Genomic DNA, 51610 nt, shown 5'->3' on the forward strand with positions numbered 1-51610 from the left:
ACCGTTAAGCTCACTGGTCACAGTAGCAGTATAGTTACCAGGCTCAGATACGACAGTGATAGCCTCAGTAGCGATGATGTCACCGTTTTCATCAGTCCAAGAGAAAGATACATTGTCAGAAGTAGAGCTTGCTGAGAGTGTAACGCCACCATCCAGACAATTGATGAGTCCAATTGCTTCTGCTGTGATGTCAGGTACGTTAGTATCCTCATCAATTGTTATGCTAGCCGTTCCAGAACAGCTGCCAGTATTGGAAACTGTCAAAGTATATAAGCCAGGCTCTGTCGCTGATATGTCTTTTTCAGTAGACTCAAAATTATTAGGTCCTCGCCAGTAGTAGGTAGCGTCAGGATCTGAGGAACTTCCATTAATGAGTACTGAAGTGTTGATACAAGTTAGTAGTGGATCTCCCTCTATTACTGCAGTAGCCTCAATGCTGCCTTGCCCGATTCCGGTAACTGTAATGTTATCGTAATAATAAAACTCACTGTCTCCAGTGCTTTTTGTTCTGATTACAATCTGGACTGAAGTTCCATTTAATGTGCCAGACGAGACAGTGCTACTGGCAAATTGTCCATCCTTATCACCTTCTATAAAGAGCGTTTCAGGACCTTCATTGAGCTTATAATAAACTCTAATATAATCTTGTCCAGCATCCAGCGAGCCTTCTCCTGAAATGTCTACAGAAAGCACAATGTCTGAAGAGTTAGTAATATCAATCACTTCAGAGCTCCAAATACCTAATCCATCTTCTGAATCTATGCCAGAACCATGAGATACAAAGCGTTGATTTTCAACTCTCATATAGCCCGTAGAAATGCCAGAATCGTCTAATGACCATGCCGTAGCACCATCGTCATCGGTAACTCCATCTGCTAGGTCGTCAAAACTCTCTAACCATATTGTCTCCGAATCACCAGAGCCATAAGTTACAACAACTGACTCAGAAGAAGAACATTCATTGATAGGATCAATGACCGTCAGGGTGTAAGTTCCAACCGCATTTGCGACTGCATCCGAAGAATTGGATATGATGCCATTTTCGTCCGACCAACTGAAGCTAACATTTGGTGTGTTAGAAAGTCCTGACAAAGAAACAGTTGAATTAGAATAGCAACTTAAGGTTCCTTCTGCAGAGGCGGATATGTCAGGGGATTTAGTGTTTTCAGATACTATTGCAACTGCAGTTCCGGTGCAGCCAGCATCACTACTTACAGTCAAGGTGTAAGCGCCTGGAATACTAGCTGTTACATTTTGAGTGCTTGCTTGAAAATCATTTGGCCCACTCCAACTGTATGTGGCTGTTTCTAATGTAGGCCCTCCGAATATGTTAATTGACGAAGTGCCACAAGATAGTTCTCCATCCATGGAAGCAGTAGCTTCAATGCCTTCTGAAGCTGAACCTGTAACTTTAATATTGTCCAAATAATAAAGCTCGGTTTTATCAGAATTCTGAGCTTTTACGATTACCTGTAAAGTATTGCCGGTTAATCCATCTGATGTAACAGTAACAGAAGCCTCAGAATTGGTAGTGGAACCTAATCCTGAAAAATCTTCGAAAATCAAGGTTTCTGCTCCATTGTTTAATTTATAGTACACACGTAAGTAATCGCTGTCCTCGAAGGTGTCACTGGAAGTACTCGTAGCACTTCTTAGATCTACAGATATAGTTATATCACTTGCAGTCGAAATGTCAATAACCTCGGACAGCCATATACCTACATTAGTGTCGTCAAATGAGATCTTAAATTCACTTTCTTGTACTGAGAAAGTACCTGAACCTCCGCCTTGCAATGACCAAGAGGTTGACCCAGAATCATTGGTTGTTCCATTGGAAAGCCCACTGAAATCTTCTAACCAAAGGATTCCAGTCCCATTTGCAGCCGAGTTGATAACGACCTCAGTAGTCCCTGTACAGCCAGCGTTGCTGGTTATAGTCAGTGTGTAAGTTCCTGGATCACTAACGGTTACATTTTGTGTGTCAGCTTGAAAACTGTTTGGGCCACTCCAATTGTATGTAGCATCTGATAATGTAGGGGCTCCCATTATGTTGACGGAGGGATTACCACAAGAAAGTTCTCCGTCAACTGAAGCAGTAGCTATAATACTGCCAACCCCGTTTCCTGCGACAGTGATATTGTCAACATAATAAAACTCAGTATCACCTGTGCTTTTTGTTCTGATTACAATCTCTACCGTTCCACCACTTATGGAAGGAGATGAATGTGTACTGTTGGAAAAAGCATCGTCCTGATCACGTTCTGCGAAAAGTATCTCAGAACCTCCATCAAGCCTATAATATACCCTAATGTAATCTTCACCAGCATTCAATGTTCCTTCTCCTGCCAAGTCAAGCGATATGACAACATCCGATGCGGAAGAAATGTCGATTGCTTCAGAGCTCCATACTCCTTCACCTGAATCAGTATTTTCATCCGAAACATGAGCTACATACCTTTTTTCTCGTACTTCTAGATAACCTCCATTTATTGATGAGTCATCCGTTGCCCATGCAGTGGTGCCAGTATCATTGGTTGATCCATCTGTTAGGTCATTGAAATCTTCAAGCCAAAGTACTGATGCTCCATTGATAACGGAGTTGACAACAACCTGAGCTGTACCTGTACAACCGGAATCATTGGTTATAGTCAGTGTGTAAGTTCCCGAATCGCTGACTGTTACATTTTGTGTGTCGGCTTGAAAATTGTTTGGACCACTCCAGCTGTATGTACCTCCCGTTAATGTAGGGCCGCCTGTGATATCAACTGAACTATTGCTACAAGAAAGTTCTTCATTTACTGATGCGGTGACGTCAATGCTCTCTTGAACCGTACCAGTTACTGTAACGTTATCGAAAGAGTATTTTTCATCACTACTAGAGTTTTTAGCTTTTACGATTATCTGAATCGTATTGGCTGTCAATGGATCTGACGTGACAGTTATAGAAGCCACACCACTCGTTGTAGAACCTAAACCAGCTAAATCTTCATACATAAGGATTTCTGATCCATTGTCCAATTTGTAATAGACCTGGATGTAATCCGAGTCTTCAAAGCCATCCCCGGTGGACTCCTCACTTTTTAAGTTAATTGAAAATATAACATCGCTTACTGATGCAATATCGATTTCTTCAGAAACCCATGTTCCATTATTCGTGTCATCGAATGAGAACAAAAACTCATTCTCTTGTACAGAGAATGTTCCGTTACCTCCATTTTGCAAGGACCAAGCGGTTGATCCAGTGTCAGATGTTGTTCCATTGGAAAGATTACTAAAGTCTTCTAGCCAAAGAGTTTCCGAAGTTTCAGTGCTACTTGCTACCTCGACAGTGCTTGTTGTTGTTTCGGATCCTCTAGTGACTATTATCTGATAAGTCCCTATTGCATGTACTTGCGGACTCTTGTCTGTGGACGTGAAATTGGGACCTGACCATTCATAATTTACGTCGGTGTAATTGGCGTCTACATTGAGTGTTACCGTCGGGTTTGAACACGATATGCTGCCTCCTGTAATACTGGTGATTTGTAAAGCAGTTTCAGCAGCAGCAGTTACGAACATGTTGTCTATGATAAACCGTTCATTTTCGGAGGTGTTTTTTGTTTCGACAATCAGTTGTAATGTATTACCAGATAGGTTTTTAGAAAAAGTCTCAAAATATGGTGTATCACCCCATATTTCACCTACGAGTACTTTGCTTGCTCCGTTCAAACTATAGTAGAACTTTGCATAATCCTCGTCGCTTTCCATCGCACCGTAACCAAACAAATCTGCAGAGATGTCTACAGAGGGGTAGGAAGATATGTCAATGGTATTACTTTTCCAAACAGCATTGCCATTGACATATCTAGCCAGTAATCTATCCTGTCTGATTTCAAAATAGCCATTGGTTCCAATCGTGACATTTGAAATATCCAGAGACCACAGACTACTATTGGTCGTTTGATCACTTATCCCATTGAAAGTTTCACTGTACACTAAATTGTTTGGTAATTCACCTTGGTCTGCAGTGACGAACACATTGTCAAAATCATAGATTTCATCACTGTTATCATTGTATATTTCAATGATAATTTCTAATGTTTCTCCAGAAAGACCTGAAGCGGATGCTGTAATTGCAGAGAAAGAGCCTATTTGATTTCCATTTGTCAATATGGTTTTAGAGCCACCATCTATTTTGTAGTATGCTCTAATATAATCTTCATTGTCTTCTAGGCTACCTGCTGATTGCAGGTCTATTGTGATACCTACATTTTCATAATACTTTATGTTAATAGCTTCTGATTTCCACTCAACATTACCATTGACATTATTGGCTCTATACTTTAGGTTTTGAACACTAAAAACACCATCCTCATTTGTGCTTTCCCAGCCAGCTTGTCCTGCGTGAAGATTTAATCCATTGGGGAGATTGTTAAAATCTTCGTACCAGATAGTATTAGAAGTTACCAATGGTGTGTCTGAACTCAGAAATATGTTATCTATTACATGTCGTTCATCAGAAGCGGTGTTCTTGGTTTCTACAATTAACTCTACCGTATTCCCAGAAATAGTTGTCGAAAAAGTTTCAAAATGAGGTGTGCTACCCCATATTTCTCCTACCAGAACTTTACTGCCTCCATTAAGGCTATAGTAGAATTTAGCATAGTCTATGTCGCTTTCCATCGCTCCATAACCAAACAGGTCCGCGGAAATATCTACTGAAGAATAGCCCGAAATATCTACTGGATTACTTTTCCAGATTACTTTTCCTTTTACATCTCTGGCTAACAGTCTGTCTTGTCTAACATCAAAATATCCTACATCGCCAATGGTAGTGTTTGAAACATCTAGAGACCATTGATTGCTAGTGTTTGTTTGATACCCTAATCCATTATATGTTTCGTTGTAGATTAAGTTATTAGGAAGCGAACCCTGATTAGCTGTTACTACTACATTATCGAAATAAATGAATTCTTCACTATTATCATTGAAGATTTCAATGATAATTTCTAGTGTTTCTCCAGATAGTCCCGAAACGGTCGCCGTAGTAGCGGAGAATGATCCCACTTGAGAACCATTGTTTAATAGCGTTTTTGAACCACCATCCAATATGTAATATACATTTATATAATCCTCGTTGCTTTCTAGAGCTCCTGCAGAATGTAGGTCTATTGAAATCCCAACATTCTGGTAGTGTTTTATATTGATTGATTCAGACCTCCATTGTACCTGCGTATCGACATTATTGGCGCTATAGCGGTAGTTATAGACGCCAAAAAGTTGGTTGTCACCAGAGCTTGCCCAACCCGCTTCTCCAGCATGTAGATTTACAGCATCGGGAAGGTTATTGAAGTCCTCATACCATATTACGTCACCTGCCTGAGCAAAAACCAAAGGACTTGCCAAGTTTCCTAAAAGGAGCGATAGAAGAATTGCTTTTAATCCGTAGGGATGAAAGAAACTTTGTCTACTGAAAGTAGGTCTAATAATAGTTTTGAAAGTGGCTAATAAAAAAGTAATAGGTTCAATAGGCTCCGTTTTTTGGAGTTTAGCTTTACTGAAAATCTCGCACAACAAGTGCCCATTAAGAAATATTACATTTTGCACTACTGTATTTAACAGCATGGGCAAAAGGGAATATTTTTTTAATCGTTTTAAGTAATAAGAAATCATGTTTTGTATTATTTGTTTGAACTCATGTATCGTGGGGATAATACAGATGGGCACAAACAGCTAGTAGAGCATCTATTTGATGCTCTACTAGCAGAATCTGGATTTCATGTGTTTTTCATCCATTATGGGTTTAATTAGATATAAGGGAGAAAAGATTGAATCAATTGTATGTAAAAGATTGATTTGTATGTAGGAATTTTTAAGGGATTTTACTGGGAATGTAAATTTTTCATGCTTAGTTGTATTTTTCTGATATGTAACGGTTTCAGTGTTTTTTCTTATGTCGAAATATGGGATGGAGAATAATATAGTTGTGTGATCTCTTACTGTATATCGATGTGCGTTAATGGAAAGACAAGTAAATTCTTCGAATAGAGAGACAGCAGTACGTTTGCTTATGCTCAAAAACAAAAGGAACATGGGTACTACCCCAAAAAGTAGAGATATATAAATGTACAGTCTGATTAATATCAGATGTAAGTAATATTTTAAGGGCTTCATTGTATTCTTCTAATAGCTGGTTAGAGATAATGAGAGTCGCTAGTGTCGCCAAAGCGTCATGAACATATATTAATGGCAAACATAGATAAAAAGTAACCAGGATTTTGGGTAATTATTTTTTAAATATTGGTATAAGACCTTTGGCTATTTCCTATCCTTGAGTAAATCATCATATCAGATATTATAGTCGTGGTGACTTTTGGTTGATTAGAGGTGCTACGGCCCTGTTTTTTAAAGGCTTTTGACTTAGTTATTGGGCTAAGTTTATTAATTGACGTATATTTGGCGTAGTTTGGAGAAGGAGGTTAGTACAGTCCTATTCAAATAGGAAAGGGATAAAAGTATGGTGGTGTCATCAATGTTTTTGCCTCTAGGTCAGAGGCTTTTTCCACTTTCAAGAGAATATTATTGAGCTAGAAAGATGTATTTACTAGGGTACGAAATAGGCAGTACGACGATTAAAGTAGCTCTGATTCGTTCAGAGGACAACAAGGTCATCGGAGTAGGACAATATCCAGAGCATGATTCGACGATACTGTCGCGCCATAGCGGATGGGCAGAGCAGCATCCTGAGTCTTGGTGGCAGGATCTCTGCACCGCCACCCGAAATATCCTGTCACAAAATCAAATCAATCCACGAGATATCGGCGGGATAGGGATCGCCTATCAGATGCATGGTCTCGTTCTCATCGATGAAAACAAGAAAGTATTGCGCCCTTCCATTATCTGGAGCGACAGCCGTGCCGTGACGATAGGTAAGAAGGCTTTCAAAGACCTAGGAGAGAAAGAATGTCTAGAGAATTTTCTCAATTCACCCGGCAACTTCACCGCATCCAAACTGCGCTGGGTCAGAGACAATGAACCAGATATCTATGATCGCATCGATAAGATCATGTTGCCGGGAGACTACATCGCCATGAAATTCACTGGAGCAGTGCAGACGACTATTTCTGGTCTGTCAGAGGCCATTCTTTGGGATTTCAAAAAGAAGAAAATAGCCAAACAAGTACTGGACTACTATGAGATTAGTGAGGACTTGATCCCAGAGATCGTCCCTACTTTTGCGATGCAGGGGACAGTGACCGCCGAGGCAGCAGAGAGGAGTGGACTGGTGTCTGGTATCCCTGTGACCTATCGGGCAGGAGATCAGCCCAACAACGCGCTATCGCTGAATGTACTCAATCCCGGAGAGATCGCTGCGACCAGCGCTGAATCAGGGGTCGTCTATGGAATCGTCGATCGACCCAAATATGACGTGCGTTCGCGAGTCAACCCTTTTGCTCATGTCAACTACGAGGACAACTACGACCGCATCGGTGTACTGCTCTGCCTCAATGGCGCAGGGACGCAATACGGCTGGATGAAAAGTCAGATTGCGCTTAGTGGGCGCCACTATGACGACATGGAGCGAATGGCCTCTACCGTACCGATCGGGTCGGATGAGCTGTGTATTTTGCCTTTTGGGAATGGTGCCGAGCGGATGCTGGACGAGAAGAGTATCAACTCCCACATTATGAATCTGGAGTTTAGCCGACACTCTAGGGGACACCTCTACCGTGCGGCACTGGAGGGCGTTGCATTTTCGTTTGTCTATGGAGTCAACCTGCTCAAAGAGCTGGGGCTGGAGGTGGATGTACTTCGGGTGACCAATGACAACATGTTTCAGTCCGAGGTATTCTCGATGACGATTGCTACGTTGCTGGACTGTCATATCGAGGTGGTAGATACCACGGGGGCTATCGGTGCAGCACGTGCTGCAGGAGTCGCCAATGGCGTGTACTCTTCCTTAGAGGATGCTTTGTCACACGTCACGCCTAGCATCATCCACGAGCCACGGCTCAACCAGTCTCGGTGCAACCAGGCCTATAGCTTGTGGCTGTCTCATCTGGACAAGGCCTTGTTTGACATCCCTTCCAAAGCCAATAGACCCGAGGTACTTCGCGCCAAGAACGATACACTCAAAGCGACGATAGAGGAAAAGAACAAAGAACTGGCAGCCTCTGCCATGCAGCTGCACAACAAGGACGAATTTTTGATGGAGATCAAAAGCACACTCAAGGAAGTAGGGGAGGTAGCATCCTTAGACGATCAGAAGAAAGTCCTACAGCGGCTGATCACCAAGATCGAAAGCAAAACGGACAGCGACAAGGACTGGGAGAGCTTCGAAGATCAGTTTAACCTCCTGCACTCGGACTTCTTCAAAAAGCTCAAGAGCGACTTCCCAAAACTGTCGGTACCCGAAGCGAAGCTCTGCATGCTGCTAAAGATGAAGCTGTCCACCAAAGAGATCGCTAACCAACTCAATCTCTCCGTCCGAGGCGTAGAGACACGTCGCTACCGCCTGCGCAAAAAACTGCAAATCAACAAAGAACTGGATCTAGAAGAGTTTTTGGATAGGGTGTGATGATAGGAGAGAAATAAGTGTGACTGTTCCTCTTATTGAGTTGTTGTGGGTAGACAAGGGGGGGGGCAAAACAGTCTGTCTGAGGGGTCTATATTTAGTAACCCAATGTGATTCTTTACTCTTTAGGGACATCTTTGAAATCTACGGTGTTTTCGATTTCCTTGTCAAAGGCCTCTATAAAGCCATTTTTGAACAGGTTTGTGATGATGTCTAGTACATCGGTATCTACGTTGCTGACGTCTCCTGATAGTGTTACTTTGGTGGCGGTTTGATCTTTCTTCTGGTTTTCGGTTAGTTCGGTGATGCCTCCAATGAAGGCTTGCCAGAGGGTGTTGAGCGTACCTTTGTCTTCGTTCATATCCAAGATTTTAACATGCTCTAAGACCGGTTTGATGTAGCCTTTGATTTTGCCATCCCGCATGGCATACTCTCCGATAATCGCGAAATACCCTTTCTCAAAATCGAAAGACGCATAGGCTTTGGTGAAATCGTTGGTCTCGGTCAGGTCGATGGATTCTAGCTTGTAACTGAGATCCATGTCTGGCATCTTTTTGATGATGTTGAGATTGCCACTGATGCGAGCTTTGCCACTGTCAAAGATGTTGGCACTAGTGGTGAGTGATGAGGGGAGTTGTTCGGTGTTGTCGGTGGCATTGGTTAGGTTGGTGGCTATGAGATCCCAGTTGGTGATGGATAAGTTGACAGGAGGAGAACTGGTTTTGTTCTCGAAGTTCAGACTACCGTTTTTGATCTCAAACCGGTTGATTCGAACGGGGATCATATCGAGTATGGGCTGTGTCCAGTCGGCATCACCGGCCTGCTGCTCACTTTCTTTCTCCCCATCATTGAAGTTGAGCTTTGGGTCTTGTAAGAAGATCTCTCCTACGATGGCGCCATCGAATAGCGCTGACCACTCGATAGAGATATCGGTGAGGGGTAGGTTGACGAAAGGTTCTTCTACTTCGTTGGTGGTGATGAATACCTCCAAGCTGTCTATCATGAGCGAACCACGATAGAGTATGAGATCTATGTCAGAGATGTTGCACCGATACTGTGGGAGTTGATTGATGCCCTTTTCGAATTGATTTTTGATGATGAAAGGGAGTGAAAGCCTCAATCCTATCACCAGAATGGCAAAGCAGATCAGGATGGTTTTCTTATGTTTTAGCATGTCTTGCGTTTTTGGTGGAATGATTTATGACGTACTTAGCCAAAAAGCATTCCATCTTATGAAAAAGATTTTTTTCGCAATCCGAACCGTCCTAGTAGATACGATCAAAGCCAGCGGTGAACACAATCTGATGAACTCCGCAGCAGCGATTGCTTTTTATGCGATCTTTTCTTTGCCGGGTCTTCTGATTGCAGTAGTGCTATCTGCGGGGGTGTTTTTCGGAGAGGAGGCCGTCCGTGGTGAACTCTCAGGACAGATCTCTGATTTCGTAGGGAAATCGGCAGCAGATACCATCGAGCAGATTCTCAAAAATATAGAACTGGATCCGAGCAAGGGGATACAATCTGTGGTAGGTATAGGGGTGCTGTTTTTCTCCGCGACGACCATTTTTATGTCCTTGCAATCTGCGCTAAATACCCTCTGGGGTGTCAGAAGTGCAGGAAAACGCGCGTTGAAGGAATTTGCCTTGAACCGTACGCTTTCGTTTGGGATGATCATCGCATTGGGTTTTGTACTGATCTTTTCACTGCTGATGGATACACTGTTGACCGTGTTTTTGAAACCTATCAATCAATACTTGCAGGGGTTCGATACGGTGGTTTTGGAGTTGGCGAATGGGTTATTCTCTTTTGTAAGTGTGGTGTTTATTGTCACGATTTTGTTCAAATTTTTACCAGACGTACGCTTGCAATGGAAGAACGTCGCAATGGGTGCATTGATCACTTCAGGGATGCTGGTATTGGGAAGGTTCCTCATCGGGATATACATGAGCCAAAGCAATTTTGGGCAAACGTATGCAGCAGCCAGCTCTGTGGTGATTTTGCTCGTTTGGGTATTTTATTCCACAGTCGTGTTGCTCTTTGGGGCAGAACTCACCCGTTCGATTTTGAATTTTCGAGGGTACACCATACGTCCCAGTAGTGGTGCCAAGAAGGTGGAACTGCGCGAAGTGGAGCTGGATTAGAGAGTCGTGTCAGCTCTTTTAGTGGGGATTACAGTGCTATGTGTTTGTTTTCAGTGTTTTAAGTGATAAAAACATGGCTTTTGCGTGGTTAATAAGAATTATTTCATATACCTTGTAAGTAGTTGATTATTATGTATTTAAGTGTATTTGTGAATGCGTGCCTGGATTAGGTCTTATTCTAACCATACTTGTTAATTAAAAATAATCATACAATGAAAAGGGTAGTTTTGTTGGTTTCTGTATTATGCATCATGTCGGGTTTATATGAGACCCTCGCTCAGACCAGTGTAGCGGATGGTAACTGGGCAGTCGGCGCTACGTGGACGGGGGGCACATCCCCTGGATATACTGTAGGGAGTAATATTACAATTAATTCTTATGTGATCTCAGATGAAACAGTAACCCTAACAGGGAATAATAAAACACTCTCGGTAAATGATACCTTGATTATACATGGTGATTTGATTTTTACTGCCAATAGTGGTGCTGCGATCAATATCGGACCTAATAATGTATTGATTATTATGGGAAACCTTGATTTAGGTAAGAATAATGCTGGGGCAAATATTGAAGCAGGAGGAGTCTTGGTGGTCAAAGGGAATATTACTGCATCAGGTGTGAATGGTGAATTTACTGGAGATGGAAATGTATACACTGATGGCACTACTGACGGAGTTACCAATAATGGTTCTCAACCCGTAGCGATTATAGAGGACATGAGTGATGACAGTTATGATAGCATACAAAAGTATGTTGAAAATGATGGAAGAGATCCGTTGCCTGTGGACCTACTCTATTTCGATGTGGTTTGGGAGACTCAGTCTTATTCTGCTCGTTTAAAGTGGGAGACTTCTTCAGAGACGAACAATTCTCATTTTGTAGTAGAGCGATCAGACGATGGCGTTTTATTCGAAGAAATTGTTCAAATCGACGGTCAAGGAACTATCAACACCACACATGAATATGAATATGTAGATCAATCTCCACGAGGAGATGTAAGTTATTACAGATTGAAACAAGTCGATTTTGATGGAGCATACGAATACTTCGATGTGAAGCGTATTACTACTGGTGATGTTTTTTCTAAAGCCAATGTCGTGCTTTACCCTTCTACTGTGACGCGAGGTGTGGTTCAGTTGAAGTCTGGGAGTGGTTTAGACATCCATTCGATGAAGGTATATAGTATTAGTGGAGTAGCTCATGGAGAGCCTCGTTATGAGCAGGCCAGTGCGAAAAATGTGCGCGTGGATTTGAGTGATCTTCGTTCGGGTAGCTATATTCTCTTGGTTACTTCAGCAGATGCTACAGCATACTCTTTAAGGTTCGTCGTTCGCTAAAACGGTCACCGCTCTTCCACGATCCCAATAGGGCCTTTGTAGATGCCGCCATAGTAGCCAAGATCACGCACTTGTACGGATAGGACATTGGACTGGTCTTGCTTGAGTAGGCCTTTGGGGATTTTGTAGAGACGGATTTGATCATAGGATTGGCTCTCTCCGAAATTTTTCCCATCAGCAGTTACGCCGATACGGTGGCCATTGAGATAGGTGATGTCATAGTCGTCTATCTTGCCGAGGAGTAGGTAGTATGTTTTGTTCTCTTTGGGGATGAAGCTAAGCTCGAAGTGTCTACGGTACCATGCCACACCATCGAATGATCGGTAACCTTGATTGTCCCATAGTGACGGTACCCAGATGTCATCCCACCCTGAGTCATCGTAGTTAGGATCAGAGGCATTTTTTTTGTCCCATCGGGTAAACTTCCATTGTCCCATCAGGTCCTGTACTAGATTTTCGCTATTGAAATCTGCATACACGCCTATTTTTCCACTGACGATCCCTCCATCGAGGACTTCATCATAGACGCGTACCGCGATGGTGTTTTCGCCTCCAAAGTCTATGCTTTCATTGGGGATCAAATAGCGTCTGTTGGTAGTGTAGGCCGTTCGGAATTTTGGAGCAAAGCGTCCATTTTTTCCGATCATACGACCGTTGAAGAAGCATTCGTCGGCATCATCTATATTGCCGAGGACGAGGTAGTGCGTCTGTTTGGGATTGAGCAGTCGTCCATCGAAACTAGTCCTGTACCAGGCGATCCCGTCATAGCCATTGAACCCTTCGTTTTCCCATCTGGAGGGAACTTTGATGTTTTCCCAGTTTTGGTCTTGATAAGTAGGGGTTGCCCAGAGGGCATTGTCACCGATATTGAATTTCCAGTCTCTGGCTAGATCTACTTTGAGCAACAGGTTGTCGGTATTGGCCGGGCTAAAGGGCTGGTCGTTGTTGTTGATTTCGAGTTCTTCGTAGAGCCATTCCATAAGCCACTGCAGGCCACTGTTGTCTTGTTCTTGTGCAGAGACAGGAGTCGTGTGTCCCGCGACAAGTAGGAGAAGTGTTCCAGTGATTTTGATGAGCCTGTCCAAGTTATTTTGTGTTTTTAGCAATGGTGAGTTCTGAATCTTGTTTCTGGCTTCTTTTGTTCTTTTTGACTTTGTATTCTATGCTGACTGTATTTGTCCCCATGTCTATGACAAAACCGTATTGTCGCATAAGGTTGGTCCCCAGTATAGCTGTTACGTGTTTTCCAGTTCTGGCTCGGATAGAGCTCACGATGTTGGTGATGTCATAGGCGTAAAAGTCAGACTTTAGTTGCATTTCTCCAAAATATAGTCGCGCATTAGTAACTTGATGTAGTTGGTTGTGCCGAGATCCAAACCCTGCGACTTTGATTTGTTGATTGAAATCCTGATGGGCATGAAAGTCATATCTGTCTTTGGATTTGAGATTAAAGACTGTGATGTCTGATCCTGTATCGAGTAGCACCCAGGTTTTTTTACCGTTGAGGGTCATTTCAACGATGGGTTTTTCATAATAGCGCGTTTTCATAGTTTGGTGATTTTGTCCATGACCTAGCGTGCATGCCGCCACCAAGATACCGAGTAGAAGGATGATAAATTTCATAGTGTTTTTGTTTATGTGAGTTTATACATCAAACTAAGACACTAGCATGTTACCGTGTGTCACGGCATAGTAAAGAGATGTCACAAGTTGTCACAGCAGGCTTGGGTATAGCACATAAAGCGTGATAAAGAGAAGGAGGTGGCTGTTATTGAACTTTTTTCTTTTCTGTTTCAAACCTTTCTTGGTACTTTTTGGGGGATAGCCCAAATTCTGATTTGAAGCATTTCGAAAAGTAGGATAAGCTAGAGAATCCCACTTGGTACATGATCTCGGTGATGTTGCCTTCCTTGTTTTGAAGCAGGAGGGAAGCCTTTTTGAGCCGGTACTTTTGGATGATCTCTTTGGCAGAGTGGTCGGTATTGGCTTTGAGTTTTCGGTAGAGGTGGGTTGAGCTCATGGCCATCTCGCTGCTGATCATGTCTACGGTGAGTTCCGAATTGGCAATATTTGCTTCTATGATATCCATGACGCGCTTGACGAAGATGTTGTCCTCGTTGTTGGCGGCTTGAGACTCGCTAGGCAAAGGGATGAGATCATTTCTGAAGAATTCTGTTAGTTCTTTTTTGCGCTGGATCAACTGGTCTATGTGTGCTTCGAGGAGTTCAATCTCAAAGGGTTTGGTGATGTAAGCATCCGCTCCGGTTTTGATCCCTTCTATACGATGCGAAAGTAGGGCTTTGGCCGTCAAGAGAATTACTGATACGTGACTGGTTTTGGGGTTGTTCTTGATTTCCTTGCAGAGCGTGAGCCCGTCCATGATGGGCATCATGATGTCACTGATGATGACTTGAGGTAGGAAGTTGTTGGCTTTGAGCAACCCTTCTTGTCCGTTTTCTGCAGCGACGAAATTGTATTTATGGTTGAGGCTAGTACGGATGAAGTCTACCATGTCGTTGTTGTCCTCTATGATGAGCACGAGCGGCTTATCAGAGGCGAGATCCAGTTGGTAGAACTTCGAGCCGTTCTGTCTGCCATGTACCGAAGGGGTCGCCCGAATCTCGACTTGTGCATCAGCTGCCAAGGTATCCACGGGGAGGTGGGTTTTGCCTAGGGGGAGGTGGACGGTGAAGCTTGTTCCCATTCCAGGGCTACTTTTGACGGAGATGTTACCGTGGTGCAGTGCGACATATTCAGCAGCGAGCGTCAGTCCTATGCCACTGCCAGATTCTTTGCGTTTGCCGTCTTGGGCTTGATAGAATCGTTCGAAGATTCTGCCTTGGTCTTCCTCAGAGATGCCGACTCCTGAGTCACTGACCTCTATCTTGAATGCGCCTTCCTTGTACGCTGGGTACTGCGTATCGATCGATACAGTCATTTTAATGAACCCTTCTCTGGAGGTGAATTTGAAAGCATTGGAAAGAAGGTTGAATAGTACCGTCTCTACTTTTTCGGCATCTATCCAGACCTCTTGCTCGGGGATATTTTTTTCGAATAGAAAATGAATATGTCCTCTTTGCGCCTTGTCGCTAAACATAGAAAAGACTTCCTCGCAGTATGCTACGAGTGCTACGAGCCGGACTTTGAGCTGTAGGGTGTCGTTCTCCATTTTGTTGAAATCCAAAATCTGATTAACCAGACGGAGTAGTCTTTCCGCATTTTTTTCTGCTAGGGCAATCAGTGTTTTACTTTCTGTATCTAGTGTACCTGTATGCTGTACTTGGTGAATCGGAGGGAGGATGAGGCTGATCGGTGTACGGAGTTCGTGGGAGATATTGGTGAAAAAGACTTCTTTGGTTCGCTCGATTTCTTCAGCGTGTTTTACTTCGAGTCGTGTGATCTGCAGTTGGTTCTTGAGATGTACTCTCGTCGAGTAGGTTTTGAGCGCATAGTAGATGAAGACCAAGAGCATGACGATGTACAAGGTGATGAAGTAGCCATTGAGGAATAGCGGTGGGTTGATGGTCATCTGTAGACGTGTGACCGCCTCAGTTTCTAGACCGTAGTAGTTGATCGCACGCACGACGAAGGTATAGTCACCTGCTTTGACGTTGGAGTAGATGGCAAGGTTGTTCGCGCCTGACACCTGATGCCAGTTGTCTTCGAACCCTTCGAGGCGGTAGGTATAAAGGTTCTTGTTGGGTTGCCAAAAGTCCAATGAGGAAAATTGCAGTGCAAAAGACCGTTCGTCATAGTCTAGTTCGAGATGTTCGACAAAGGAGATGTCTTGTGTCAGTAGTGTGCGACCATCCAGCTCTTCTCCTATGGAGATGTGTCGGTTGTTGATGTCTAGGTCGGTGACATACACGGAGGGGATGTAGGCATTGGGTGTGGCTTGATTCGGCACGAAACTGATAAATCCGTTGTCTCCACCGAAGAGGATTTGGCCATTTTTGTTTTTGACTACACAGCCGAAATAGAAGCTCTTGATCGGTAGGTTGTGATCCAGTGGGAAGATTTCGAAATGTTTCGTCGTTGCAGAGAGTTTTTGCAGCGAGGAGTTGGTGACGCTCCAAATGTTTCCTGCATCGTCTTCTATGATACTGGTGACGATCTCGTCATTGTCCGTCAAAAACGGATGCCATGTCACTTGGTGTGATGAGGGGTCGTATTGGATGAGGCCATTGAGAGTGCCAGCCCATATCTCTCCACTATCGGAGCAGTAGAGGGTATAGATCATGCGGTTGGCGGCTAATTTATTGAAGGCAATCACTGGGGTGCTCTCCAGTGATTCAGTATGGACACGGTATAGTTGGTCATACTCGATCGTCCAGATGTATCCTGCGCCATAGATGTGTTTTTCTGATCCTGACGCTAGACTGGAGACCTCTTTGAATCGTAGATCGGAGTGAGCCTTTAGATCTCCTTCTATCTTGTATAATCCACCCTGCCATGCGCTGACCCAGAGTGTGCCATCATCCTGCTGGGTGAAATTGCCGATATAGTTGGATTGTAGCCCATTGCTAGGGGCAGCCTTGATGGCGGTCATGCTTTGGGATTGCTCGTCCCAGATGTTGATCCCACTGGCAGTACCTATCCATATCTGTCCAAACTGGTCTTCTTCTAGGGTAGATACATTATCGAGAAGGAGTCTTTGGTCCGCAGAGCTGGCTGTATTGAAGATTTTTTTCTTTCCCGTATGAGGGTCGAGTTGGATCACACCGTGTTGGGTTGCGAGCCAGTAGTCTCCCGTTCGGCTAATGAGAAAGGACTTAATCTGGTTGCCAATCGCACGACCACCTGCCTCGTAGGTGATGTCGTGAAAGGTGTAGAAGTTACCGTACTTGTTGATCCGGCTCAGTCCGTTGGAGGTGACGAACCAGATGACACCACTTTTATCCTCGAAGATTTGAATCACGACATTGTTGGCGATGGAGTAGGGGAGCTGAGGATTGTGAAAATGTGTCGAGTTGGTCTTCGTGATGGGGTCGAAGATGTTGAGACCAAAATCAGTTCCTAGCCAGAGTTTTCCTTCGGTATCGGGATAGATCCACTTAATGACGGGGTTGCTAAACGAGGGATTATAAGCCGTGAACGAATAGCTTTCCAGTGTATTCGTGTTGATACGGTAGAGGCCGAGTTCCGTCCCTATCCAAATATTAGGGTCGTGGTTGATCGAGGGTTTGATGTCTAGGACTAGGTGATTTTGGTTGGTAGCAGGCGGATTGGTTAGTGTCACTTGTTCGAATTGTCTTCGCCCCTTTTTGAGGAGATTGAGACCATCATAGGTGCCTACCCATACCGTACCATTTTGGTCTTCATAGATACTACGCACCATATTGTGCGAGAGGCTATGTTGTTCATTGTTTAGCCGTTCGAAATTGTCAGTGGTGAGGTCGTAGCGGATTAGTCCTTTGGCAGTCCCTATCCATAGTACATCCTGCTGCCCTACATGCAGCGTGCGAATGGTATTGGCTCCCTGTAAGTCGATTCGTGTGATTTCAAAGGTCTTGACGTTGACTTTGCAAAGTCCGTCCCAGCTACCAACCCAGATGTAGTCACCAATAGACACGACAGAGGTTAGTTCGTTGGATGGGAGCGTATTGTCCGCTTCACCTTTCTTAAATAAAGTAAATTTGTTGCCATCATATCGAGCCAAACCACTACCTGTACTCACCCAAATAAAATCATACTGATCTTGGGTGACCCCCGCCATGATGTTGGTGGGTAACCCATCCCGCATCGATAAGGTCGAGAAGTACAGCTCTTGGGCTGGAGCCAAAAAACTGTATAGAACCATGAGTCCAATAAGAAATGAAATGGGTAGTTGTTTGTTTGTTTTCATGTACTACAAAATCTGCTTGCAATATAACCAATCGACCTGTATGCTTGGGATTCCAGTGATGCTCTTGCACGCATACAGCTTAGCTACAGTCACGTTGCTAATTTGTGTATAAACAGGCTTAATCGCGCTTTAAAACATGAAAATGGATTAAAGTTCATAGTTTGTGTATGATTTGTGCAAGTGACGAGAAAAGCTAATATCTAGTTTTGAGTAAGATTATTGAACTACTATCAAACTAATAAGCATGAGCGTATGAAAAAGCAACTACTAATAATTTGTTTCATCCTATTCGGGGCAGTCATAGCCTTCGCTCAACAGAGCGTGACAGGTACTGTGACAGCTGTCGACGAACCAGGAGGAATGCCAGGGGTCAGTGTCTTAGAAAAAGGTACAACCAACGGTACAGTAACTAATATAGACGGCCAGTTTTCGATGACTCTTAAATCCGAAGATGCCATTTTGGTATTTTCTTTTGTAGGGTATGAAACACAGGAATCCCTCGTGGCAGGTAGATCTGCTGTAGATGTGACTTTGAATCTCGATGTAGCGACTCTCTCCGAAATAGTCGTGATAGGCTATGGGGAAGTGGAAAAAGATGATGTCACAGGTGCAGTGGCTACTTTAGGAGACACAGATTTTAATCAAGGCGTGACTACTTCACCACAAGACCTATTAACAGGCCGTATGGCAGGGGTCTCAGTGACCAGCGCTGGGGGCGCACCGGGTAGTGCCTCTACCATTCGTATTAGAGGAGGATCTTCTTTAGGGGGAGCGACCAACGACCCACTGATCGTAATTGACGGTTTTCCAATCGACGATGGCGCAGTGAGTGGATTGTCCAACCCGCTCAATACTTTGAACCCAAATGATATCGAATCTTTCACAGTACTAAAGGACGCTTCTGCAGCAGCGATCTACGGTTCACGTGCATCCAATGGTGTCATCTTGATTACGACCAAAAAAGGGAAATCGGGAAAACTAAAAGTAAACCTCAATAGCCAAGTATCAGTCAGTACACCGACCAAATATGTAGATGTGCTTACAGGAGATGAATACAGAGAGTTGGTGACAGGTCTAAACGGCTCTGATTTTAGCGGGATTGATGATGCAGCATTGAGAAAGTTGGGTGATGAAAACACCGATTGGCAAAAGGAGATATTCGAAACGGCTATTTCTCAAAACCATAACGTAAGTGTTTCAGGAGCCGCAGGAGGTATTCCTTTCAGAGCGTCTTATGGATTTACGGATCAAAACGGTATACTCAAGACGACTTCTACGACACGTCATTCTTTGTCATTGAATTTGAGTCCTAGTCTACTTGACAACCATTTGAAAGTCAATGTCAACGCCAAAGGGACTTTGGCTAACTCTAATTTTGGAGACGAAGGAGCGGTAGGCTCTGCGGTTAATTTTGATCCAACACAGCCAGTCTACAATGGCAACAGCCGCTACAATGGCTATTTTGCCTATACCACCACGACACTACCTGACGGCAGCATCGACCCAGAAGGTCCAGCCAATACGTTCATCAGCAACCCAGTAGCGATGTTGGAGTTGAGAGAAAACACGGCAGATGTCAACCGATTCATTGGTAATGTACAGTTGGATTACAAATTTCATTTCTTTCCTGAATTGAAAGCAAATCTTAACCTTGGTATGGACAGAACAAGTACGGATGGGGTGGACAATGCGCTACCAGGGACGACATGGACTTACAGGGATTATACAGGAGACAACGGACGTTTGCTTGACTATACGAGCGAGTCGAATTCTGAGCTTTTAGAGTTTTATCTTAACTATAATAAGAAGTTTGGTCAGCATAGCGTCGACGTGATTGGTGGATATTCGTGGCAGCACTGGGAGAGAGCAGGGACGACATTTGATAGAAACACCGATGGTACACAAGTGGTACAGGATACGAAGGATTCGGATGAGAACTTCTTGGTGTCGTTCTACGGGCGGTTGATCTATGACTATGACAGCCGCTATGTACTGACTGCTACAGTGAGACAAGACGGTTCATCACGGTTCATTGGAGACAACCAGTGGGGACTGTTCCCATCATTGGCACTAGCTTGGAATCTGCACAATGAGTCATTCTTGGAGGGTGTTCCTTCACTCTCCATGTTGAAATTGAGATTGGGATATGGGGTGACTGGACAGCAAGGCCTATCGCCTGATTTGGTAGATCCTTATTATCCTGCGATTGCAAAGTACCTCAGAAGTACAACAGGTGCATCGGTACAGTTTGGCAATGATTATTACAACACACTGAGACCGGCTGCTTATGACGCTAATCTCAAGTGGGAAGAAACGACTACTTATAACATCGGTCTGGATTTTGGGTTTTGGGATGACAAACTCTCGGGTAGCATCGAATACTATCAGAAGACGACGGATGATCTGCTCAACAATATTCCGATCGCAGATGGGAGTAACTTTAGCAACTACCTGATCACCAATGTGGGGTCTATGGAAATCAGTGGGTTAGAGGTGTCGCTGACGGGTAGATTGGTGTCTAAGGCTGACTTTACCTGGTCTGTCGGAGCGAACTTTACTTACAACACCAGAGAGATTACACAACTCAGTAAAACCAATGATCCTAACGACCCAGGCGTACAAGTAGGGGCTATTGCTGGTGGGACGGACAACAAGATTCAAATCTTGACTGTCGGACATGCACCATACGCTTTTTATACTTTTCAGCAGGTGTATGATGCCAATGGCAATGCACTCGAAGGAATCTATGTAGATAGAACAGAAGAAGGCGGTGAAGTGATCAGCAACCAGTTCAACAAGTACCACAATCAAAATCCAAATGCGGATGTCCTTGTCGGGATCAACTCTAGATTGAATTACAAAAACATCGATTTCTCTTTCTCAGGGAGATGGAGCATAGGCAATTATGTATATAACAATGGACTAGCGGATAATTCGCTATCGAGCTTGTATCAATCGTCGGCCAATGGCTACTTTGGAAACATCAGACAGTCAGCTGCTGAGATTGGTTTTTCTGTACCGCAGTACTGGTCAGATATGTACGTACAGGACGCATCGTTCTTCAAGATGGACAACATCAGTTTAGGCTATACGCTAGACGGATTGTTTGAGAACAAGCTAAAAGCAAGATTGAGCTTTACGGTTCAAAATGCTTTTGTCATCACAGATTATGAGGGGATAGACCCTGAGGTTGATGGAGGGATAGACAACAATATCTACCCACGGCCTAGAACCTATTTGGTAGGTCTTAACCTTAATTTTTAATCCGAAAACAGCATAAAAATGAAAGCAAATAATATTTATATATCGATACTATCATTGTGCCTGCTGACCCTCGTGTCCTGTGTCAATGATTTGGATGTGAGTCCAACCGATCCAGATGTAGTAGGTTCTGACAAGGTCTATGAGACCGTGGCGGATTACAAAGAAGGCTTGGCAAAACTGTACGCGACTCTAGCACTTAGTGGACAGCAGGGACCAGATGGCTATCCAGATATTGAAGGGATAGATGAAGGGTTTGGTAACTACCTGAGACAATATTGGAATCACCAAGAGTTGACCACTGATGAGGCGGTTTTGTCTTGGAACGATGCGACGATCAAGGATTTTCACTGGCACACATGGACTGCCAATGACGGTTTTATCGCAGCGATGCACTCGCGCATCATGTACACCGTCGCACTGTGCAACGAGTATATCAGAGTGACCGAAGGCAAAGAGGAAGATGAAATCAAGACATTTCAAGCGGAGGCGAGATTCCTACGTGCTTTAGCTTATTCACATGGATTGGATCTTTTTGGCGCTATGCCATTCGTGACCGAAGAGAACTTGCCAGGAGCATTTTTTCCGGAGCGTATCACACGTGAGGATTTGTTCGCGTATGTGGAGGGGGAGTTATCTGATATGATGCCGACATTAGGAGCGGCGGGATTCGAATATGGACGAGCGGATCAGGGTGCTGCGTCTATGTTGCTCGCTAAGTTATACCTCAACGCTGAGGTGTACATCGGTGAAGACAAGTATGACGAATGTTTGGCTGCACTACAGACTGTACTCGCAGGAGGATACACGATTCCTACGGATTATAGATACAGTTTTGTAGCGGACAACGATGAAAGCCCTGAGATGATCTTTGCGATCACTTATGATGGGATACAGACGCAGACTTGGGGCGGTATGACATACATTTTACACTCTCAAATCGGTGGATCTATGGACGCAGAGGGTATGTTCGGGACCAGCGATGCTTGGTCTGGGTTGAGGACGACCTCAGCTTTGGTCAATAAGTTTGACATGACCAATGACAGCAGAGCGTTGTTTTGGACGGATGGACAGAGCTTAGAGATTGATGATATCAGTCTGTTCTCTAATGGCTATGCTGTCACTAAGTTTAGAAATAGAAAGTTGAATGGAGATCTATCGGATTCTAATCAGAGTGTACAGGTAGATACTGACTTTCCACTGTTTAGATTGGCGGATGCCTACCTGATGTACGCCGAAGCAGTGCTTCGTGGTGGAGAAGGGGGAACACGTGCACAGGCTTTGACCTACGTCAATGAACTACGCACACGCGCCTATGGTGACAATTCTGGGGAGGTAGCTGATGCCAATTTGGATTTGGATTTTATCTTGGATGAGAGAGCGAGAGAGCTTTTTTGGGAAGGACACAGACGTACGGATTTGGTCAGATTTGGCAAGTTCACGACAGGGGATTACCAATGGCCATGGAAAGGAAAAGTGAAGGAAGGGGTAGCTACAGATAGTTACCGAAATGTTTTTCCGGTGCCTTCAGCACAGCTAGTTGCCAACCCAAATCTTACCCCAACTGACGGTTATTAAAACATAGAGACATGAAGAATATCATAAAAATATACACATTCATTCTGGCCTCATTGGTGTTGATTTCTTGTGAGGAGGAATTAGTAGAAAAAGCGGTTTTGGATTCAGAATCAGCGGTGAACGAATTGTCGGAGCTGCCTTCTAGTAGCTATACCTTGCTATATGACGAGGGTGCCGAGGCATTTGATGAGTTTGAATGGACAGAAGCTGATTATGGTTTTTCGGCATCTGTGACTTATACGCTCCAAGTAGCTGCTGCAGGTACCGAGTTTGCAGAGGCTAAGGGATTAGGTACGACGCAGGCGGACAGTTTGGTGATAGCTAATGCTTCGTTGAACACTACGATTCTAGGTATGGGGGCTACAGCTGAACAAGCTTATGCGGTTGATTTTAGAGTAGCATCCTCTATAGGAGAAGGAGTTGCCCCTGTTTATTCTAATGTAATCAGCGCAACGGTGACTCCTTACGCGACGACATTTCCTCCGATCTATTTGATAGGGGATGCCCAAAATTGGGATCTTGGTGCGCCTATGGTATTAGAAAGCACAGGTCCAGGTGAGTACGTGGGGATCGGCCCATTTGTGGCTGACGGATTTTTCCGATTCTTCGAGACGCCGGCTTGGGATGCTACCCAGTGGAATGCAGACTATTTCGAAGGTGGAACGATACCCGATGTGTTGATCAATTCGGGGGATGGTGACGCCAACTTCCAGTATACGAGCACCGATCAAGACTATCAGATTACAGTGAACCTCAACACCAAGACCATCACGATGGAAGATGCGCCGACGCTGTATATCATTGGTGATGACCAGGGATGGGATACCAATACGGCTTTCCAGTTGGGAGCGATTGCTCCGGGTGTGTTCGAAGGGACGACCACTTTCACGCAGGGGAGTATTTGGAGATTCTTTGAGCACGCCGATTGGGCTGCTACACAGTACAATTATACCTACTTCGAAGGAGGTACGATCCCTGCTGATTTGACGGACGGCGGACCTGCAGACAACAACTTTACCAACGGTGCAGCCACGGGAGCTTATACGATCACAGTGAACCTCAACGAGAAGACGATCGAGATGGTCGCTGGAGAGTTAGAAGAAGAAGAGGAGGAAGAGGAAGAAACACCAACGGAAGTCACGACGCTGTTTTTGGTGGGCGATGACCAAGGGTGGTCTTTTGGGACAGCCTACGAACTGACTTACCTCGGGGATGGCAAGTTCGAAGGGACTACCGATTTTACCAACGGGTCTTCGTTTAGATTCTTTGGTGAAATGGACAACTGGAGCGACCCTGTGTTCGGGTACAGCTACTTCGCCGAAGGTTCGGTGACGGAAGTACTCGGAGACAACGAAGATGCAGACAGCAATTTTGTAGTAGTGGGAGAGACCGGTAGCTATGCGATAGCCATTGACTTGACGGCCAAAACCATCGAGTTGACTCAATAAGCAATGACTAAACTATCTCGTGGCGTGTAGTTGCTCCGAGATAGCCTTAGAACCAAACAGATAGCCGTGGGCTGTCGAAAACTGTCAGCCGAAGAGCGGCTTTTAAATATTGTACTTTTAACTTTTTATGCCTCAAATATTGACCAGAGGCTTCCTTTGGTCAATATTTCAGGTTTAAATTAGATGTTTTGTAACATGAATCAGATACCCAAGATGAACCTCCTATTCGCCTTTTTGATGTTGTTGACCCTGTGGAACTGCAGTGAGGACGAAGGATCAACTCCTGATCCCGATCCAGAACCAGAGCCGGAAGTAGTTGATTTTCAGTTTGGCGCTGATTTGTCTTATGTCAATCAGATTTTGGACCAAGGAGGGATTTTTCAAGTAGAAGGACAGGAGACGAATCCTTACGAGATTTTTGCCGACAAGGGAAACCAAATCGTGAGGCTCAGACTGTGGCACACGCCGACTTGGACACAAGAGGTCTACGGCGAGGACGGAACCCAGATGTACAATGATCTAGCCGATGTGGAGCGTGCGATCGTCGCGAGCAAGGCCGCAGGGATGCAGGTACTTTTGGATTTTCACTACAGTGATACCTGGGCAGACCCAGAGAAGCAGTATGTGCCTGAGGCATGGGCAGATATCACAGATATCGCGGTGCTAGAGGACTCGGTTTACAACTACACGCACAAGACACTGACCTATCTCAACGACAAAGGCCTGATGCCAGAGTACGTACAGTTAGGCAATGAGACCAACTGTGGCATGATGTACTCGGATGCCAAAGCGGCTTTCCCAAATTGCAACGTGTGCAACGACAGTTGGACGAATTTTAGAGCGGTGATCAACAAGGGCATCTTGGCCGTCAACGATGTAGAAGCCAACGCTACGGTGGATACTCAGGTCATCCTACACGTCGCTGATCCCAAGAACGTCGACTGGTGGTTTGACAACCTCGGACTATCGGGGTACGACATCATCGGATTTTCATATTACCCACTGTGGCACACGACGATTGGTCTGTCGCAGTTGGAGGAGACGGTTGCGGGCTTCAAGGCCAAATACCGTAAGGACGTGATGATCCTAGAGACAGCCTACCCATGGACGACCGAGGGAGCCGATAGTTACAACAACCTCTTCGGTGGAGAAGAGGCACTGTCAGGCTATCCATACACGCCGACTGGACAATCGGATTTGTTGCAATCCATCACGCAGAGCATGATCAATGCCGGCGGAATGGGTGTCATCTATTGGGAGCCCGCTTGGATTTCTTCGGAGATGAAGGATCTCTGGGGTACAGGCTCTGCTTGGGAGAACAACGCATTTTTTGATTATGACGGCAATGCCAATGCCGGATTTGACTACATGACCGCTACCTATGAGGGGCAGGAGTAAGGACTCCCTACGCGCCAAGTAAGCACAAACAAGGACATAGAAAAATACACCGGACAGCTATCGCGAGATAGGCTGAAGGGGAGTGTATTGCGAAAGATTTTTACGATGAAACATATATATCTGATGATAATCGCGGTGATGCTGGTGCATACATCGCAGGGACAAAACAGCACGGGTAGCCGTACTGATGTGACCGTGGATGCCAACGGAATCATGCACTGGCCAGACCAGACCGAGGTGCAGGGTTTTGGGGTCAACTATACCGTGCCGTTTGCGCATGCCTACCGCACGGCCATGCGCCAAGGGGTAGACATCAAAGCGGAGATCGACAAAGATGTGTATCATTTTGCACGATTGGGATTTGATGCCTACCGTGTACACGTCTGGGACACTGAGATCTGTGACTCGTTGGGCAATTTGATCGAAAACGAGCATTTGGAGCTGTTCGATTACATGCTCATGAAAATGAAGGAGCGTAACATGAAGTTCCTCATCACACCGATTGCGTTTTGGGACAACGGCTGGCCCGAACCAGCGGAGAAAACACCAGGCTTTGCCAACAAGTACGGCAAAGAGGATTGTTTGACTAATCCGGATGCCATAGAGGCGCAGGCCAACTATCTCTATCAGTTTCTCAATCACGTCAATCCCTACACAGGAGTTGCCTACAAGGACGATCCAGATATCGTGGCATTCGAGGTGAGCAATGAGCCGCACCACGACGAGTCGATAGAGAAAGTGACGGCATTCGTCAGCAAGATGGTGCAGGCGATGAAGAAGACAGGCTGCCAAAAGCCGATCTTCTACAACGTCAGCCACAGCATACACCTAGAGGATGCCTACTACGCAGCAGGGATCGATGGTGGGACCTTTCAGTGGTATCCTACTGGACTAGGGTCTGGCGAAGAAATCGGAGGCAACCTTTTGCCTAACGTGGACAACTACGATATCCCGTTCAAGGCACACGAGGGCTTCAAGAAAGGAGCGAAAGTGGTCTACGAATTTGATGCAGCAGACGTGGGCCGCTCGTACATTTACCCTGCCATGGCGCGGAGTTTTCGTACAGCGGGGATCCAGTGGGCGACACATTTTGCCTATGACCCGACCTACATGGCTGCCAACAATACCGAGTACGATACCCACTACATGAATCTAGTATATGCTCCGCAAAAGGCGCTGAGTTTGAAGATATGTTCGGAGGTGTTTCACCAAGTGCCCGTGTATGCGGACTATGGGGCCTATCCAGCCAATGCGTCTTTTGAAGCCTTTCGCGTCAGCTACGAGGAGGATCTAGCAGAGATGGTCACGGAGGACAAATTCTACTATACGAATCACACGAGTACCCTACCGTCCAATACGAAGAAACTGAAAGAGATCGCTGGCTTTGGCAACTCTGCCGTGGTACAGTACGAGGGGAGAGGGGCTTACTTCCTCGACCAACTGGAGAAAGGAGTCTGGAGACTAGAGGTGATGCCGGATGCCGTGTGGATCGACAACTTGTTTGGCACCAATAGCCCTGACAAGAAGCTCGCCGATATCGTATGGAATACTTGGCCGATGACGGTGCAGTTGCCCGATTTGGGAAAGGATTTTTCCATCCAAGGCATCAATACAGGAAATGCCGTGAGCGGAAAAGCAGAAGGGCAGACTGTCGCTGTATCTCCCGGCACGTACCTCATTTCCCGCAAGGGGAAAGCCGTAAAGTGGAGCGCAGCAGATACCTATAAAAACATCAGACTAGGGGAGTACACCGCCCCTGCGACTACCCTCGAAGAGACTGTCGTACTGCACAGCGCGACACAGGAAGTGACCGCTGGCACAGCACTAGAGATAGAGGCGGAGGTCGTCAGTGCATCCGCACCTGCATCGGTCAAAATCCTCCCCAATACATGGGGCGCAAAGACCTACGACATGCAACGAACGGCGGGTTATAGTTATGCAGTGACGGTCCCTGCGGAGGCGGTCAAAGCGGGGTATTTCAGTTATTATCTGCTCGTGGAGACTGAGGAGGGGACGAAGACCTATCCTGCTGGAGTGATGGGCGCACCGAAGGATTGGGATTTTTACCAAGAGGCGACCTATACCACGAGAGTCGTGGGCGAGGATTCGGATCTATATCTCTTCGATGCAGCGCGGGATTTTGAAGAGCTGAACTGGGTGTGGTCCTCAGACGTGGCATTGCTGCCGAGTGCTGAGCCTGCCAAGTCTACCTTGACCCTCGATATGGAGCAGTTGCCCACCAACGAAGACAAGAGCCTCATGACGGACTATTCGGTGCGGTCATATTTTGGAGATGTGATCGGGGCGAGAGCCGCAGCGTTGGCAGGCTATACGAAGCTGGTGCTCCGAGGAAGCTCGCAGCGCGACACGCCTGTGACGGTCACACTCATCGGTGAGGACGGGAGTAGTTTTGGGGCGACAGTGACGCTCGGTGCAGAAGCGAAGGATTACCGTTTGGCGCTGGCAGATCTGAAACCGACGCAGCTGGTGACGCTACCGAGACCCTACCCGGGCTTTTTGCCCTACTACTTCGAGCGCAGTGCCGTAGTGGAGCAGCTAGACATCTCTCGGGTCGAATCGATACAGATTTCTATCGGGGGACAGGAGACTTACCAATACAGCATCGAAAGCATACGCTTGACAAAGTAGCATAAGGTCAAATCAGGTCTATGGCGCAACCGTCCGTTGCGCCCATGATTATTTCTTTTCCACAACAACAGCATGAAAAGCAATGATTATGATCGCCTCTCAAGTGAGGGGCTAATAACTTAAATAGACTAGATTATGTTTACATTTTTAACCAAGAGGATGGGAATCATCCTCTGTACACTCGTGCTATGCCTGATTTCTCCTTTGGCACACGCACAATTCGTCAAAGGAGCCGACATCAGTTGGCAGAGTGAGATGATCGCCTCGGGCTATCAGTGGTACGATGATAGCGGATACAGTACACCACTACATGACATCCTCAAGGATCACCACATGAGTGCTATCCGCCTCCGTGTGTGGGTCAACCCTGCCAGTGGATGGAACAACCAAAGTGATGTCGTTACCAAAGCGGTATGGGCCAAGAATGCCGGGATGGATGTGATGATTGATTTTCACTACAGTGACACTTGGGCAGATCCAGGCCATCAAACTCCACCAGCGGCATGGTCAGGCTACAACATGAGCCAGATGATGAATGCCGTATGGAACCATACGGTCAGTGTTTTGACAGCTGTCAAAAATGCAGGCGTAACCCCCAAATGGGTTCAGATCGGTAACGAGACCAATGATGGGATGATGTGGCCTCTGGGCAAAGCATCCACCAATGGTTTTCAGAACTACGCTTGGTTGGTCAATACGGGGAACAATGCCTCCAAATCGGTATTCCCGAATGCAAAGACTATCGTGCATCTCGCGAATGGCGAGAACCTGTCTGTGTTGCAATGGAACCTGGATGGCTTGGCGAGTTATGGAGCGACCTATGACATTATTGGGCTTTCGCTGTATCCGGGATCTTCTTGGCAATCTACGGTGAGCAACTACGCATACAACATCGGCTACCTATCCAACCGCTACGGCAAGAGTACCATGCTCTGCGAAGTAGGCATGGCTGCCTCACCGATCGCTACGTCCTACGATGCGCTCTACGAAATCATCAACCAATCAGCAGCCAACGGTAGTTTGGGGGTGTTCTATTGGGAGCCACAGGGCTACAACAACTGGGCAGGCTATGGCAAGCACTGCTGGCAGAGCAATGGCCAGCCGACTTGGGCACTGGATGCCTTCGTCTGGTCCAATGGAGGGTCGAGAGTGGCGGATATCAGTGAGGCACAGTCAGCGCCGCAGATAGATGTCCAAGTCTACCCCAACCCTGTGCAAAACCAACTGAAAATCGATATCGGGAGTCATGAGAGTGGTGAAGCGACCGTCTACAGCCTAGAAGGTCAAGCGCTGGCTCGCTTGCAGTTGTCATCGGGTGACAATGCCATCGATATGTCTGCTTGGCAAACAGGCATGTACTTGCTCACGGTTCGCTCGGGAGAGGAGGAGATCCAAACCAAAGTGATGAAGGAGTAAGCCGCAGGGATAAATCCGAGTGCTCGGAAACCTTCTCGTAGGCTGCAGGGGGAGAAACCAGTGTCTCCAAAATCGTAGCAAGAGCAGCCTCAGTAGCTAGAATTCGCAAGCCTCATACTTTTTCTTTTCTTTTTCAGGCATTTGCTAGAGTCTGGCACAGACTTGCGCTACATACAGACCTTGCTGGTGCATAATTCGTTACGAACCACAGAAATTTACACCCATGTAGCAGTCAAAGGTTTGGCAACCATAAAAAAACTACTAGATTAGTTAAAGATACATTGCGGATATGTGACATGGTGTCACATACTCGGGTGTTATGTGTAAAGACTGAGAATTTAAATCAACAATGGGACATAAAAATATTTGCTTTAAATGCAGAAAGTCTTTTAGTATAGGTCTTGATTTTAATGATATCAGAGCATCTAACTGTCCAGATTGTGGTGAATTGATGAATTTAATGCCGCATAGGTTTCGACCTCCAAAACGAACAGATAAAGGAAAATGGAAAACTGTAGAATATCTCTATAATGAAGGGTTTTCATATCAACGCATAATGGATGATGACATCTTAATAAATGTGAATTACCCCGAGAATCTAAGAGAAGCTAAAGTTTTCGTTGAAAAATATAAGAGCAGAATCTCTATTGTCAAATGATTGTAGCTCACATCGAAATAGTTACCATAGTAGTGACAATTCTATTTCTAACTCCCATTGTTTTTCAAGCATTGAAGAAGAGGCTATACAAAAAAATCACGTTCCAACTCTTAGTTAATATCCTCAACTATTCCCTACTTATTCAAAGCATTATTGGTGTTGTGTTAATGATATTTGTGTATTTATTCCCATATGAGCATACCCCAAAGAAATTGAATTCAATACTGAGTGGGTCGTCATACACATATTCCGTAATTGGGGTTTTCTGTATTATTCCAAGTGTTCTATTACTCAACTTCGTATATATGATAACTAATATGCTTAAAAGAAAAAACACATAACATCATACATCAATTTATGCTTTTGGCTGCTAGAGGATAGATATGAGCTTACTCCAGCCCCGCTGAATCTGCGATTCAGCTATATTGTAACCGAAACAATCTGCCTTACAATCAGCACGAATGATGTATAGGCGTTATCTTCCATGCACCATGAAGCCGATATTAGTTTTTCTCATACTTTTAGGCCCACTAACTGGGCAATGTCAGTTTTCATTTGAACCGAACAACGACTCAACTCTATTTGATAAACCTTACGATTCTGCGAACATCTTCGAATTTAAGTTCACGATATCAAGCCCTTGGTTCTATTCCTCTTACCTCGAACTAACATATAATCAGGATAGCATCTGGAACTATAAGCGATATCTGATTAAGAACGTTGATGGTGAGAGGGTTGAACTTTCTCCAATGGATTCAACGCCTAACATCGGCAACATCTGGAATCAGCTAGTCGAACTTGGCTTTCTAACAATGAAAACAGAAGACGAAGTGACTTTCAAAGTTATTGCGAACGGGAAGTTGTTCTTGCTACCATACGAAACCTACCAAAAAATGTATCCGACTGATTTGGCTAATTTTGTATCTGAACTTTCCAACCAACACGGAACGCGAACAGTAATGTATTACGCACCATCTGAGATGCTTGAAAAACTACAGAAATCCAATCAAAAATGGTATGTACCAGAACTTTACAAAGCTTCATTTTGCTACAATTTGATTATGGATACGTTCAAATTTGAAGATTATCGCAATAAATTCATTGAACTACGCAACCAAGAACAAACTGTCAAAACGAAAAAAGGAAGATAACATGGCGTCATAGTGCATGTGCGAACTGAGCATTTGGTCAGCTTCGGTGGAACGCAGCTCTCACCGATACGCTAGTAGGTTCGGATATCTTGGAGGATAAAGCAAATGCAGAAAGCCGGAGAGAGTGGATTGCCAGACAGTATGCAGGAGAGGAAGGGGACTTGGTGTTAAGCTACTTATCATCGAGCGGACGCTACGACCAGGGGAGTCAGAGGGGCGGCATACAATACTGTTAAATTCGTTGAGCTCAAGGGGCACCTACGTATAATATGGATTTCAGACTTCTATAGTTACACCTCTTTTGATCTGTCTGCGCAGACTTTGTCCCAAACCTACTGAAGCTTTACCAAAAACCTACTGATACTTTGCCACAAACCTGCTGTGACTTTATGCTAAACCTGTACAGGTTTGCTAGAAAACCCGTGCAGACTTTGCTCCGAACCCGCGCAGACTTTGCTCCGAACCCGCGCAGACTTTAGATCAAACCTGCGCAGACTTTGCTCCGAATCTGCGCAGACTTTAGGTCAAACCCGTGCAGACTTTGAGTCAAACCTGCACGGGTTTTTGAAAAGACAAAAACAGCCCCTTTCTGCAGCCTGCAGGACAGTATTTAGCGTCACGGTTTCCTTCCTGATGGCGTCAGGAACAAATCCGAAGACTCGGAGGCGTCAGGAGCATATCCCGACACACTTCACTGAATAGCCCCCCTGTATCTAGGTATATATAGGCCGTACTTTGATCTTAGAGACTCGCTTGCTTGTATCTATCAGGGCTAAGGGGTATTCTTGGGGATATATCAATGACTGTCGTAGTGTTGATACCAATAGTATATATACGCAATTGCGTATAGCGAAGTGTTGTGTACAATAAACAGAATCATGTCTAAAGTAATTGAAAGAGTCATAAACTTATCTCAAGAAATTGAGGAATTCCCTTTAGGACACTGTTCTCCGAGTGATGACCCAGATAAAATCACTGCTTACCTTTTTTCCTTTAAAGACCTTGTCAAAAGGTTCTTTTTTTCTGCTCAAAGAGTAGATGATAATGAGTTGCAAAAAATGCTTGAAAGATTAGACTTAGAACCTGAGTTTATAACGGAAGCATATGATTTAAAAGCCAACTTGCAAGGAATAATTGACTACATCTCTGATTCACTTGTTGAACCGACAAAAAGTCTAAGCGAGAAAAGAAACATTTCTGATAATGATGCTAAGAAGTTTTCTCAATTAATTCAAGAGACATTAATAGCGGAATCTGCTAATATTTTACCAAAGCTTTGCGAAAACTTGGGACTTGAAAAAGGAACAATTGATGAAGCATTTAAAAGCAAACGTAATTATGTTTATTCACGACTTGTGGGATTGGGAAAAAGTCAAATATTAGATTTAGCAATTCGAGTCAATCAAAATTATGACAATACACAATTGACTCAATTCTTAACTGATTTGAATGGGACAGATGGTGTAAATATTATTTCACAATTTGACAAAATTCAAGATTTAATAATTCAAGAAATTACTGATGCTAAGTATACCATTTGGATAGCGGTTGCGTGGTTTACGAATGCAGATATTGCTAATGCATTATTCTTAAAAAAGAAGGAAGGTCTTAACGTTCAAATTATCCTTAATGATGATAAAATCAACTCTAAATTAAAAGATAAACTCAATAATCATTTTGAAATATATTGGACTTCTAAAACTAGTTTAATGCACAACAAATTCTGTGTAATTGATTTTAATACTGTTATTCACGGTTCGTATAATTGGACTGTTAAAGCACAATATAATAAGGAAACTATATCCTTAATAAAAAGTATTAGACAAGCAAAAGAGTTCTCAAATGAGTTTATCAGAATAAAAAAAGGACTAATAAAATAACTGTACACAACACTGTTTATAGTGCATACCCTTCGGGACACGCACCATACACTAAACGTTACAGGCAATTAACCGAACCGAATGAAGATCAACTTTAAGAATGGCATCTTAGTTACAGCCATATTTGGAATAGTACTGCAATTCATACCCGAACTCAAGTCTATTGGCCTGCTGATGCTTTTTATAGTACTTCCCATATTACTAATCTACATAACTCTGAACAGCAGAAAAGAAATTCTACAAAGCGGTAAGAAATTAGCCTCTGCATTTCTCATATCAATATCAGTAACAACAGTATCAATTGTCATTTACACTTTGATGAAAATTCTGCGCTTACCTGGCAATTCTGAAATGATGATTATTACCGCAGCTTTATCAGTACTCTCTATCGTAGTTGGAACTATATACATTTGGCTCAACCCCAACATTATCGGAGCTGAACTGGCTTTGATATTTCTTCCAGTAATCATGATCGTGTGGGATATTATTCCATTGAACACTCCACCTCAATTAAAAGAACATTACACTGAGCTTATGACTGCTCACTATTGGAACCAAGCAACCGCCTTTAAGAATGTTGTCAGCGATTGTGAAGCCACTAAAGCAATCGAAAATCTTGAAGATCAACTTATAACATCTTCAGGTGGATTTGATGAAAACGGACGATTAGTTGGTTTTTACAACACCAAACTCACAGACATTTATAGGCAACAAGCCTCAGAACTTGTGGCAACACTAGCTCCGTCATACTCGAACGAACAAATGATTGAAAAATCAACTTATGTGGGTGAATTGATTATCTGCCTTACTCAACTACGGAACGAAGTGATTATTAAAAACTGCCTGTAACAGTGCGTATAGCGAATGCCCATGCTGCGTGACCGAAGGTGTGCGGGGAACAGCACCGCCGCTCCGCTCAGAATCAATAGAATACCGAGGAATGGTCATTCGTGACTCAAGCACTCCCGATCAACAGGAACGGCTCCTCGCTAAAAACGTTTAACAGATTTTTTCTTTACGCTCCGCCCCAGTTCATTAAATCATACTTTCATAGCCTCTTTTCTTAAGTCTAGGGATGGGAATGGTCGTTCTCAAGATAGGACTCTGGGCTACTGCCCATCTCGTTCGGCAGCATTTGTAATGCGACCGTATCTTAAGGGCATGTGTCATGCCTCAGCTGACCAATCAGCACTCTATTCTTTCTTGTTGCCTTTCCTTGAGCGCACCAGCAGGATCTTTCCCAAAAACAATGTTTGTGTCCTCAAATAGGTTTTGCGTAGTGCGGTTGGTTATTCATTATTGGGAGCTATTGGTTAAAGGCTAGGTTGGCGGTTTTGTTTACTTTTGTATCCCAATAAAACAAGTCAACATGCTCAGACAAGCTTACCGAATCGATAAAGTCGGCTCTACCGCCAACCTCAAACTAGTAGAAGAAGAAATCTCCGCTCCACAACCCAATGAGGTGCAAGTGGAGGTCAAAACCATCGGGCTCAATTTTGCAGATGTATTTGCCATCCATGGGCTGTACAGTGCCACGCCTAAGGGGAGTTTCGTGCCTGGGCTAGAGTTTTGTGGTGTGGTGGATCAAGTCGGCGATCAGGTCACCACCTACAAGAAAGGGGACAAAGTCATGGGCGTGACGCGCTTTGGGGGCTATGCCTCGCGTCTCAATATCGACGATAGGCACATCGTACCGTTGCCTGAGGGCTGGACAGAGGAGGAGGGCGCGGCGTTTCTCGTACAGGGACTGACCGCCTACTATGCGCTGGTCTATCTCGGGGGATTGAAAAAAGGGCAGAATGTCCTGATCCACAGTGGGGCAGGTGGTGTAGGGATACTGGCCAACCGCATAGCCAAGTGCTACGAGGCGTTCACAGTAGGTACAGTCGGCAGTGACCGAAAACTGGACGTGCTGGCACGCGAAGGGTTTGATGCTTCGATCGTGCGTAGCAAGGCATTCGAAGCGGATTTGAAAAAGTCGCTGGGCGATCGTGAGCTCAATGTGATTATAGAGACGATCGGGGGAGAGATCTTTAAGGCGGGCTACAAGACCATGGCGCCTCAGGGCAGAATGGTCGTCGTGGGTGCCTCGCAGTTCGCCTCTCCGGGCTCTAAACCCAACTACTTCAAACTGCTCTGGAAGTTTCTCACCCGTCCCAAACTAGATCCACAGCAGATGATACAGGAGAACAAATCGGTGATGGGATTCAACCTGATCTGGCTGTATGAGAAGGTAGAGATCATGGATGAGCTATTGGTGGCGATGAACAAGCTGGATTTGGGCAAGCCCTTCGTAGGGAGTGTTTTTGCTTTCGATCAGCTGCATGATGCCATCAAGCTGTTTCAGAGTGGTAAGTCTACAGGCAAAGTCGTGGTGAAACTCTAGTGTAATCTAGTCCTAGTGTAGCTGTTGCATGGTGGTTTTTCGGTTGAGTTTTCCGCTTTCGGTCGTGATAAAGGGCGTGATGGTATGCTGTTCCTTTGGACTGTGGTGTTTGGAGAACTGATCGGTGATCAGTGCCTGTATCTGACCGAAGAGCGCATCGGTGATGGCAGTTTCTGTGATCAATACGCACTTGCTGCCCAGCTGCGTGTCTGCTACGCTGCTGATGAAGTAGTGCGTCTGAGGTAGTAGCGATGCGATGGTTTTTTCCAACTGCTCCGGATGGATTTTGATGCCGCCAGAGTTGATTACGAAATCCGCCCTGCCTAGCCATAGAAATTTCTTGGGAGACAAAATCTGAACGACATCCGTCGTTTGGATGCGTTGATTGTCCGTGATGATGCCTGATATGTTGAGGCATTGTGCCTCGTCTTGACCTATTTTGACACCATCGATCACGTCATAGTATGCGTCTTCGCTCTTGCCTTGTACCTTCATGAGTGCGATGTGACTGACCGTCTCGGTCATGCCGTAGGTCAGGTAGATGTTGGTGTTGAGAGACGACAAAATATCAAAAGCTTCGCCAGAGAGTGGTGCGCCACCGATGAGTATGTTTTTGATTCCTTCCAGTTGACCAAAGCTGCGGTCTTCGATCATTTTGTAGATCTGGAAAGGGACGAAGGACGCAAAGTCTATAGGGTGGTCCAGCAGGTGCAGCGGGTTAGCGCTGGGTTTTTCGATGTAGATGTCCATGTCGAGGATGAGCGCTCTGGCCATCATCATGGTGGAGGCGATGTAGGCAGGGCTCAGACAGAGCAATACCCGATCTTTGGGACTCAGGGATAGTGCTCTGGCACTGGCGAAGACACTGGTTTCTATTTGTCTACGTTTGATTTCTATTTTTTTTGGCTTTCCCGTAGAGCCAGACGACTGAAAATGAAAAGTTTTTTGATCTGATAGCCATCCCTCGATGAATGCAAACAGCGCGGCATAGGAAGGGACAGTGCTGGCGAGTTGGACAAACTCCTGTGGACTATATACAGTGTTTTCGAAGTGGATTTTCATGTGTCTTTGTTTTCATTGCCAAAATTGGTCATTCGGGATGAGGAGAACAAACCTCTTTTGGATATTAGCTGCTCTACTGGCGTGTCGCAGTTGATTGACACTCCTATAATCTCCTGATGGTGGGAATCATTTCTTATGCCTTTTCCCACCTAGAAGGAAAGTTATCCTGCAAATGCTTTGTCCTCAATGTTAACGGCTGTTAATTTAGCGTTTGGTTTAACTCACTACTTTTAGCCTTAAGGTGCCCTTTGATGATATTTAGAAGTTTCGCTCTTTTACTTCTGACCATAATGTGTTTGGTCTGGAGTCCTGTCTTAGCAGATACGATCCCTGCACAATCTACAATAGCACCGGTACCTATCGATACGGTGATCAGTGCTCCACAAGATTCTATAATCGCTCAGTCTGTCATGGGGGAACAACTCCAACCGCTAGAAGAGGAAAATAGAGTGGTGTCGGTGTTGCGTGGTATGCTGGGTATGGCGGTGTTGATCCTGATAGCATGGCTATTTAGTAGCAACCGTCGCGCGATACGCTGGAAGGTTGTCGGGATAGGGTTGGCCATTCAGGTAGCTTTGGCAATGGGCGTATTGCACTTGTCATTTGTACGCGCGATTTTCGAGTTTGTAGGACGGATATTTACACAGGTTTTGGAGTTCACCAAGATAGGGAGTCAGTTCCTGTTCGGTAGTCTGATGGATATAGATTCTATGGGCTACATTTTTGCGCTACAGATTCTACCTACTGTGATATTCTTCTCAGCGATTACGAGTGTGCTTTTCTATTTAGGTGTGATTCAAAAGGTCGTATATGGGTTGGCATGGTTGCTCAGCAAGGCACTCAAGCTGAGTGGTGCGGAAAGCCTGAGTGTAGCGGGGAATATATTTTTGGGCCAGACAGAAGCGCCGCTGCTTATCAAAGGGTATCTGGATAACATGAATCGCTCCGAGATCCTACTGGTGATGACAGGCGGCATGGCTACTGTGGCTGGAGGGGTGCTGGCAGCATACATTGGTTTTTTGGGAGGAGGCGATCCCGTGCAGCGATTGATTTTTGCAAAGCATCTGCTGGCGGCATCTATCATGGCTGCCCCAGGAGCAGTGATCATATCCAAGATCATCTATCCACAGACAGAGTCTATAGACTCAGAGGTTAAGATCACACGAATGAATGTAGGATCGAATTTTCTAGACGCGATGGCGAATGGCACGACCGAAGGGCTAAAATTAGCCTTGAATGTCGGTGCGATGCTGCTGGTGTTCTTTGCCTTTCTAGCCATGTTCAACTTTGTCCTATTCAAAGTCGGAGATGTGACCAACTGGAATGAGGCGATTGCGTCATTCTCTAATGGCAACTATGATTCGCTATCCTTGGAGTTTTTGCTAGGGTATCTTTTTGCACCGTTGATGTGGCTCATAGGCGTAGGGACGGAAGATATCACCTTGGTCGGGCGCTTGTTAGGGGAGAAGATCATCGCTAGCGAGTTTGTAGGATATGAAAGCTTAGCGAGACTCAAAGAGTTGGGTGCTTTTAGTCAACAAAAATCCATCATCATGGCGACTTATATGCTTTGTGGATTTGCCAATTTCGCCTCTATAGGGATACAAATCGGAGGGATTGGCGGTTTAGCACCGAGCCAGAAAGTGGTACTGTCAGAGTTGGGCTTCAAAGCCTTGATCGCAGGGACGCTGGCTTCACTCATGTCTGCCACGATCGTCGGGATGATCATGTAAAAAGGCGGCCTTTCGACCGCCTTTCCATTAGTTGTTTTTGTAGTTCAAATTCGGGACAGGTTGCCCTGACATGATTTCGTCATTGGCATATTCCTCGAATTTCTTAAAGTTCTCTCTAAACTTAGTCGCGAGCTCGTTGGCCTTGGCGTAGTAGCCATCATCGTCTTTCCAAGTCTCTCGTGGGCTTAGTAGCTCCGATGGTACATCTGGGCAAGTCATCGGGATTTGAACCCCATAGATCGAGTGTGTTCTGAATCCTACATTGTCCAAAGTCCCATTGAGTGCTGCAGAAATCATCGCTCGGGTATACTTGAGCTTCATTCTAGAACCCACACCATAGGGACCTCCAGTCCAACCTGTGTTGATGAGCCATACATCCACCTCATTTTCTTCCATCTTTTTACCGAGCATCTCAGCGTATTTGGTGGGATGCAAAGGGAGGAAGGGCGCTCCAAAGCAGGCACTAAATACGGTCTGAGGTTCGGTGACACCAGCTTCTGTACCAGCGACTTTGGCAGTGTAGCCTGAGATGAAGTGGTACATCGCTTGTCCTTTGCTCATCTTAGAGATAGGAGGGATGACCCCAAAAGCATCACAAGTCAAGAAGAAGATGTTTCTCGGGATACCACCGATCGATGGATCAGCTGCATTGGCTATATGATCGATAGGGTAGGCTGCACGGGTGTTTTCTGTTACCGATACATTTTCGTAATCCACGAGGCGTGTTCCTTCGTGGTAGCGTGTGTTTTCAACGATTGCGCCATATTTGATGGCACGGAAGATGTCGGGCTCATTCTTTTCTTTGAGGTCAATGACCTTAGCGTAGCAGCCCCCTTCGAAGTTGAAAACGTTTTGGTCGGTCCAGCCGTGTTCATCATCTCCGATCAAGTCACGGTTCGGGTCAGCTGATAGGGTCGTTTTACCAGTGCCAGACAATCCAAAGAAGATGGCGGTGTCTTTCTTTTGTAGTCCCATGTTAGCAGAGCAGTGCATGGATAGTACATTTTCGTTGACTGGGAGTAGGTAGTTGAGTACGGAGAAAATCCCCTTTTTCATCTCGCCAGCGTAGGCTGTACCTCCTATGAGGATGACACGTTTCTTCATGTTGATCACAGCGAAATTTTTGCTGCGTGTTCCGTCTACCGATGGGTCAGCTTCAAATTCCGGAATGCATAGAATGGTGAAGTTGGGGTTAAACTCCTTGAGCTTGTAGCTGTCAGGTCTCAGGAACATGTTGTGACAAAATAGGTTGTGCCATGCGAGTGTGTTGATCACACGTAAGTTGAGCCGGTAGGTTTTGTCAGCCCCTGCATAGGCATCCCTTACATAGATTTTTTTACCCGCTAGATGCGCTAACATTTTCTCGTGTAGCTGCTGAAATTTCTCTTCTTCAAAGGGGAGGTTGATGTCATTCCACCAAATGTGTGAACTAGACTCAGGCTCATCCACGATGAATCGATCCTTTGGAGACCTGCCGGTAAACTTGCCTGTGTCACACATGAGTGCTCCAGTGCTAGTGAGCGTGCCTTCTTGGTTGATGAGCGCTTCTTCGATCAATGCAGAAGGTGTCAAGTTCCAATGAACCTCTGCCGCTTTTTGAATTCCAGATGCCGCACTGCCATGTGGGTCTGGAATAATTCCGAATTGTTGCATTTATGTATTTGGGTTTAATGTTGAGGTAAAGTTAAAAGGTTTGAGATATTCTCCTGATTGTCAAGGATACAAAATCCCAATCTTACAATAATCCAAAAAAGTAGGATTATATACTGTCTATTTTGCAGGATTCTTATACTAGAGAATATTTCGCATGGTTATATCCATATCACTCTCTGTTCTGCGGTTTTATATAGGTTCTATTTCGTTTTTTTTCTTAAGTTTGAATATTGAACGAACTAGCTATACTGTACTCAACCAACTAATTAGAACTTAAACTTATCAATTAGTAGCATTCGAGTGGGAAGAGAATAAGTTTAGTATTCGAAAAGTCCAATTGTATATTGGAATAGTTTTGTACATAGCTGTTCGCTTAGTTAAAGGATATTTTAAACTTTTACGCTCAAACGTGCTTCAATCATTTTTAGCCTTTCTTGGAGGGAAACCTGGCGAAGAGAAAACCATGCTTTTACTTTTGGGTAAAGGATTTTTCATGGGGGTATTCTTAGCGACCTATTTAGTGGGTGCAGAGACTCTGTTTATCAGTACGGTGGGCAAGGAGTATCTTGATGACGCCTTCTTTATTACAGGAATTCTAGGAGTGATTACTACAGCACTCTATGTTTATATCCAGAAACGATCCAATTTTTCGACACTCGTCGTGTCTAATGCTTTTTTGACTTTCTTGTTTATTGCGCTCCTGAGAGCCGCCTTTTGGTATTTTGATTACAACCAGACGGATAAGGGCTTTCATGTTTTGCCTTTTATACTCTTCGTAATGAATGGTCCGATTTCGGCTATCACTTTACTCGGTTTCTGGGGGATATTTGGTAGAATTTTCGATCTCAAACAAGCCAAACGTACCATTGGAGGTATCGATACAGGACAATTGACTGCTACGATGTTGGCTTTTTTCTCAATTCCACTTTTGACGAGACTTCATATTGTAGATGAAACCTATGATTTGCTGATGATCTCTGCGGTATCGGCATTTGGCGTACTGTTGCTTACTATCTGGATAGTAAAGGACTATAACCTTGACAGTGCTACGAAGATTAGACAGGACGATACTTTCAAAGTGCGAGAGGTATCTTATAAAGATTTGTTTAGAGATAAGTATATGCGGATGCTATGCTTGTTTATGGTGTTTTCCATGAGTTCGGCGGTTTTTGCAAACTATCTCTACATTTCTGCGACGGAGATTATGTATCCAGTAGACAGGGAAACGGGAGATGATACCGAGTTGAGAAATTTTCTGTCATTTGCAAATGCGGCGGTCATGGTACTTAGTTTCATTATCCAAAGTTTCATTAATGATATTATCATTGGTCGATTCGGGTTGAGAGTCTCACTGATGGTGATGCCGCTAGTACTGGGATTGTTTACAATAGGTGCAATATTTTCTGGGCATATGTTCGGGTATGAAGAGAAGACGGATGAGTTCTTGTTTTTCTTTATATTTCTAGTGGTGGGTAAAGTGTTTACTTCATCTCTGAAAGACGCGCTCGAAAATCCCGCTTTTAAGCTTTTCTTCCTGCCTTTTGATGTCAAGATACGTTTTGATATTCAGTCACGTATCGAAGGGGTAGTTAATCAGATTGCCATTCTTGTAGCTGGTGGTTTGCAGATTGGACTAGGGTTATTGGCCTTCTTTGAGTTGATACACTATGCTTATTTTATTTTGGTGCTGGCAGTGTTTATTATCTACTATGCTGGTAAGCTGTACATCGAGTATAAGTCTCAGTTGCTCATTACGCTAGAAGATCAAAAGATCAAGCTCAAAGGAGCGGGTACTAAGAATGATCAGAATACGATCAACATCATCAAGAAGGAGTTGAGACGGCGAGATCCTGATCGTATTTTGAATGCACTCAAGCTCATGGAGAAGATGGAGCCTATTTTATTGGACTTCTCATTGCTGGATTTTATTCGGTCCGAGCACAAAGACTTAAGGCTATTTGCCTATAACAGGTTGGGCTTCCTTATGAGTTTCAATACATTAGATATTTTGGAGCGTGAGATTAAGAAGGAAGAAGACGCCGAGGTGAGAGGTGTAGCTGCCGAGACTATCGAGATACTTCATGAGCTAGAGGATTATGAGTTGACCGAGTTAGGAATCAAAAAACTCGTGCGATCCACAGAAACTACAGATCGGATCTATGCAGCACGTGTACTGACCAAATTGGATGATGATAAGTTTGTGCCTTTTTTGACCGAATTGCTACGAGATATTAATCCGTCGGTTCGCCGTGCAGCCATCACCACTGCGGGTAAGTTGAAGCGTCCAGAGTTTTGGAATGTATTGATAGAGAACCTTCATATCCCTGCTTATAGTAATTATGCTGATTCGGCACTGATCGCGTCTGGTGAAACGGTTTTTTATGCCATAGATTCGGCCTTCTACAAGACAGGGCAGCATCTGGATACCATGGTTCGTATTGTTCAGATTATGGGAAAAGTAGGAGGACGGACAGCTATCGAGATGCTCTGGAAGAAAATAGAATTTCCAGACAAAAACATTATCTCAGAACTGCTATTGTCTCTCAGTTATATTGGTTTTGAAGCGAAGGATTTTCAAGCAGCACGAATTAGACTCGCGATTGAAAGTACGATCAGTGATTTGGCATGGAACATCAAGGCACTACAAGACGTGCCAGAAGAAGATTTCTTTGATCGTATGATTCATACGGCCTTTGCAGAGGAGAATAAGAAAAATTTCGACCTGATCTTTATGTTGCTATCTATGATATACGATGCACAGAGTATCAAACTGGTTAGGGATAATATCGATTTGGGTACCACAGATAGTGTGTCTTTTGGTATAGAAATGTTGGATATTTTTGTGGATGAAAACCTAAAACCAAAACTATCTTCTGTTTTGGATGATCTGCCAGATGAGGAGAAGTTGAAGAAGTTGAATAATTACTTCCCGCCAGAAAACTTCGAGGATTATTCGGATTTACTCCTGCAGATCGTGAATCGAGATTATAATAATATCAATAAGTATACGAAGTGTTTGGCAATCTATAAGTTGTCAAAAATAAGAGGGCAGCAAGTGACCAATGATTTGATTGCTAACCTGTTCAACCCAGACTATATGATGGTGCAAACGGCAGCAGCTGCGATATATAAACTGGATCATGAGACTTATCAATACCATACTAAGCGACTCAGACCTGCGTTGAAAAAGAAGCTTGATAAGGATATTGTACCTCCAGTGTTTAAAACCAACGAAGAAGGCTATCATCAGAAGTTGTTGATCATTGAGCGTACGATTATGCTCAAGCAAATAGAGATTTTCAAAGGTATTCCTGGAGTTATTCTTTTGGAACTATCAAGTAGGTTTGATGAGATCAAAGTGGCCAATAATACCACTGTAGCGGAGATTGGAGACTCAGGCAGCATGCCTGTGTATATAGTACTAAAGGGACAATTGCGAGTAGATTATGAGGATGGTACATCTAGAATCATAGAGGAACGCGGGATTGTGGGACACAAAATGATTTTGTCAACTGATCGATATGCATATAACCTAACCACAGAGACGGAGTGTCTATTACTGACCATAGGAAAAGATGAATTATACGACGCTGTCTCTCGCAATGTAGAGATGGTGGACGGTATTTTGACTATAGTTAATGAAAGTGAAATTGAGGAAGAAGAGGAGTCAATATTCATTTGATAATCACCTGTAAACAAATAGTTAATGAAATTTGAACACGACATATTGCTTGCATACCATACCTTGGATGACGAACCTATTGGTGGAGGAAGTAAAGGGTGGGTCACTAACTTTTACCGGTTCTTGTCTACGCTCGTAGAGCAGGTGTCAGGCACAAAGTCTAAGATAAAAATGGTGAATGAAAAGGATAGTCATGTGGACTTATACAATGGCTGTTCTGTTTTAGTTCCGATTTTTTCCAAACATTTTTTGAGCAACCCGACCCTTATCAATGGGGTCAATCTATTCGCCAGTTCGGCCAAAGAAAATAACAACCTACAAATGGATGGGCTATCAAGGCTCCTCAAAGTGATCAAATTCCCCATTGATGTAGATGAATATTTACCAGACTATTCGGATATTCTATCCTATGATTTTTATCAGATTGACTCACTGACAGGTGAACCACAGGAGTTTAGACGGTTTTTTGGTAATGAAGCTGAACGAAGCTACTGGATGAAGATGGTGGATATGGCCTATGATATTCATCAGATTCAAAAGAAAATGTCTGAAGTGACTTCTAAGGAGACCGTAGTGTCAGAAGTGACTAGAGAGAAAACCATTTATCTCGCAAACTCTGGGGTGGACATGATCATACAGAGAGACATTGTCAAGAGAGAGTTGATTCGTCATGGTTATCGTGTGTTACCAGATCAGTCTCTCCCTAAAGAAATACATGCTTTGGAGTCAGCTGTGAAGCGTGATTTGGCAGCATGTTGTCTGTCTATTCACTTGATAGGAGAGGACTATGGTTACTCCCCTCGAGGGTCAGAGCTGTCTATTGTTGATATTCAGAATAAACTGGCTTCTATGCATACTTTCGAGATGCATGAGCAGAATAAGAGAGACCATACTTCTGAGAAATTCAGTCGATTGATTTGGCTGTCCCCAGATTTGAAAAATGTCACCGAGAGACAAAAAATATTTATTGAAGATCTGAAAACTGACGCAGCTGCCTTGGATGAGGCAGAAGTTCTTCAAATCCCGTTACAAGAGTTGAAATCTATCATCAGAGAGGAATTGGTCACAGGAGGCCGTTTCAAGGCCAAGGAAGTAAAGCGTGATGAGTCTTTGCCAGATGAGGGCAACATTATTTATTTGATCTGTGATCAACTCGACGTAGAAGCCTCTCAGCCTGTATTTCAGTACCTGAAAAAGAAAGGCTATAATGTTGTGACTACTCTTTTCGAAGGACAATTAATGGATTTAAGGTATTTGCATCAGGAGAATTTGAGACGTTGTGATGCCTCGTTGATTTATTTCGGTCGATCATCCGAAGATTGGATCAGAACGAAGCTCCAAGATCTCCTGAAGGCGCCAGGGTTTGGTAGAACCAAGCCGATGAGAGCATCAGCAATATATGCAGAAGATAAGACTAAACTAATAAATCAGAATGTTCAATTGACCAGAACTATGGTGTTGGGAGATAGTGACTTCTCTCCCAATACTCTCGAACCATTCTTAGCTAAACTGGAAAATTAATATGAGCGAAAAAGAAATGATAACCGACGAATATGGGCAATCAGATGTTGCACAGTTCGTAGATCCTTTTCCCGGTCTTCGACCATTTGGGATAGAGGAGAGCCATTTGTTTTTTGGACGGGAAGGCCAAAGTGATGAGGTACTCATGAAGCTTTCGGAGAATAAGTTCGTGGGGATTTTAGGAGCATCGGGTAGTGGAAAGTCTTCACTGATGTACTGTGGTCTGATACCGACTCTCTATGGTGGTTTTATGACACAGGCTGGCTCTAACTGGCGCATTGTCGTGACCAGACCAGGAGGGGGGCCGATAGATAATCTGGCCGAGTCACTTTTGCTCAAAGATGAGCAGTACAATAGTATAGATGATGAGGATAAGCTCATCCGCAAGACAATTACTTCTACGGTATTGAGGAGTAGTTCTCTTGGTCTAATAGAAGCAGTCAAACAGCTCAAGTCTTCTGATCAGGAGAATGTCTTGATTTTAGTGGATCAATTTGAAGAGCTATTTAGATATAAAAAATTAGAAACTCTGTCTTCGGACTTGGATGAATCTTCCGCATTTGTCAACTTGTTGTTGGAGGCAGTTCATCAGTATGATGCTCCGATCTATGTGGCACTAACGATGCGTTCCGATTTTATCGGTGATTGTGCGCAGTTTCCTGAACTGACGCAAATGATTAACGATAGTCACTACCTCATCCCTCAGATGACACGTGATCAGAAGCGTCTAGCTATAGAAGGACCTGTGGCAGTAGGAGGAGGTAAGATCGCCCCACGACTTACACAGCAACTTCTCAATGACGTAGGAGATAACCCTGATCAACTACCAATTCTACAGCATGCGCTCATGCGTACATGGCAGTTTTGGAAGGAGCATCGTCGTGAAGAGGAACCCATGGACCTCAAGCATTATAATGCGGTAGGAACCTTGAGAGAGGCACTTTCTCAGCATGCTAATGAAGCGTTTGATTCTCTGTCTAAACGTGAGCAACAGATTTGTGAGTCCATGTTTAAGGCATTGACAGAGCGGGGGACGGAATCGTCAGGTATTAGGCGACCTACAAAAGTTTCTACGATTGCGTCTATTGCAGGTGTGACAGAGGACGAAGTAGGACGAGTAGTGGATAAATTCCGAGAACCTGGTAGGACATTGTTGATGCCACCACATGGGGTTAGGTTAGATTCAGATACTGTTATTGATATTTCTCACGAAAGTTTGATGAGGATATGGACACGACTAAAGTCATGGTTGGACGAAGAGTCACGCTCGGCAGAGATGTATCTGAAACTGTCCGAATCTGCTGAAAGGTTCCAACTCGGACGAGCTGGTCTGTGGAAGATGCCAGATTTACAACTGGCACTCAACTGGGAGGAGGAAAATAAGCCTACATTGGTCTGGGGGCAGCGCTATGAGCCTGCTTTTGAGCGAACCATGGTGTTCCTAGAGACCAGTAAGAAAGCCTACGAAACTGAACAAAGAAACAAAGAGCTTCTACAAAAGAGAGCCCTTCAGCGCTCACGTTTGGTTGCTGTCGTGCTCGGGGTAGCAATGTTGATTTGTATTTTCTTCGTGGTATTGGCACAGATACGAGCGGGAGAAGCGAACAAGCAGAAAGCACAAGCAGAAGCCAACTTGCAACTAGCAGCTATCGCGCAAAAGAAAGCTGAGGAACAAGAGCAGAAAGCAACCGAAAAGGCAACAGAAGCACGAAAGCAAACCCGACTGGCACAGGAAGCTGCAGAATTAGCCAAGATTGAACAACAAAAGGCTGAGGAACAAAAGCGCCTTGCCGATGTGCAAAGACAGCGGGCAGAAGCAGCCCAAGTACGCGCTAATGAAAATGCAGAGGAAGCCAAGCGAAGTGCTGAACAAGCAAAGATTGCTGAGCTTGCCGCTGCGAAAAGTGCGGAGGTCGCCAATGAACAGCGACTAGCCGCGCTGGCACTTCGTTATCAGGCGATTGCTAACTCCATGGCCATCAAGTCTCAAAAAATTGATGATGACGTAGAGCAGCAGGCAGTCATAGCGCGTCAAGCTTGGTTGTTTGACGATGAGTATTCTAATAAGGAGTACAATCCTGATATATACGCGGGGGTTTATTATGCTACAAAGGCACTCACCGGTGGAGATTCGTCAGTGTACAATCATTTCCCTGGTCACTCCGAAGCAGTGAGGTCTGTCAAGTTCTCTAAGGATGGCAAGCGCATGTTCTCTGCGGCCAGTGATGGGCGTATTCTTTCATGGAATCTAAAAGATAAAACGAACAAGGAGATACTCAATGATAAGCAGGTTAACCGTGTCGTAGATATTAGTCCTGACGAGAAATGGTTAGCTGTAGGTAGTGACAATGATAATGTCTTACTCTATAATCTCAAGAATCCTGAAGCACTACCCAAAGAGATTACTGATCATAACGGCGTGGTTTTCGATTTGATCTTTTTGGGAGATAATAAAGGGTTTGTTTATACAGCTAGTGACAAAGTGGTGCGTTTACATGATTTTAACAAGAGTGTAGAAGTCGCACGCGTCACCTCTAGAGTTAAATCATTGACGATCAGTCCTGATGGGAGGTATCTCGCAGGCGGTAGCGATGCAGGTAGCGTGTATCTTTGGGATTTGAAAAATGATTTCGAGGAAAGCTCGTTATACGTCCAACAGGGAGCTTCAGTAAGTGCTGTAGCTTTTAGCAATGACGGTAATGTACTGGCGTTTGGGGATGATGATGGTGATATTGTCCTATGGGATTTGGTAGCCAATAGAACGATTAAAAAATTAACTAGCCATAGTGCGTCGATTACCGAGCTTGACTTCAATGAAGACAATTCTTTGTTGGCATCATCTAGTCTAGATGGAACAGCAAAAATATGGGTGATGGAATATCTCAATGATTTACCTATCAATCTAGATGACCATGAAAGCTTGGATAATGCAGGAAATAAAGGTTGGGTTTGGACCGTTCAATTTGCTCCAGATGGTAAACACCTGATGACAGGAGCAGGTGACGGAATCATTCGATGGTGGCCGACAGAGCCAGATGAGATGGCTCAGGCGATTTGTGGGTATGAGGTGATAGATGAAAATCTTAGTGAGACCACATGGGCGGCTTATGTAGGTGAAGGTATCGATTACGAATATACTTGCGAAGGATTACCAAAGAGACAAGAGTTAGAATAGCATAAACTGTAGAGAGTTTGAAGAAAATATTAATTCCATTTGTATTGATCTTAGGATTATCTGTTCGAGCATATGCTCAGGGCGGATGTACACAGAAGTTAAGTGAGGCAGAGGATTTGTACGAAGCGGGTCGCTTGTATGAAGTGACCAAAAAGCTAAAGGAAGGTTCTTGCCTACTAGATGCGAAATCAGGCTTTACCAAAGAGGAGCGAATCAGAGCTTATCGTTTGCTGGCTTTGGTGTACTTGTTTATGGATAATGAGCCAGATGCTGAGGACGCTGTAGTCAACTTGCTTTTGGTGGATCCTGAACATCCCGAGAATGACCCGAATGATCCAGCAGAGCTCAAGTTGCTCTTTGCTAAATACCGATCAAAGCCTATTTTTAGATTAGGTGTGTATGCAGGTATGAGCTATGCTTCAGTTCATTCTATGCAGGAATACGGGACTTATAATTTCAACAATGAGGGCTTTGATCGTGATGATTCTGGAACAGACCTGTCAAAAGAGTATGGTTCACTTCTAGGGTTTAAAGGGGGGCTGAGTATCGAGTATATGGTTGTTAAGAACCTTGAAATATTATTACGCATAGAGTACCTGAGGGCATCCTATGAAGTACAAGCTCAGCTTTTGAGTAACGGATCAAATGATGATTTTAATGCCAATTCTTTTGAAGTGTCTTTGTTAGAAAATCAGCAGTGGATGAATTTCCCACTAGGGTTGAGGTACAATTTTCCGTTAGGAAACGTGACTCCTTATATCACAGGAGGTGCATCTTATGGGTTCCTGCTCAAGTCTAGTATGACAGGGGATAGAGCAGGTTTGGCTACTAAATTTTTGACAGGTTTGGATCTGATGGAGTTAGATATGCGGAACAAAACGAATTGGTCTTATTTTGGAGGTTTGGGGCTGAAAATCAATATTAAGCGTACCAATTCATTGTTTTTTGAGGCGAGTTACAGTGTCGGTGCGGCCAATTTCGTCAATGGACAGAATAGGTATGCTTCTGATGACCTCACAATCAAAATGGCACATGTAGATGATGATTTGACACTAAATCACCTTGCGGTGACCGTCGGTTTTATCAAATCATTCTATAACCCGAAAAAGTATTCGGAAAAGAAACTCAAAAAATTGAATCAAAAAAAGTAGGTACGAAATGATAAATTATTGGAGACAATATCTGTTTGTATTTGTATCACTGGCTATGGTGGGGTGTATGGAAGAGGATCCGGATAGTGTCCCTCCTTCTCAAACCTATGTCAAGTATTTTGGAAGTACCGCAACCGAACAGATGGTAGATATGGTTCAGACGGTAGACAATGAGTTTTTGATGCTAGGTTATACCAATAACAAAGAGGCAGGTGATTTTGATTTTTACATCATCAAAACAGACTCAGCTGGTAATGGTATATGGCAACAGACCTATGGTTATAACCATGGCAATACATTTAGATCGGCGAGTCAAGATGTGCCTAAATCAGTTCGTCTCATCAATAATGATCAGAATTTACTGGCTATTGGTACCAGTGACGTGTCGGACACGCTCAGTATTTTGATGTTTAATATAGACGTGGCGTCTGGGGAGGTTGTGGATTCGCTGCGGTACCAGTACTACGACAATAGAACTGGTACCAACATAACAGACCGTGGATATGTATCGACATTGGGCGCAGATGTGTTGTATAACGAGTCGTCCAACGAGTATATCATACTGGGTAGTGTAGAGACATGGAGTAATAATATATACACCTCTGATCCTCAGAGTATACTATTGATGGCCATAGATGCTGGAGCAGATTGGCAAGACCCTAATTTGTCTCCCTCATGGATGGATATCGGTGGTCTACGTTTAGAAGATACGGGTATCAAGTTGATGGAGACTGATGGCGATTACTTTCTCTTATCTACGGTAACGATTCCTTTTGGTAGCAATCTAGGCTATGGCAATGAGGATGTGCTTCTTGCGGAGTTTAATCCATCAAGTGGTGCCTACATTAACAGTACACTGTATGGAACGACAGAGAATGACATTGCGGCCAATTTCATCTCCTATGGTAACTCACTCATGGTTGTAGGTACTACAGGGGACGACCAAAATGAAAAAGCATTTTACCTGAAAGTGCCTAAGGCACTGCCAGAGTCTGATTCAGAAGGGTTTGCGATAGATGTGGTAGGTAACGAGTCGCTTGGGCTCAATGCCAGCGGAACGCAGGGAAAGGATTTGATTCGCTTGCCCAATGGGAATATCTATATCGCAGGGCAGTTAAATGCCTATACGAGCCCTTCAGGAGAGTTTAAGGAAAATGAGATTGTGATTTTTAGAACAGATGGATTTGGGAATCTGGATACCGACAATTTTAGGATATATGGGAGTGAGGACAATGATCAGGCCAATGCCATACTATTGCAGGAGGATGGGGCGTTAGTCATTGGAGCTACCATCGATTTTGGATCTACCTCCATGATGTCGTTGATGAAAACCAACGTAAGAGGGGAGTTTAAGTGATTAGTAGCAATCTAATGATGAGTTTGTTTAAGAGTGAGGGGAGCAGGTTTCTAGATGTTGTAGATGGGGGTGAGTTAGAATTACAATCGATGAATATAAGTAGTCAAATGGGAGTCGTAGATAGGAAAGGGGAGGGTATTATTGACCTAATTAGTTTAACCAAAATCACATTGTTTTTGACATTGTTAATAAGAAAAAATATGAAGGCTAACTATTTTAAGAATCACTTTGCTTTGAGATTCGGTTTGTTTTTGACTCTTATTTTCATGGGAGCATTTTCTGTACTAGCTCAACCTACGATCACAGGATTGTCAGTTTCTTCTGACAATAGTTATGCAGATGTTACTTTTAGCGAAGGCGTTTATAATACAAATGGAGGTAGTGGTGCTTTAGAGTTAGGAGATTTTTCACCGAGTCTAAGTGGAGGAGTGGCTGTGAGTCCTGTAATATCTTCTGTGACACAAAATGATAATGTTGTAGAAGGAAGTGCGAGTTCCTTAGTAGGAGGAGAGAGTGTCGTACGTATATTTTTCAGTTATACGAATACAGCAGATGGATCAGAGACATTAGAGATTGA

28 protein-coding genes are annotated in these 51610 nt (G+C 44.3%); 21 read left to right on the forward strand and 7 right to left on the reverse strand.

The annotated features are described in order from the left end of the window. On the reverse strand, positions 1-5385 hold a 5385-nt coding region (locus BUB99_RS19260; protein WP_139281109.1), incomplete at its 3' end, for a hypothetical protein. Between the two features lie 1189 nt (positions 5386-6574). On the opposite strand from BUB99_RS19260, the gene BUB99_RS19265 reads away from it, so the two are divergent. Beyond that, the gene (locus BUB99_RS19265; RefSeq protein WP_073125429.1) at positions 6575-8557 is read left to right on the forward strand and encodes an FGGY family carbohydrate kinase; all 1983 of its coding nucleotides are present in this window, start codon (positions 6575-6577) and stop codon (positions 8555-8557) included. A 115-nt stretch (positions 8558-8672) separates the two neighbouring features. Here the strand turns inward: BUB99_RS19265 and BUB99_RS19270 are convergent, their stop codons facing one another. Further along, complete coding sequence (locus tag BUB99_RS19270; RefSeq protein WP_084190676.1) at positions 8673-9728, reverse strand: DUF748 domain-containing protein; 1056 nt, start codon at positions 9726-9728, stop codon at positions 8673-8675. A gap of 58 nt (positions 9729-9786) precedes the next feature. Between BUB99_RS19270 and BUB99_RS19275 the strand changes: the two genes are divergently transcribed. Beyond that, complete coding sequence (locus BUB99_RS19275) at positions 9787-10692, forward strand: YihY/virulence factor BrkB family protein (RefSeq protein ID WP_170863855.1); 906 nt, start codon at positions 9787-9789, stop codon at positions 10690-10692. Positions 10693-10904: 212 nt separating this feature from the next. Further along, the gene (locus tag BUB99_RS19280) at positions 10905-12029 is read left to right on the forward strand and encodes a T9SS type A sorting domain-containing protein (protein ID WP_139281110.1); all 1125 of its coding nucleotides are present in this window, start codon (positions 10905-10907) and stop codon (positions 12027-12029) included. A 5-nt stretch (positions 12030-12034) separates the two neighbouring features. Here the strand turns inward: BUB99_RS19280 and BUB99_RS19285 are convergent, their stop codons facing one another. From BUB99_RS19285 to BUB99_RS19295, 3 genes are all read right to left on the reverse strand, one after another. Continuing rightward, positions 12035-13114 (reverse strand): beta galactosidase jelly roll domain-containing protein, encoded by a 1080-nt coding sequence (locus BUB99_RS19285; RefSeq protein WP_073125437.1) that lies wholly within the window; start codon positions 13112-13114, stop codon positions 12035-12037. Between the two features lies 1 nt (position 13115). Beyond that, positions 13116-13652, reverse strand: coding sequence for an aspartyl protease family protein (locus BUB99_RS19290; RefSeq protein WP_073125440.1), 537 nt, complete (start codon positions 13650-13652; stop codon positions 13116-13118). A gap of 145 nt (positions 13653-13797) precedes the next feature. Continuing rightward, a complete protein-coding gene (locus tag BUB99_RS19295; RefSeq protein WP_073125442.1) occupies positions 13798-17874 on the reverse strand; it encodes a hybrid sensor histidine kinase/response regulator transcription factor in 4077 nt (1358 codons plus the stop codon). Positions 17875-18126: 252 nt separating this feature from the next. Here BUB99_RS19295 and BUB99_RS19300 point away from each other — a divergent pair, with 252 nt between their 5' ends. The 11 genes from BUB99_RS19300 (at position 18127) to BUB99_RS19360 (ending at position 35699) form a co-directional block, all read left to right on the forward strand. Next, on the forward strand, positions 18127-21138 hold the full coding sequence (locus tag BUB99_RS19300) for a SusC/RagA family TonB-linked outer membrane protein (protein WP_073125444.1): 3012 nt from the start codon (positions 18127-18129) through the stop codon (positions 21136-21138). Positions 21139-21156: 18 nt separating this feature from the next. Then, complete coding sequence (locus tag BUB99_RS19305) at positions 21157-22713, forward strand: RagB/SusD family nutrient uptake outer membrane protein (RefSeq protein ID WP_073125446.1); 1557 nt, start codon at positions 21157-21159, stop codon at positions 22711-22713. Positions 22714-22724: 11 nt separating this feature from the next. After that, positions 22725-24161 (forward strand): SusE domain-containing protein, encoded by a 1437-nt coding sequence (locus tag BUB99_RS19310; RefSeq protein WP_073125449.1) that lies wholly within the window; start codon positions 22725-22727, stop codon positions 24159-24161. Positions 24162-24356: 195 nt separating this feature from the next. Next, on the forward strand, positions 24357-25559 hold the full coding sequence (locus BUB99_RS19315) for a glycoside hydrolase family 53 protein (protein WP_073125451.1): 1203 nt from the start codon (positions 24357-24359) through the stop codon (positions 25557-25559). 105 nt (positions 25560-25664) lie between these two features. Continuing rightward, positions 25665-28208, forward strand: coding sequence for a glycoside hydrolase 5 family protein (locus BUB99_RS19320; RefSeq protein ID WP_073125454.1), 2544 nt, complete (start codon positions 25665-25667; stop codon positions 28206-28208). A gap of 135 nt (positions 28209-28343) precedes the next feature. Next, positions 28344-29624, forward strand: coding sequence for a glycosyl hydrolase 53 family protein (locus BUB99_RS19325; RefSeq protein ID WP_170863856.1), 1281 nt, complete (start codon positions 28344-28346; stop codon positions 29622-29624). Between the two features lie 180 nt (positions 29625-29804). Continuing rightward, a complete protein-coding gene (locus BUB99_RS19330) occupies positions 29805-29894 on the forward strand; it encodes a hypothetical protein (protein WP_407691733.1) in 90 nt (29 codons plus the stop codon). Positions 29895-31031: 1137 nt separating this feature from the next. Continuing rightward, positions 31032-31433 (forward strand): hypothetical protein, encoded by a 402-nt coding sequence (locus BUB99_RS20295; protein WP_139281111.1) that lies wholly within the window; start codon positions 31032-31034, stop codon positions 31431-31433. Positions 31434-32311: 878 nt separating this feature from the next. After that, a complete protein-coding gene (locus BUB99_RS19350) occupies positions 32312-33313 on the forward strand; it encodes a phospholipase D-like domain-containing protein (RefSeq protein WP_073125468.1) in 1002 nt (333 codons plus the stop codon). Positions 33314-33394: 81 nt separating this feature from the next. Next, positions 33395-34162, forward strand: a complete 768-nt coding sequence (locus tag BUB99_RS19355) for a hypothetical protein (RefSeq protein WP_073125471.1) — start codon at positions 33395-33397, stop codon at positions 34160-34162. A 520-nt stretch (positions 34163-34682) separates the two neighbouring features. Further along, positions 34683-35699 carry a zinc-binding dehydrogenase gene (locus BUB99_RS19360; RefSeq protein ID WP_073125474.1) on the forward strand — a complete coding sequence of 339 codons (1017 nt, stop codon included), beginning with the start codon at positions 34683-34685 and terminating at the stop codon, positions 35697-35699. 12 nt (positions 35700-35711) lie between these two features. On the opposite strand, the gene BUB99_RS19365 is transcribed toward BUB99_RS19360, so the two are convergent. After that, a complete protein-coding gene (locus BUB99_RS19365; RefSeq protein ID WP_073125477.1) occupies positions 35712-36761 on the reverse strand; it encodes an AMP-binding protein in 1050 nt (349 codons plus the stop codon). Between the two features lie 251 nt (positions 36762-37012). Between BUB99_RS19365 and BUB99_RS19370 the strand changes: the two genes are divergently transcribed. After that, the gene (locus BUB99_RS19370; RefSeq protein ID WP_073125479.1) at positions 37013-38494 is read left to right on the forward strand and encodes a NupC/NupG family nucleoside CNT transporter; all 1482 of its coding nucleotides are present in this window, start codon (positions 37013-37015) and stop codon (positions 38492-38494) included. Positions 38495-38521: 27 nt separating this feature from the next. On the opposite strand, the gene pckA is transcribed toward BUB99_RS19370, so the two are convergent. Then, positions 38522-40147, reverse strand: coding sequence for a phosphoenolpyruvate carboxykinase (ATP) (gene pckA, locus BUB99_RS19375; protein ID WP_073125482.1), 1626 nt, complete (start codon positions 40145-40147; stop codon positions 38522-38524). A 409-nt stretch (positions 40148-40556) separates the two neighbouring features. Between pckA and BUB99_RS19380 the strand changes: the two genes are divergently transcribed. The 6 genes from BUB99_RS19380 to BUB99_RS19405 form a co-directional block, all read left to right on the forward strand. Next, positions 40557-43829, forward strand: a complete 3273-nt coding sequence (locus tag BUB99_RS19380) for a HEAT repeat domain-containing protein (protein ID WP_073125485.1) — start codon at positions 40557-40559, stop codon at positions 43827-43829. Positions 43830-43853: 24 nt separating this feature from the next. Beyond that, on the forward strand, positions 43854-45350 hold the full coding sequence (locus BUB99_RS19385; protein ID WP_073125488.1) for a hypothetical protein: 1497 nt from the start codon (positions 43854-43856) through the stop codon (positions 45348-45350). Position 45351: 1 nt separating this feature from the next. Continuing rightward, positions 45352-48525 (forward strand): nSTAND1 domain-containing NTPase, encoded by a 3174-nt coding sequence (locus BUB99_RS19390; protein ID WP_073125491.1) that lies wholly within the window; start codon positions 45352-45354, stop codon positions 48523-48525. A gap of 17 nt (positions 48526-48542) precedes the next feature. Continuing rightward, positions 48543-49676, forward strand: a complete 1134-nt coding sequence (locus BUB99_RS19395; RefSeq protein ID WP_139281112.1) for an outer membrane beta-barrel protein — start codon at positions 48543-48545, stop codon at positions 49674-49676. Between the two features lie 7 nt (positions 49677-49683). Then, complete coding sequence (locus BUB99_RS19400; protein ID WP_139281113.1) at positions 49684-51033, forward strand: hypothetical protein; 1350 nt, start codon at positions 49684-49686, stop codon at positions 51031-51033. Positions 51034-51233: 200 nt separating this feature from the next. Next, positions 51234-51610: hypothetical protein (locus tag BUB99_RS19405; protein ID WP_139281114.1), on the forward strand; the 377-nt coding region annotated here is incomplete at its 3' end.

Source organism: Reichenbachiella agariperforans, from assembly GCF_900142205.1.
Classification (GTDB): Bacteria; Bacteroidota; Bacteroidia; order Cytophagales; family Cyclobacteriaceae; genus Reichenbachiella; species Reichenbachiella agariperforans.

What these genes read in the sequence shown, in the direction of transcription:
- BUB99_RS19265 (WP_073125429.1), top strand. Translation starts at nt 6,575, where the DNA reads ATGTATTTACTAGGGTACGAAATAGGCAGTACGACGATTAAAGTAGCT.
- BUB99_RS19270 (WP_084190676.1), bottom strand. Translation starts at nt 9,728, where the DNA reads ATGCTAAAACATAAGAAAACCATCCTGATCTGCTTTGCCATTCTGGTG.
- BUB99_RS19275 (WP_170863855.1), top strand. Translation starts at nt 9,787, where the DNA reads ATGAAAAAGATTTTTTTCGCAATCCGAACCGTCCTAGTAGATACGATC.
- BUB99_RS19280 (WP_139281110.1), top strand. Translation starts at nt 10,905, where the DNA reads ATGAAAAGGGTAGTTTTGTTGGTTTCTGTATTATGCATCATGTCGGGT.
- BUB99_RS19290 (WP_073125440.1), bottom strand. Translation starts at nt 13,652, where the DNA reads ATGAAATTTATCATCCTTCTACTCGGTATCTTGGTGGCGGCATGCACG.
- BUB99_RS19295 (WP_073125442.1), bottom strand. Translation starts at nt 17,874, where the DNA reads ATGAAAACAAACAAACAACTACCCATTTCATTTCTTATTGGACTCATG.
- BUB99_RS19300 (WP_073125444.1), top strand. Translation starts at nt 18,127, where the DNA reads ATGAAAAAGCAACTACTAATAATTTGTTTCATCCTATTCGGGGCAGTC.
- BUB99_RS19305 (WP_073125446.1), top strand. Translation starts at nt 21,157, where the DNA reads ATGAAAGCAAATAATATTTATATATCGATACTATCATTGTGCCTGCTG.
- BUB99_RS19310 (WP_073125449.1), top strand. Translation starts at nt 22,725, where the DNA reads ATGAAGAATATCATAAAAATATACACATTCATTCTGGCCTCATTGGTG.
- BUB99_RS19315 (WP_073125451.1), top strand. Translation starts at nt 24,357, where the DNA reads ATGAATCAGATACCCAAGATGAACCTCCTATTCGCCTTTTTGATGTTG.
- BUB99_RS19320 (WP_073125454.1), top strand. Translation starts at nt 25,665, where the DNA reads ATGAAACATATATATCTGATGATAATCGCGGTGATGCTGGTGCATACA.
- BUB99_RS19325 (WP_170863856.1), top strand. Translation starts at nt 28,344, where the DNA reads ATGTTTACATTTTTAACCAAGAGGATGGGAATCATCCTCTGTACACTC.
- BUB99_RS20295 (WP_139281111.1), top strand. Translation starts at nt 31,032, where the DNA reads ATGGATTCAACGCCTAACATCGGCAACATCTGGAATCAGCTAGTCGAA.
- BUB99_RS19350 (WP_073125468.1), top strand. Translation starts at nt 32,312, where the DNA reads ATGTCTAAAGTAATTGAAAGAGTCATAAACTTATCTCAAGAAATTGAG.
- BUB99_RS19355 (WP_073125471.1), top strand. Translation starts at nt 33,395, where the DNA reads ATGAAGATCAACTTTAAGAATGGCATCTTAGTTACAGCCATATTTGGA.
- BUB99_RS19360 (WP_073125474.1), top strand. Translation starts at nt 34,683, where the DNA reads ATGCTCAGACAAGCTTACCGAATCGATAAAGTCGGCTCTACCGCCAAC.
- BUB99_RS19365 (WP_073125477.1), bottom strand. Translation starts at nt 36,761, where the DNA reads ATGAAAATCCACTTCGAAAACACTGTATATAGTCCACAGGAGTTTGTC.
- BUB99_RS19370 (WP_073125479.1), top strand. Translation starts at nt 37,013, where the DNA reads ATGATATTTAGAAGTTTCGCTCTTTTACTTCTGACCATAATGTGTTTG.
- pckA (WP_073125482.1), bottom strand. Translation starts at nt 40,147, where the DNA reads ATGCAACAATTCGGAATTATTCCAGACCCACATGGCAGTGCGGCATCT.
- BUB99_RS19385 (WP_073125488.1), top strand. Translation starts at nt 43,854, where the DNA reads ATGAAATTTGAACACGACATATTGCTTGCATACCATACCTTGGATGAC.
- BUB99_RS19390 (WP_073125491.1), top strand. Translation starts at nt 45,352, where the DNA reads ATGAGCGAAAAAGAAATGATAACCGACGAATATGGGCAATCAGATGTT.
- BUB99_RS19400 (WP_139281113.1), top strand. Translation starts at nt 49,684, where the DNA reads ATGATAAATTATTGGAGACAATATCTGTTTGTATTTGTATCACTGGCT.